The 57,090-nt window shown below is 67.0% G+C and carries 48 protein-coding genes, 2 tRNA genes and 1 pseudogene (1 of these 51 only partly in view); 16 read left to right on the forward strand and 35 right to left on the reverse strand.

What is annotated here, in order from left to right; all coding sequences use genetic code 11:
- The 3 genes and pseudogenes from HMPREF2914_RS19735 to choE all read left to right on the forward strand — a co-directional run.
- Positions 1-539, forward strand: a pseudogene (locus HMPREF2914_RS19735) (nicotinate phosphoribosyltransferase); the annotation flags it as partial.
- 28 nt (positions 540-567) lie between these two features.
- Entirely contained in the window at positions 568-1,395 is an 828-nt protein-coding gene (gene nadE, locus HMPREF2914_RS19740; RefSeq protein WP_003109458.1) for an ammonia-dependent NAD(+) synthetase, read from the forward strand.
- Positions 1,396-1,528: 133 nt separating this feature from the next.
- Positions 1,529-2,452, forward strand: coding sequence for a cholinesterase ChoE (choE, locus tag HMPREF2914_RS19745; RefSeq protein WP_023092680.1), 924 nt, complete (start codon positions 1,529-1,531; stop codon positions 2,450-2,452).
- A 68-nt stretch (positions 2,453-2,520) separates the two neighbouring features.
- Here choE and azu read toward each other — a convergent pair whose 3' ends face one another.
- Complete coding sequence (gene azu, locus HMPREF2914_RS19750) at positions 2,521-2,967, reverse strand: azurin (RefSeq protein WP_003095591.1); 447 nt, start codon at positions 2,965-2,967, stop codon at positions 2,521-2,523.
- Positions 2,968-3,242: 275 nt separating this feature from the next.
- Between azu and HMPREF2914_RS19755 the strand changes: the two genes are divergently transcribed.
- Entirely contained in the window at positions 3,243-3,830 is a 588-nt protein-coding gene (locus HMPREF2914_RS19755) for an LOG family protein (RefSeq protein WP_003095593.1), read from the forward strand.
- Positions 3,831-3,842: 12 nt separating this feature from the next.
- Here the strand turns inward: HMPREF2914_RS19755 and HMPREF2914_RS19760 are convergent, their stop codons facing one another.
- From HMPREF2914_RS19760 to HMPREF2914_RS19780, 5 genes are all read right to left on the reverse strand, one after another.
- A complete protein-coding gene (locus HMPREF2914_RS19760; RefSeq protein ID WP_003095596.1) occupies positions 3,843-4,538 on the reverse strand; it encodes a peptidoglycan DD-metalloendopeptidase family protein in 696 nt (231 codons plus the stop codon).
- Positions 4,539-4,724: 186 nt separating this feature from the next.
- On the reverse strand, positions 4,725-5,576 hold the full coding sequence (locus tag HMPREF2914_RS19765) for a mechanosensitive ion channel family protein (protein ID WP_003095599.1): 852 nt from the start codon (positions 5,574-5,576) through the stop codon (positions 4,725-4,727).
- A gap of 250 nt (positions 5,577-5,826) precedes the next feature.
- The gene (locus tag HMPREF2914_RS19770; protein ID WP_003121150.1) at positions 5,827-6,762 is read right to left on the reverse strand and encodes a transglutaminase family protein; all 936 of its coding nucleotides are present in this window, start codon (positions 6,760-6,762) and stop codon (positions 5,827-5,829) included.
- On the reverse strand, positions 6,762-9,260 hold the full coding sequence (locus HMPREF2914_RS19775) for a circularly permuted type 2 ATP-grasp protein (protein WP_022580000.1): 2,499 nt from the start codon (positions 9,258-9,260) through the stop codon (positions 6,762-6,764). The genes HMPREF2914_RS19770 and HMPREF2914_RS19775 overlap by 1 nt, the downstream gene beginning before the upstream one ends.
- A 261-nt stretch (positions 9,261-9,521) precedes the next feature.
- On the reverse strand, positions 9,522-11,765 hold the full coding sequence (locus tag HMPREF2914_RS19780) for a YgiQ family radical SAM protein (RefSeq protein WP_023092681.1): 2,244 nt from the start codon (positions 11,763-11,765) through the stop codon (positions 9,522-9,524).
- A 212-nt stretch (positions 11,766-11,977) separates the two neighbouring features.
- Between HMPREF2914_RS19780 and HMPREF2914_RS19785 the strand changes: the two genes are divergently transcribed.
- Positions 11,978-13,879 carry a diguanylate cyclase gene (locus tag HMPREF2914_RS19785; protein WP_023092682.1) on the forward strand — a complete coding sequence of 634 codons (1,902 nt, stop codon included), beginning with the start codon at positions 11,978-11,980 and terminating at the stop codon, positions 13,877-13,879.
- Between the two features lies 1 nt (position 13,880).
- On the opposite strand, the gene alr is transcribed toward HMPREF2914_RS19785, so the two are convergent.
- The 8 genes from alr to rnr all read right to left on the reverse strand — a co-directional run bounded on the left by alr (position 13,881) and on the right by rnr (position 22,277).
- On the reverse strand, positions 13,881-14,957 hold the full coding sequence (gene alr / locus HMPREF2914_RS19790) for an alanine racemase (protein ID WP_023092683.1): 1,077 nt from the start codon (positions 14,955-14,957) through the stop codon (positions 13,881-13,883).
- A 68-nt stretch (positions 14,958-15,025) separates the two neighbouring features.
- Positions 15,026-16,420 (reverse strand): replicative DNA helicase, encoded by a 1,395-nt coding sequence (dnaB, locus tag HMPREF2914_RS19795; RefSeq protein ID WP_003095622.1) that lies wholly within the window; start codon positions 16,418-16,420, stop codon positions 15,026-15,028.
- A gap of 128 nt (positions 16,421-16,548) precedes the next feature.
- Positions 16,549-16,995, reverse strand: a complete 447-nt coding sequence (gene rplI, locus HMPREF2914_RS19800) for a 50S ribosomal protein L9 (RefSeq protein WP_003095627.1) — start codon at positions 16,993-16,995, stop codon at positions 16,549-16,551.
- 21 nt (positions 16,996-17,016) lie between these two features.
- Positions 17,017-17,886, reverse strand: a complete 870-nt coding sequence (locus HMPREF2914_RS19805) for a hypothetical protein (RefSeq protein WP_003095630.1) — start codon at positions 17,884-17,886, stop codon at positions 17,017-17,019.
- A 36-nt stretch (positions 17,887-17,922) separates the two neighbouring features.
- Positions 17,923-18,153: a 30S ribosomal protein S18 gene (gene rpsR, locus HMPREF2914_RS19810; protein ID WP_003095634.1), complete on the reverse strand. Its 231-nt coding sequence runs from the start codon at positions 18,151-18,153 to the stop codon at positions 17,923-17,925.
- A gap of 29 nt (positions 18,154-18,182) precedes the next feature.
- On the reverse strand, positions 18,183-18,602 hold the full coding sequence (gene rpsF, locus HMPREF2914_RS19815; protein WP_003095636.1) for a 30S ribosomal protein S6: 420 nt from the start codon (positions 18,600-18,602) through the stop codon (positions 18,183-18,185).
- Positions 18,603-18,816: 214 nt separating this feature from the next.
- On the reverse strand, positions 18,817-19,563 hold the full coding sequence (gene rlmB / locus HMPREF2914_RS19820; protein WP_003095638.1) for a 23S rRNA (guanosine(2251)-2'-O)-methyltransferase RlmB: 747 nt from the start codon (positions 19,561-19,563) through the stop codon (positions 18,817-18,819).
- The gene (rnr, locus tag HMPREF2914_RS19825; RefSeq protein WP_023092684.1) at positions 19,560-22,277 is read right to left on the reverse strand and encodes a ribonuclease R; all 2,718 of its coding nucleotides are present in this window, start codon (positions 22,275-22,277) and stop codon (positions 19,560-19,562) included. Before rnr ends, rlmB begins: the two co-directional genes overlap by 4 nt.
- A 204-nt stretch (positions 22,278-22,481) precedes the next feature.
- On the opposite strand from rnr, the gene HMPREF2914_RS19830 reads away from it, so the two are divergent.
- A tRNA-Leu gene (locus HMPREF2914_RS19830) sits at positions 22,482-22,568 on the forward strand.
- Positions 22,569-22,697: 129 nt separating this feature from the next.
- Positions 22,698-22,784 (forward strand) — tRNA-Leu (locus tag HMPREF2914_RS19835).
- Positions 22,785-22,940: 156 nt separating this feature from the next.
- Here HMPREF2914_RS19835 and HMPREF2914_RS19840 read toward each other — a convergent pair.
- From HMPREF2914_RS19840 to HMPREF2914_RS19895, 12 genes are all read right to left on the reverse strand, one after another.
- Positions 22,941-24,233, reverse strand: a complete 1,293-nt coding sequence (locus tag HMPREF2914_RS19840; protein ID WP_003095642.1) for an adenylosuccinate synthase — start codon at positions 24,231-24,233, stop codon at positions 22,941-22,943.
- Between the two features lie 51 nt (positions 24,234-24,284).
- Positions 24,285-25,469, reverse strand: coding sequence for an ATP phosphoribosyltransferase regulatory subunit (locus HMPREF2914_RS19845; RefSeq protein ID WP_023092685.1), 1,185 nt, complete (start codon positions 25,467-25,469; stop codon positions 24,285-24,287).
- 34 nt (positions 25,470-25,503) lie between these two features.
- Entirely contained in the window at positions 25,504-25,689 is a 186-nt protein-coding gene (locus HMPREF2914_RS19850; RefSeq protein ID WP_003095647.1) for a DUF2065 domain-containing protein, read from the reverse strand.
- 95 nt (positions 25,690-25,784) lie between these two features.
- Positions 25,785-26,654 carry a protease modulator HflC gene (hflC, locus tag HMPREF2914_RS19855; RefSeq protein WP_003106429.1) on the reverse strand — a complete coding sequence of 290 codons (870 nt, stop codon included), beginning with the start codon at positions 26,652-26,654 and terminating at the stop codon, positions 25,785-25,787.
- Complete coding sequence (gene hflK, locus HMPREF2914_RS19860; RefSeq protein ID WP_003106427.1) at positions 26,654-27,856, reverse strand: FtsH protease activity modulator HflK; 1,203 nt, start codon at positions 27,854-27,856, stop codon at positions 26,654-26,656. Before hflK ends, hflC begins: the two co-directional genes overlap by 1 nt.
- Positions 27,857-27,950: 94 nt before the next feature.
- Complete coding sequence (gene hflX / locus HMPREF2914_RS19865) at positions 27,951-29,252, reverse strand: ribosome rescue GTPase HflX (protein ID WP_003095652.1); 1,302 nt, start codon at positions 29,250-29,252, stop codon at positions 27,951-27,953.
- 12 nt (positions 29,253-29,264) lie between these two features.
- The gene (gene hfq / locus HMPREF2914_RS19870) at positions 29,265-29,513 is read right to left on the reverse strand and encodes an RNA chaperone Hfq (RefSeq protein WP_003095657.1); all 249 of its coding nucleotides are present in this window, start codon (positions 29,511-29,513) and stop codon (positions 29,265-29,267) included.
- 105 nt (positions 29,514-29,618) lie between these two features.
- Complete coding sequence (gene miaA, locus HMPREF2914_RS19875; protein WP_003135563.1) at positions 29,619-30,590, reverse strand: tRNA (adenosine(37)-N6)-dimethylallyltransferase MiaA; 972 nt, start codon at positions 30,588-30,590, stop codon at positions 29,619-29,621.
- A 57-nt stretch (positions 30,591-30,647) separates the two neighbouring features.
- Positions 30,648-32,549, reverse strand: a complete 1,902-nt coding sequence (mutL, locus tag HMPREF2914_RS19880) for a DNA mismatch repair endonuclease MutL (RefSeq protein ID WP_023092686.1) — start codon at positions 32,547-32,549, stop codon at positions 30,648-30,650.
- A complete protein-coding gene (amiB, locus tag HMPREF2914_RS19885; RefSeq protein WP_003123571.1) occupies positions 32,549-33,976 on the reverse strand; it encodes an N-acetylmuramoyl-L-alanine amidase AmiB in 1,428 nt (475 codons plus the stop codon). The genes mutL and amiB overlap by 1 nt, the downstream gene beginning before the upstream one ends.
- An 8-nt stretch (positions 33,977-33,984) precedes the next feature.
- Positions 33,985-34,452 carry a tRNA (adenosine(37)-N6)-threonylcarbamoyltransferase complex ATPase subunit type 1 TsaE gene (tsaE, locus tag HMPREF2914_RS19890; protein ID WP_003095664.1) on the reverse strand — a complete coding sequence of 156 codons (468 nt, stop codon included), beginning with the start codon at positions 34,450-34,452 and terminating at the stop codon, positions 33,985-33,987.
- The gene (locus tag HMPREF2914_RS19895) at positions 34,440-35,948 is read right to left on the reverse strand and encodes a bifunctional ADP-dependent NAD(P)H-hydrate dehydratase/NAD(P)H-hydrate epimerase (RefSeq protein WP_023092687.1); all 1,509 of its coding nucleotides are present in this window, start codon (positions 35,946-35,948) and stop codon (positions 34,440-34,442) included. Before HMPREF2914_RS19895 ends, tsaE begins: the two co-directional genes overlap by 13 nt.
- Positions 35,949-36,029: 81 nt before the next feature.
- Here HMPREF2914_RS19895 and queG point away from each other — a divergent pair, with 81 nt between their 5' ends.
- Complete coding sequence (queG, locus tag HMPREF2914_RS19900) at positions 36,030-37,115, forward strand: tRNA epoxyqueuosine(34) reductase QueG (RefSeq protein WP_003110324.1); 1,086 nt, start codon at positions 36,030-36,032, stop codon at positions 37,113-37,115.
- 33 nt (positions 37,116-37,148) lie between these two features.
- Here queG and orn read toward each other — a convergent pair whose 3' ends face one another.
- The gene (gene orn, locus HMPREF2914_RS19905; RefSeq protein WP_003095671.1) at positions 37,149-37,691 is read right to left on the reverse strand and encodes an oligoribonuclease; all 543 of its coding nucleotides are present in this window, start codon (positions 37,689-37,691) and stop codon (positions 37,149-37,151) included.
- Between the two features lie 111 nt (positions 37,692-37,802).
- Between orn and rsgA the strand changes: the two genes are divergently transcribed.
- Entirely contained in the window at positions 37,803-38,822 is a 1,020-nt protein-coding gene (gene rsgA, locus HMPREF2914_RS19910) for a small ribosomal subunit biogenesis GTPase RsgA (RefSeq protein ID WP_003102042.1), read from the forward strand.
- 3 nt (positions 38,823-38,825) lie between these two features.
- Here rsgA and motB read toward each other — a convergent pair whose 3' ends face one another.
- Together motB and motA are read right to left on the reverse strand one after the other, a co-directional pair.
- Positions 38,826-39,854 (reverse strand): flagellar motor protein MotB, encoded by a 1,029-nt coding sequence (gene motB / locus HMPREF2914_RS19915; RefSeq protein ID WP_003135595.1) that lies wholly within the window; start codon positions 39,852-39,854, stop codon positions 38,826-38,828.
- 19 nt (positions 39,855-39,873) lie between these two features.
- Complete coding sequence (motA, locus tag HMPREF2914_RS19920; protein WP_003095674.1) at positions 39,874-40,725, reverse strand: flagellar motor stator protein MotA; 852 nt, start codon at positions 40,723-40,725, stop codon at positions 39,874-39,876.
- 140 nt (positions 40,726-40,865) lie between these two features.
- Here motA and HMPREF2914_RS19925 point away from each other — a divergent pair, with 140 nt between their 5' ends.
- The 5 genes from HMPREF2914_RS19925 to fimX all read left to right on the forward strand — a co-directional run bounded on the left by HMPREF2914_RS19925 (position 40,866) and on the right by fimX (position 48,422).
- A complete protein-coding gene (locus HMPREF2914_RS19925; protein ID WP_003102046.1) occupies positions 40,866-42,377 on the forward strand; it encodes an HDOD domain-containing protein in 1,512 nt (503 codons plus the stop codon).
- A 74-nt stretch (positions 42,378-42,451) separates the two neighbouring features.
- Entirely contained in the window at positions 42,452-43,267 is an 816-nt protein-coding gene (gene rhdA / locus HMPREF2914_RS19930) for a thiosulfate sulfurtransferase (protein WP_003110321.1), read from the forward strand.
- A gap of 3 nt (positions 43,268-43,270) precedes the next feature.
- Positions 43,271-44,140, forward strand: coding sequence for an archaetidylserine decarboxylase (gene asd, locus HMPREF2914_RS19935; RefSeq protein ID WP_003095677.1), 870 nt, complete (start codon positions 43,271-43,273; stop codon positions 44,138-44,140).
- 318 nt (positions 44,141-44,458) lie between these two features.
- Entirely contained in the window at positions 44,459-46,282 is a 1,824-nt protein-coding gene (gene fimW, locus HMPREF2914_RS19940; protein WP_003095679.1) for a cyclic-di-GMP receptor FimW, read from the forward strand.
- Positions 46,283-46,346: 64 nt separating this feature from the next.
- Positions 46,347-48,422, forward strand: coding sequence for a cyclic di-GMP-binding protein FimX (gene fimX / locus HMPREF2914_RS19945; protein ID WP_003095680.1), 2,076 nt, complete (start codon positions 46,347-46,349; stop codon positions 48,420-48,422).
- 86 nt (positions 48,423-48,508) lie between these two features.
- Here fimX and serB read toward each other — a convergent pair whose 3' ends face one another.
- Positions 48,509-49,723: a phosphoserine phosphatase SerB gene (gene serB / locus HMPREF2914_RS19950; protein WP_003095681.1), complete on the reverse strand. Its 1,215-nt coding sequence runs from the start codon at positions 49,721-49,723 to the stop codon at positions 48,509-48,511.
- A gap of 220 nt (positions 49,724-49,943) precedes the next feature.
- On the opposite strand from serB, the gene HMPREF2914_RS19955 reads away from it, so the two are divergent.
- Both HMPREF2914_RS19955 and HMPREF2914_RS19960 read left to right on the forward strand, forming a co-directional pair.
- Positions 49,944-51,482 carry a YtjB family periplasmic protein gene (locus HMPREF2914_RS19955; protein ID WP_003095683.1) on the forward strand — a complete coding sequence of 513 codons (1,539 nt, stop codon included), beginning with the start codon at positions 49,944-49,946 and terminating at the stop codon, positions 51,480-51,482.
- Positions 51,479-52,015: a metal-dependent hydrolase gene (locus HMPREF2914_RS19960; RefSeq protein WP_003095684.1), complete on the forward strand. Its 537-nt coding sequence runs from the start codon at positions 51,479-51,481 to the stop codon at positions 52,013-52,015. Before HMPREF2914_RS19955 ends, HMPREF2914_RS19960 begins: the two co-directional genes overlap by 4 nt.
- Positions 52,016-52,072: 57 nt before the next feature.
- On the opposite strand, the gene HMPREF2914_RS19965 is transcribed toward HMPREF2914_RS19960, so the two are convergent.
- The 5 genes from HMPREF2914_RS19965 to parE all read right to left on the reverse strand — a co-directional run.
- Positions 52,073-52,783 carry a PqiC family protein gene (locus tag HMPREF2914_RS19965; protein ID WP_003110318.1) on the reverse strand — a complete coding sequence of 237 codons (711 nt, stop codon included), beginning with the start codon at positions 52,781-52,783 and terminating at the stop codon, positions 52,073-52,075.
- Between the two features lie 292 nt (positions 52,784-53,075).
- Positions 53,076-55,340 (reverse strand): DNA topoisomerase IV subunit A, encoded by a 2,265-nt coding sequence (parC, locus tag HMPREF2914_RS19970; RefSeq protein WP_003095687.1) that lies wholly within the window; start codon positions 55,338-55,340, stop codon positions 53,076-53,078.
- A 7-nt stretch (positions 55,341-55,347) separates the two neighbouring features.
- Positions 55,348-55,872, reverse strand: coding sequence for a retropepsin-like aspartic protease family protein (locus HMPREF2914_RS19975; protein WP_023980382.1), 525 nt, complete (start codon positions 55,870-55,872; stop codon positions 55,348-55,350).
- Positions 55,869-56,882: an esterase-like activity of phytase family protein gene (locus tag HMPREF2914_RS19980; RefSeq protein WP_003095689.1), complete on the reverse strand. Its 1,014-nt coding sequence runs from the start codon at positions 56,880-56,882 to the stop codon at positions 55,869-55,871. Before HMPREF2914_RS19980 ends, HMPREF2914_RS19975 begins: the two co-directional genes overlap by 4 nt.
- Positions 56,882-57,090, reverse strand: partial view of a DNA topoisomerase IV subunit B gene (parE, locus tag HMPREF2914_RS19985; protein WP_003095690.1) — the final stretch only. It continues 1,681 nt past the right edge of the window; the window shows 209 of its 1,890 coding nt (coding positions 1,682-1,890); its start codon lies beyond the right edge, outside the window; its stop codon occupies positions 56,882-56,884. Before parE ends, HMPREF2914_RS19980 begins: the two co-directional genes overlap by 1 nt.

The following is a 57,090-nucleotide window of genomic DNA, read 5'->3' on the forward strand; positions in this document are numbered from 1 at the left end:
CCATGGCCCACGAATGGCTGATGGCCCACCAGCAACTCGGCCCGCGGCTGGTCGACAGCCAGCAAGCGGCGCTGGACTGCTGGGTCCGCGAGTACCGCGGGCAGCTCGGCATAGCCCTGACCGACTGCATTACCATGGACGCCTTCCTCGACGACTTCGACCTGTACTTCGCCAAGCTCTTCGACGGCCTGCGCCACGATTCGGGCGACCCGCTGGCCTGGGCGGAGAAAGCCATCGCCCACTACCGCCGCCTGGGTATCGACCCGCTGAGCAAGACCCTGGTGTTCTCCGACGGGCTGGACATGCCCAAGGCGTTGCAGCTGTTCCGCGCGCTACGTGGCAAGATCAACGTCAGCTTCGGCATCGGCACCAACCTGACCTGCGACATCCCGGGGGTCGAGCCGATGAACATCGTCCTGAAGATGACGGCCTGCAACGGCCATCCGGTGGCGAAGATATCCGACGCCCCGGGCAAGACCCAATGCCGCGACGAGAACTTCGTCGCCTACCTCCGCCACGTCTTCAACGTGCCGGCCTAATCCTTTCGTACCTAACGGGAGCCCGAACATGCAACAGATCCAACGCGACATCGCCCAAGCCCTGCAGGTCCAGCCGCCGTTCCAGTCGGAGGCCGACGTGCAGGCGCAGATCGCCCGGCGCATCGCCTTCATCCAGCAGTGCCTGAAGGATGCCGGGCTGAAGACCCTGGTGCTGGGGATCAGCGGCGGCGTCGACTCGCTCACCGCCGGCCTGCTGGCCCAGCGCGCCGTCGAGCAACTGCGCGAGCAGACCGGCGACCAGGCCTACCGCTTCATCGCCGTGCGCCTGCCCTACCAGGTGCAGCAGGACGAGGCCGATGCCCAGGCCTCGCTGGCGACCATCCGCGCCGACGAAGAGCAGACCGTCAACATCGGTCCGTCGGTGAAAGCCCTGGCGGAACAGCTGGAAGCCCTGGAAGGACTCGAGCCGGCGAAGAGCGACTTCGTCATCGGCAATATCAAGGCGCGCATCCGCATGGTCGCCCAGTACGCCATCGCCGGCGCCCGCGGCGGCCTGGTGATCGGCACCGACCATGCCGCCGAGGCGGTCATGGGGTTCTTCACCAAGTTCGGCGACGGCGCCTGCGACCTGGCTCCGCTCAGCGGCCTGGCCAAGCATCAGGTGCGCGCCCTCGCCCGCGCCCTCGGCGCTCCGGAGAACCTGGTGGAGAAGATCCCCACCGCCGACCTCGAGGACCTGCGCCCCGGCCATCCGGACGAGGCTTCCCACGGCGTCACCTATGCCGAGATCGACGCCTTCCTGCACGGCCAGCCGCTGCGCGAGGAAGCCGCGCGGGTGATCGTCGACACCTACCACAAGACCCAGCACAAGCGCGAACTGCCGAAGGCGCCCTGAGCCTCCCGGCCCGTGCGGCAGGCCCGTCGTCGACGGGCCTTTGTCGCGGGCGGGAATGTGCCTGTCGCAACCAGGTCTTCAAGTCCGCGCGGCGGCACGCTAGAAGGAAGCTGAATCCCTGCGAAGGCCAGCCATGCGCACCCGTCTCCCCGCCCTGCTCCTCGGTGTCCTGCTGGCCGGCCAGGCCTGCGGACACACATACCCGCTGCTCGCGCCGGTACGGCAGATCCACGCCTTCGGCGACAGCTATTCGGACAACGGCGAAAGCCAGCGACTGACCCGCGAGATGCTCGCCAAGGGCATCGCCGGCGCCCAGGCATTGCCCGGCGAAGTCTACTGGCAGGGCCGCTGGAGCAACGGCCCGACCGCCGTCGAGGTGCTCGCCCGCCAGCTCGGCGCACAACTGGCCGACCATGCGGTGGGCGGCGCCAAGAGCGGAGCGGACAACTACTACGGCTGGATGAGCGCCTACCGCCATACCGGCCTCGCCGGCCAGGTCGACGCCTACCTCGCCACGCTGGACGGCAAGCCGGCCGACGGCCAGGCGCTGCACTTCATCTTCGTCTCCGCCAACGATTTCTTCGAGCATGAGGATTTCGCCGGCGAGCAGACCCTGGAACAACTGGCCGGCAGCAGCGTGGCGAACATCCGCGCCGCGGTGCAGCGTCTCGGAGAGGCCGGCGCACGACGCTTCCTGGTGGTCAGTTCGACCGACCTGAGCGTGGTCCCGGCGGTGGTCGTCGGCAACCGGGTCGAGCGTGCGCAGCGCTACCTGCAAGCGGTCAACGCCAGCCTGCCGATCCAGCTCGCCGCCCTGCGCAAGACCCGCGGCCTGGAGCTGAGCTGGTTCGACCATCTCACCTTCAGCCGCCACTTGCGGCGCAACCCGGCACGCTACGGCCTGGTGGAACTGGACGCGCCCTGCCAGCCGACCCAGCCCAGCGTCCGCCCGGCCTGCGCCAACCCGGACCAGTACTACTTCTGGGACGAGTGGCATCCGACCCGGCGCGTGCACCAACTGGCCGGCGAAGCGATGGCGGCGCGCTACGCGCGCTGAGCCCGGCGCGCGCCCATGAAAAAGCCCGGCAGCGGCCGGGCTTTTTCATGCAGCGGATCGCTCGCGCATCACTTCAGGGTCAGGGTGCCCTTCATCAGCGCGGAGTGGCCCGGGAAGGTGCAGAAGAACATGTACTGCTCGCCTTCCTTCAGCTTGGAGACGTCGAAGGTCACCGAGTCCTTCTCGCCCGAGCCGATCAGCTTGGTGTGGGCGATGACACGGCTGTCGTCGGGCTTCAGGTAATCCTTGTCCAGGCCGGAAGCCATGCCGTCGGTGACCACGCCCTGCATGTCGGCGGCGGTGCTCAGTACCCAGTTGTGGCCCATGACGTTCTTCGGCAGGTTGCCGGGGTGGGACAGGTTGACGGTGAACTGCTTGCAGCTCTTGTCGACGGTGATGGCATTGGTGTTGAACTGCATCTGGTCGTTACCCTGGATGTCCACCGAGCACTCGGCAGCCAGCAGCGGCGCACTGAGCAGGGACAGCAGGGATACCGCAGCGAGTTTACGTAGCATGGAGCAGCCTCCTAGGCAGGTTGGGCGATGAATCCTGAAAGAGCAGACTGCCCGATCGGGCACCGAGTTCCACTGATTCAGGTCAAACCCGAACCGGACGTGGCGGGGCATCGAGCGGGATCTGCCCGGCGTTTACTACGGGGAACTCCTGTTTTAGCACAGATGTGCCGCTTCGCGCCTGCGACGCAACGTCCGGCAATGCTTCGCACGGCTTGGTCGAAGCGCTCCCAGCCGCTACCCTGTGCGCCTTTTTCCACCCCCGACAGGAGTCGATCATGACCTTGCGTTCCGTCTGCGTATTCTGTGGCGCCAGCCCCGGCGCTTCCCCGGTCTACCAGGAAGCCGCCGTGGCACTCGGCCGGCACCTGGCCGAGCGCGGCCTGACCCTGGTCTACGGTGGCGGCGCGGTCGGTCTGATGGGCACCGTGGCGGACGCCGCATTGGCCGCCGGCGGCGAAGTGATCGGGATCATCCCGCAGAGCCTGCAGGAGGCCGAGATCGGCCACAAGGGCCTGACCCGCCTGGAAGTGGTAGACGGCATGCACGCGCGCAAGGCGCGCATGGCCGAGCTGGCCGACGCCTTCATCGCCCTGCCCGGCGGGCTCGGCACCCTGGAAGAGCTGTTCGAGGTCTGGACCTGGGGCCAACTGGGCTACCACGCCAAGCCGCTGGGCCTGCTCGAAGTGAACGGTTTCTACGATCCGCTGCTGACCTTCCTCGACCACCTGGTCGACGAACGCTTCGTCCGCGCCGAACACCGCGGCATGCTGCAGCGCGGTGCCAGCCCGGAGGCGCTGCTCGATTCCCTCGCCGCCTGGACGCCAAGCGTGGCGCCGAAGTGGGTCGACCGCACCCCGCAGTGATCCGCTCCTCTCTCAGGACGGCGGCAGCAGGCTCAGCGGGTCGAGCGGCCGGCCGTTCTGGCGGATCTCGAAGTACAGTTGCACCCGGTCGGCATCCGAGGAACCGGCCTCGGCGATCTTCTGGCCCTTGCTGACCATCTGCCCCTCCTTCACCAGCAAGCGGCTGTTGTGCGCGTAGGTGCTGGTGTACGAGGTACCGTGCTGGATGATCACCAGGTTGCCGTAGCCACGCATGTTGTTCACCGCGAACACCACCTTGCCGGCCAGCGAGGCCTGTACCGGCTGGCCCAGGGTGCCGGCGATGCGGATGCCCTTGTTGAGCTTGTCGGAACTTGAGAAGCGGCGGATCACCGGCCCCTTCATTGGCCACTGCCAGCCGCGCAGGGTCACCGACGGCGGCGGAGGCGGCGGCTTGCGCGCACGGCTGCTCGACGAGGAGCGGCTGCTGGCGACGTAGGTCGACTTGCGCCCGTCGAAGCGCACTACCTGGCCGACCTTGACCGCGTAGGGCGGGCGGATGCCGTTGGCGCGCGCCAGGTCCTTGTAGTTCCAGCCGTGCCGGGTGGCGATCGAATAGAGGGTGTCGCCGCGCTTGACGCGATACTCGCCGCGCACGACTTTCGGCACCGACGCCCCCGGGCCGGGAGCCTTGGAGCTGCACGCGGATACCGCCAGCAGGACGGCGATCAAGAGCAATCTGAAGAACACACGGAATCCTTTTCCCGATGAAACCCGGCCGGCTGCGGCGACGGTTGCAGGCCCGCACTATACCTTGTTCGCCGGGGTGCCCGTTGGACTCGCCGATGGCCCGTTTTCTCCGCGCGGCCCGCCACCCGGTCCGCGCACAAACGCCAACGCCCCGCAGGACGGGGCGTCGGTGCCGAGCGGGAAACGTCAGGCGCCGGCGGACTGCTGCACGATCACCGTCTGCGCCGGCATCGGTGCCGGGAAGTCGGCGCCGAGGGCGTCCTTGATCACCTTGTTGGTATCGAAATAGACCTGCCAGTAATGGTCGTTGTGGCAATACGGGCGCACCGCCAGCACCGGCCCGACCAGGTTGAACTCGAGGATTTCCACGTCCACCGGCGGCTCGCCGAGCACGTTGGGAATCGCCGCGACGCGCTGCTTGAGCAGGGCGATGGCCGCCTGGTAGTCGGCGGCACCGGAAAGCTGCGCCTTCAACTCGACCCGGCGGAACGGGTTGTGGGTGAAGTTCTGGATGTTGTCGCCGAATATCTTGTTGTTGCCGACCATGGTCAGCACGTTGTCCGGAGTGTTGATCGCCGTGGTGAACAGGCCGATCTCCTTGACCGTGCCGGTCACTCCGCCGGCGCAGATGAAGTCGCCGACCTTGAACGGCCGCAGGACGATGATGAAACCGCCGGCCGCCAGGTTCGCCAGCAATCCCGACCATGCCATGCCGATGGCCAGGCCGACCGCCGCGATCAGCGCCGCCAGGCTGGTGGTCTGGATGCCGAAGAAACCGAGGATGCCCACCACCAGCAGCACGTTCAGGGTCACCGTGATGAACGAGCCCACGTAGCGCAGCACGGTGGGATCGACCTTTTGCCGCTCGAGGGATTTCTGCACCATGCCGACGGCGAAGCCGATCAGCCAGCGGCCGATCACCCAGAAGGCGATGGCCGCGAGAATCTTGATGCCGAAGGCGAAGGCGTACTGGGACACCGTCGCCCAGAGCGCGTTGATCTTCTCGGTACCTACGTTGACGATCGTCGTGTCATCCATATCGCTCACCGTGCGCAAGGAAGGAGTCTGGCTCCGTACGAGAACCGCCCCTGGCACCGGAAAGGCAGGCTCCGGCCCTTGGCCCGACAACGTCCGTAGCGGATTCTGGAAAAGCTAGCACGGCGCCGCGAATTTGCCGGAGCAGCGCTTCGTTGTCCCCAAACGGCGTGGGCGAGGCTGTGGACAACCTGAGTGAAAAGGTCCGGGAGTCCCGGGCGGCAGGGCCTCCGCGGAACCGATCACTTTTTGATCAGCCGGCAGTTTCCCGTAGCGGCAGCACCGTCACCCGCACCTCCGGGTCATGGCTACCGCCGCCGAGGATCACCCCGCGCAGCGGCGACACATCGGAAAAATCCCGCCCCCAGGCCAGGGTGATGTGCTCCAGGTCGGGCAACAGGTCGTTGGTCGGGTCGAAATCCACCCAGCCGTTCTCCGGGCAATACAGCGAGACCCAGGCATGCGAGGCGTCGGCGCCGATCAGTCGCGCCTGCCCGGGCGGCGGGCGGGTCAACAGGTAGCCGCTGACGTAGCGCGCCGCCAGTCCGCGCGCGCGCAGGCAGGCGAGCATCAGGTGGGCGAAGTCCTGGCAGACCCCGCGACGGCGCTCCAGCACTTCGTCCAGCGGCGTCGCCACCTGGGTGGCCTGCGCATCGAAGGCGAACTCGCGGAAGATCTTCTCCATCAGTGCCGCCGCCGCCACCAGCAACGGCCGTCCGGGCGGGAAGCAGTCGGCGGCGAACTCGGCGAATCGCCGCTGGATGCGCACATAGGGCGACTCGACGCGATAGCGGCAGGCTTCCAGCTCGGCGGCGGACAGCGCCCGCCCGGAAAATGCCAGCCCGGCGGCGACGGTTTCCCATGCCGGCGACGCGGTCAGTTGCGCCGGCGCATGGGCGAACACTTCGACCTGCAGTCGCGCGCTGACCCGCAGCGCCTCGTGGGGACGCTCGAAGGCCAGCCGGCTCAGCGGATTGCCGAATGCGTCGTGGCCATCCTCGCGCCGGCTCGGCCCCGGCTCGATCAGCAGTGCCCGCTCATGACAGGCCTGCCAGGCGCATTCGCGTGGCCAGAGATGCGCCAGTTGCCGCGACAGCGAGACCGGCGTCGCATAGCGGTAATGGGTGTCGTGCAGCACCTGGTAGCGGGCGCCCTGGAGCGGAACGGAGCGAAGCGCGGGTGCGGACATCAGGTGGATACCGTTCTCTGGCTGACATCGTCGACATGGGCGAAATAGCGCAAGCCTAGCCGATCGGAGACCTGTCCGGCGCAGGCGGCGATGTCGCGCAGCAGTCGCGCCAGCCCGACGAGCACCTCGTCGAGTCCTGCCGCGCCGAACAGCGGGCTTTCCAGGGCCGCCAGATCGAAGCTGCGCAGGCGTTCGCCCAGGGTCCTGAGTTCCCGCTCGCGTGGCGCGCCGAACTCCTCGTGCAGGCGCTCCAGCGAACGCTCCAGGGCCTGCAACTGGAAGCGCAGCGAGTGCGGGTTCTGCTCGTGCAACAGGAGCAGGTCGAGCACCGGGACCAGCTGCGGCGACGCCAGGTAGCGCGAGCGGTAGGTGATGCCGCTGTTACCCAGCTCCAGCAGCCACTCCAGCGCGCCGGCGTCCCAGGCGCTACCGCCGTCGAGGAAGGCGGCGATGCTCTCGGCGAAGAAGCGCACGCGCTCGATGCGCCGGCCGATCATCAGGAAACGCCAGCCGTCGTCGCGGGTCATGTCGTCGAGGGCGAAACCGGACAACGCGGCCAGGGACATCACTAGCCGGTTGAGGAAGTCCAGCGCTTCGCCGAGGTCGGTGCGTGCCGGATCGAGCGCCTGCATGTCGCGTTGCAGCTCCAGCAAGGCCAGCCAGTTCTCCCCGGACAAGCGCCCGCGCACCTGCGCCGCCGCCCAGTGCAGGCGCCGCAGGTTGGCGCACAGGCTCGCCGGCCAGTGCTCGTCGAGCAACGCCCGCAACAGGCACCTTTCCAACGGCTCGCCATCCCCGGGCAGCAGGCCGATGCCGCCGGCCAGGGCCAGGGCGCTGCGCAGCGCCTCTTCGTCGCCATCGGCATCCACGTAGCGCGACAGCACCACCCGCAGCAGGCGCGCGTGGTCGTCGCAACGCTCGGCATAGCGGCCGTACCAGAACAGGTTTTCCACCACCCGCGACGGCAGGTAGGGATCCTCGCGGACCAGGTCGCGCACGCCGAGCCGGCGCGGCCGCCACGGCTCGCCGCCGACCGCACGCTCGGCCAGTACCCAGGTGTCCTTGCTCGCGCCGCCGCGTTGCATCGACACCACCTCGGCATCCGCCGCCGAGGCTACGCGGGTCAGACCGCCGGGCATCACCCAGTAGCGTCCGTCGGCGGCGGCGACGGCGAACACGCGCATGCCGATGGCCCGCGACTGCAGGCCGACGCCGGCCTCGCCGTCGCGCCAGACCGGCGCCTGGGACAACTGCGCCAGGCGTTGCGCCACGTAGGCCTGCGGGCGCTCGCGCAAGCGCTCGCCGAGGGATGCCAGGCCGGCACCGTCGAGGGCGTGGCCGAACAGCGGTTCGCAGCGCTGGCCGGGAAAGGCCGGCTTGATCACCAGGTCGGGCAGTGCCGCGAGTATCGCCTCGAGGGCCTGCGGCTCGCCGCACCAGCGGGTGTCGAGCGAGGGCAGCGCCAACTCCTCGCCCAGCAGGCGGCGACAGGCCTGCGGCAGGAAGCCGAGCAGGCCGGGCGATTCCAGCACCCCGCTGCCCAACGCGTTGGCCACCAGTACGCGCCCCTGGCGTACCGCCTCGAGCAGGCCGGGAATGCCCAGCGCCGAGTCGGTACGCAATTCCAGCGGGTCGCAGAAGTCGTCATCGAGGCGCCGCAATACCGCGTGCACCCGTTTCAGGCCGCCGAGGGTCTTGAGATAGAGGGTGGCGTCGCGCACCGTCAGGTCGTGCCCCTCGACCAGCGGGAAACCGAGCTGGCGCGCCAGGTAGAGATGCTCGAAGTAGGTTTCGTTGAAACGTCCGGGAGTCAGCAGCACCACCAGCGGCGTCTCGCCGTCGCCGGCGGCCTGGCTGGCGAGGGTCTCCTGCAGGGTGCGGAAATACCCGGCGAGATGCTGCACGCGCAGGTCGCGATAGAGTTCCGGCAAGGCCCGCGAGACGATCTGCCGGTTCTCCAGCGCATAGCCCGCGCCGGACGGCGCCTGGGTGCGGTCGGCGAGGACCTGCCAGCGTCCGTCGGCATCGCGCGCCAGGTCCACGGCATAGCTGTGCAGGAAGATCCCGCCGGGCGGCCGGATGCCGAGCGCCGGCCAGAGGAAGTTCGGATGGCCGAAGACCAGTTCGCTGGGCAGCAGCCCTTCGGCGAGCAGACGCTGCTCGCCGTACAGGTCGGCCAGCAGCGCGTTGAGCAGCCGCGCACGCTGTGCCACGCCGGCGGCGATCGGCTGCCACTCGGCGGCGGACAGCAGGTTCGGCAGAAGGTCCAGCGCCCAGGGGCGGTCGGTGCCCTTGGGATCGGCGTAGACGTTATAGGTGACGCCGTTCTCCTGGATCTGCCGTTCCACCAGGGCCTGGCGCTGGCGCAGTTGCTCAGGGCTGCTGCGCTCCAGTTGGCGGAACAGCCGCTGCCAATGGGGACGCACGCCACCCTGGCGATCGAGCAACTCGTGGTAGGCCGTATCGGTGAACGGATAGTGGGCAAGCAGCTCGGGCATCGAAGGCTCGCGGGGCTGGGGTTGCGGTCACTGTAGCGGAGTCGGCGACGCGCCGCCGGAGCGAAGCGACGAGGCGTTGCCGGGTCCGCCAGCGCGGTTCTCCGCGAAGACCGGGTTGCCCCGGAAGCGCAAGACTTGTGCCAGCGCCGCCAGGCCCGGGCGGCCAGGAGGTCGCGCCACGGCGATGCACCGCGACGGTGCGCGACCGCTGGCCGGGTTGCAGCCACGCACCCTTTGCGGGCGGCAGGGCCGCCCCGGCGATCAGCGCGGGATGTTCGGCTGGCGCGGCTTCTTCTTGCCCTTGGCGAAGGCCGCCGCCTTGTTCTGCTGGCCCTTGCTCCACGGCTGGCCACCGTCGCTGGCGCGGGGTGGCAGGCCGGTATGCTGGGTCAGCAGCTTGCCGGCCTTCTTGCTGCCGGCCGGCGTCGAGTTCTTCCGCCGGGCGCTCTGGTATTCGCCGGTATCCGGCTGGTAGGTCGGGATCAGGTGGTGCTTGCCATTGCCGATCAGGTCAGCGCGCCCCATCCGCTCCAGCGCCTCGCGCAGCAGCGGCCAGCCTTTCGGGTCGTGGTAGCGCAGGAAGGCCTTGTGCAGGCGCCGCTGCTGGTCGCTCTTGACGATGGTCACGCCATCGCTCTTGTAGGTGACCTTGCGCAGCGGGTTCTTGCCCGAGTGATACATCGCGGTGGCGGTGGCCATCGGCGAGGGATAGAACGCCTGGACCTGGTCGGCGCGGAAGCCGTTGCGCTTGAGCCACAGGGCCAGGTTCATCATGTCTTCGTCGGTGGTCCCGGGGTGGGCGGCGATGAAGTACGGGATCAGGTACTGCTCCTTGCCGGCTTCCTTCGAGAACTTCTCGAACATCTGCTTGAAGCGGTCGTAGGTGCCGATCCCCGGCTTCATCATCTTGTCCAGCGGACCGCGCTCGGTGTGCTCCGGGGCGATCTTCAGGTAGCCGCCGACGTGGTGGGTCACCAGTTCCTTGACGTACTCGGGCGACTCGACGGCGAGGTCGTAGCGCAGGCCGGAGGCGATCAGGATCTTCTTCACCCCCGGCAGCGCCCGGGCCTTGCGGTACAGCTCGATCAGCGAGCTGTGGTCGGTATCGAGGTTCTCGCAGATGCCGGGGAACACGCAGGACGGCTTGCGGCAGTGCCGCTCGATGTCCGGGCTCTTGCAGGCGATGCGGTACATGTTCGCCGTCGGTCCGCCAAGGTCGGAGACCACGCCGGTGAAGCCGGGCACCTTGTCGCGCATCTCCTCGATCTCGCGGATGATCGAGTCGTGCGAGCGGTTCTGGATGATCCGTCCCTCATGTTCGGTGATCGAGCAGAAGGTGCAGCCGCCGAAGCAGCCACGCATGATGTTCACCGAGAAGCGGATCATCTCGTAGGCGGGAATCTTCGCCTTGCCGTAGGCCGGGTGCGGCACGCGGGCATAGGGCATGCCGAACACGTAGTCCATTTCCTCGGTGCTCATCGGAATGGGCGGCGGGTTGAACCAGACATCCACTTCGCCGTGCTTCTGCACCAGGGCACGGGCGTTGCCCGGGTTGGTCTCCAGGTGCAGCACGCGGTTGGCGTGGGCATAGAGCACCGGGTCGTTGCGCACCTTCTCGAAAGACGGCAGGCGGATCACGGTCTTCTCCCGGGTCAGCCTGGGGTTCGCCAGCAACTGCACGACCTTGGCTTCCTGCGGGTCCTCCTGCGCGCCCTTTTCCTGCTCGATGGCGCAGGCGGCGGTGTCCTGGGTGTTCACGTAGGGATTGATGATCTTGTCGATCTTGCCCGGCCGGTCGATCCGCGTGGAATCGATCTCGAACCAGCCCTCCGGGGTGTCGCGACGGACGAAGGCGGTGCCGCGCACGTCGGTGATCGCGCTCACCAGTTCGCCCTGGGCCAGGCGCTGGGCGATTTCCACCACCGCACGCTCGGCGTTGCCGTAGAGCAGGATGTCGGCCGTGGCGTCCATCAGGATCGAGCGGCGGACCTTGTCCTGCCAGTAGTCGTAATGGGCGATGCGGCGCAACGAGGCCTCGATCCCGCCGAGGATCACCGGCACATGGCTGTAGGCCTCCTTGCAGCGCTGGCTGTAGACCAGGCTGGCGCGGTCCGGGCGCTTGCCGGCCAGACCGCCGGGGGTGTAGGCGTCGTCGGAACGGACCTTCTTGTCCGCGGTGTAGCGGTTGATCATCGAGTCCATGTTGCCGGCCGCCACGCCGAAGAACAGGTTCGGCTCGCCGAGCTTCATGAAGTCGTCCTTCGACTGCCAGTCCGGCTGGGCGATGATGCCGACGCGGAACCCCTGGGCCTCCAGCAGGCGGCCGATGATGGCCATGCCGAAGGACGGGTGGTCGACGTAGGCATCGCCGGTGACGATGATGATGTCGCAGGAGTCCCAGCCGAGCTGATCCATCTCTTCCCTACTCATAGGCAGGAAGGGCGCCGGACCGAAACACTCGGCCCAGTACTTGGGATAGTCGAACAGCGGCTTGGCGGCTTGCATCACGGGCACCAGGGGGTATCTCTAGGAATAGGGGGTCGCGAAAACGCGGGCGCGGAATATAGCACAAAAAATGAGCAATTCCGACGTTTTCACTGGGTATTGCCTGCCGTCGGCCGGCTTCGAAAAAATGCCATCATTTCGCCACCTTGTTTCTATACTCCATTCATCGTCATCTCACCCGGCCTCTAAGGCAGGCCCCCGGGAGAGTCATCGTGCGCCATCCTCTTGCCCTGCTCGCGGTCATCTTCCTGCTACTGGCCAGCGCCGTTTCGCGCGCCGCGCCGGAGTTTCCAGCGCCCCCGGCCAGCGGCGCCTGGTTGAACGGCTCGCTGGACCTGCTCGAAGACCCCGATGGCAACCTGGCGGTGGAGGACCTCGAACAAGCGGAGCAGGCCGGCCGCTTCGTCGCCGCCGCCGGCCGCACCAGCGTCGGCCTCAGTCGCAGCGTCTGGTGGCTGCGCCTCGACCTGCCGAGACGCGAGGCGGTATCCGGCGGCTGGTGGCTGGAAGTCGCCAGCGCCAGCCTGCACGACCTGCGCCTGTACCTCCCCGACGAGCGCGGCGGGTTCCGCGAACATCGCAGCGGCGAAGCGGTGCCCTTCGCCGAGGGCCGCGACCACGCCTATCGTCATCCGCTGTTCCAGCTCCCTCCCGGCGATGGGCCGTTGCGCGTCTACCTGCGCAGCTACGATCCCGGCGGCAACGCCTTTCCGCTGAGGCTCTGGAGCCACGACGAACTGCTGGAATACCGCAGCCAGGGCAACCTGCTGTTCGGCATGGCCTACGGGCTGATCCTCGCCCTGCTGCTGTACAACCTGATCCTGTTCACCAGCCTGCGCGATCGCGCCTATTTCTGGTACGTGCTGACCGCTGCCAGCGCGCTGGTGCTGACCCTGAGCATCAGCGGCCATGGTTTCGAGTATTTCTGGCCCGAGCGGGCGGTGCCCTGGTGGCTTGACCGCCTGGCGCTGCTGGCGATCTGGGGCATCTGCGTGATCCGCTTCAGCCAGAACCTGCTGCAAAGCCGGCAGCACGCACGCTGGGCCCATCACCTGCTGAACGCCTGTTGCCTGCTGTTCCTTGCCTGCCTGGCGTTCAACGCCGCCGGCTGGCGCTGGCAGGCGGCCGGCGTGCTGGCGCTGACCCTGCTGGCCAACCTGCCGATCGCCATCGGCCTGGCAGTGCAGCGCTGGCGCCAGGGTTCGGCCACGGCGCGCCTGTACCTGGTCGGCTTCGGCCTGGTGCTCGGCAGCGTCAGCCTTGGCGTGATGCGCGCCACCGCGCTGGTCCAGCCGACCTCGGCCAACGCCATGGTCTTCCCCCTGGCGCTGACCCTGGAGGCCCTGCTGTTTTCCCTGGCGCTCGCCTCGCGCATCCAGGACCTGAAGCAGGAAAGGGCCCTGGCCCTGGACCAGGCCGACCAGGAAAAGAATGCGCGCCTGGCCCTGCTGCACAGCGCGCAGCGCGACCTGGCACGCGCCGTGGAAGTCCGTACCAACGAGCTGAGCGAGGCCAATCGCCAGTTGCAGATGCGCGAAGCGCAACTGCAGTACGCCGCCCATCACGATCCGCTGACCGGGCTTGGCAACCGCAGGCACCTGATGGAGTTCGCCGAAAGCGCCCTGGACGATGCCCGCCGCCACGGCAACAGCATGGCGCTGCTGCTGATCGACCTGGATCACTTCAAGCCGATCAACGACACCCATGGCCACGATGCCGGCGACTTCGTCCTGCAGAACGTGGCCCAGCGGCTGCGCCATTGCGTGCGCACCGAGGATTGCGTGGCGCGCCTCGGCGGCGACGAATTCGCCGTGCTGGTCGGCGGGTCGAATGCCGAGCAGCATGCCCGCGACATCGCCGAACGCTTGCTGCGAGAACTGGCGAAACCGGTGGAGTTCGCCAAGCAGTGGCTGGTGATCACACCGAGCATCGGCGTCGCCCTGTTTCCCGGCGACGCCCTGCAGTTCGGCAAACTCTACAAGGCCGCCGACCAGGCGCTGTACCGGGTCAAGGGCGCCGGGCGCGCCGGCTATGCGATGGCTGCCGACGATGAACGCGAGACCGCGCCGGCGCTCCCCTGGCCGACCGCCCTGGCACCGGAGCGTATCTCCTGAATCAGTGGCTGTAGCGTCGCGGAACCCGGGCCGTGACCTTGCTCAGAAGCTCGTAGCCGAGGGTGCCGCAGGCACGGGCGACCTCGTCCACCGACAACCGGGCGCCCCACAACTCCACCGGGTCGCCAACGCGAGCCTCCGGCAGGTCGGAGAGGTCGACCGCCAACATGTCCATCGAGACCCGCCCGGCCAGGGTCGCGCGGCGTCCCCCGACCAATACCGGAGTCCCGGCCGGCGCGGTGCGCGGGTAGCCGTCGGCGTAGCCGCAACTGACCGTGCCGATCCGCGTCGGCCGCTCGGCGATCCAGGTGGCGCCGTAGCCGACGCTCTCGCCCACGGCCACCTCGCGCAGCGAAATCAACTGCGCGCCCAGGCTCATGGCCGGCCTCAGGCCCAGTTCGGCGGCACTCAGGTCGGCCAGCGGGGTCGACCCGTAGAGCATGATCCCCGGCCGTAGCCAATCCATGTGGGCGGCCGGGATGGTCAGCACCGCCGCCGAGTTGGCCAGGCTGCGCTGGTCGAAATCCAGGTCGAGCAGGCCGAGGAAACTCTCCAACTGCTGCTCGGTGAGCGGATGGTTGCGTTCGTCGGCGCAGGCGAAATGGCTGATCAGGTTCAGTTCGCGCACACCGGGATGGTTGCGCAGGCGCGCATGCCAGGCGCGCAGCGCGACGGGATCGAAGCCCAGGCGGTGCATGCCGGAGTCGAGCTTGAGCCAGACGTTGAGTGGAATATCCAGGCCGGCGGCGAGGAACGCCTCGCCCTGTTCCGCGCCCTGGATCACCAGGTCCAGGCGCAATTGCCCGGCGAGGGCGTATTCGCTCGCCTCGAAGCAGCCTTCCAGCAACAGGATGCGCGCGCTGGCGTGCAAGGCGCGGACTTCCGCGGCCTCCTCCAGGCAGGCTACGGCGAAGCCATCGGCATCGTCGTGCAACGCGGTAACCACTTCGCGCGCACCGTGGCCATAGGCGTTCGCCTTGACCACCGCGAACGCCTGGCGCTGCGGCGCGCAGCGCTTGGCCAGGGCATAGTTGTGGCGAATGGCGGAAAGGTCGACGGTGGCAACGAGGGGACGCATGGCATCGGGTCCTGCAACTGAAACGGGTGCCTATGGTAAGGCGCCCGCCGGGCAAGACCCAAGCCGGGTCATTCGTCCTCGAAGTTGTACATGCCGGCGGCAAGGTTCTCGAAGCGCGTGTATTTGCCGATGAAGGCCAGGCGCACCGTGCCGATCGGACCGTTACGCTGCTTGCCGATGATGATTTCGGCGACGCCCTTGAACTCGGTCTCCGGGTGGTACACCTCGTCGCGGTAGACGAACATGATCACGTCGGCGTCCTGCTCGATCGCCCCGGATTCGCGCAAGTCGGAGTTCACCGGGCGCTTGTTGGGTCGCTGCTCCAGGGAGCGGTTGAGCTGCGACAGGGCGATCACCGGGCAGTTGAATTCCTTCGCCAGGGCCTTCAGCGAGCGGGAGATCTCGGAAATCTCGTTGGTCCGGTTGTCGCCGCTGGAGCCGGGTATCTGCATCAGCTGCAGGTAGTCGATCATGATCAGCGCCAGGTCGCCGTGCTCGCGCACCAGGCGACGGGTCCGCGCACGCATTTCCGAGGGGCTGATGCCGGCGGTGTCGTCGATGAACAGCTTCTTGTCGTTGAGCAGGTTGATCGCCGAGGTCAGGCGCGGCCAATCCTCGTCGTCGAGCTTGCCGGAACGGACCTTGGTCTGATCGATGCGACCGAGCGACGAGAGCATACGCATCACGATCGAGTCGGAGGGCATCTCCAGGGAGTACACCAACACGGCCTTGTCGGTGCGCATCACCGCATTCTCGACCAGGTTCATGGCGAAGGTGGTCTTACCCATCGACGGACGCCCGGCGACGATGATCAGGTCGGCCGGCTGCAGGCCGCTGGTCTTCTCGTCGAGGTCGGTGAAACCGGTGGACACCCCGGTCAGCGCCTCGCTGGTGTTGAACAGGTAGTCGATGCGGTCGATGGTCTTGACCAGGATATCGCTGATCCCCACCGGCCCGCCGGTCTTCGGTCGCGCTTCGGCGATCTCGAAGATCTTCCGCTCGGCCTCGTCGAGGATCTCGTTGGCGCCGCGCCCTTCCGGGTGGAAGGCGCTGTCGGCGATCTCGTTGCTGATGCCGATCAGTTGGCGCAGGGTGGCGCGCTCGCGGATGATCTGCGCGTAGGCCTTGATGTTGGCGACCGACGGAATGTTCTTCGCCAGTTCGCCGAGATAGGCCAGGCCGCCGACCTGGGCCAGTTGTCCTTCCTTCTCCAACTGCTCGGAGAGGGTCACCACGTCGATCGGCTGGTTGGCCTCGGCCAGCTTGTAGATGGCGCGGAAGATCAGGCGATGGTCATGGCGGTAGAAATCGCCGTCGGACACCGAGTCCGACACCCGCTCCCAGGCGTTGTTGTCCAGCATCAGGCCACCCAGCACGGCCTGCTCGGCCTCGATCGAGTGCGGCGGCACCTTCAGGGCTGTGGTTTCCAGGTCGTATTGCTCGGGGCTGGTGATCTCGTTCATAGACTCGACGCAAGAAAAAGGAACAGCGGAAAAAACAACGGGCACGGTGCCGTTGCCGGTACCGTGCCCGATGTTAGCGGACTGCCGCGGACACGCATATGCCCGCCCAGCCCTACCGATCGGATCGCTTACTCAGCGACGATGATCAGCTTCAGAGTGGTTTCCACGTCGGTGTGCAGGTGCACGGCGACGTCGAACTCACCGGTGTTGCGCAGCGCGCCGTTGGGCAGGCGAACTTCGGCTTTTTCCAGCGGGTAACCGGCAGCGGAAACGGCTTCGGCGATGTCGCGGGTGCCGATCGAACCGAACAGCTTGCCTTCGTCGCCAGCGTGGGCGCCGAGGGTTACCACCAGCTCGGAGAGCTGGGCAGCACGGGCTTCGGCAGCGGCCTTCTTCTCGGCGGCAGCCTTTTCCAGCTCGGCGCGGCGGGCTTCGAACGCAGCGACGTTCTCGGCGGTGGCGACGGTGGCCTTGCCCTGCGGCAGCAGGAAGTTACGGGCGTAACCGCCCTTGATGTTCACCTTGTCGCCCAGGTTGCCCAGGTTGGCGACTTTTTCCAGCAGGATGACTTCCATTTGAGTCTTACCTCTTAACTTTTAACCTTCACCGTTCGTGGAACCCTGGCGCCGGGCCAGGCGTCCACGAAAATCAAACAGACTGTCGACAACCGCCAAAAGACAGATCAGGTTCCCCAGCAGCAATACAGCCAGGTACAGGCCCACCAGCCAACCACCCGCGAGGCGCTTCAGGGCGATCAGGCCATGCCCGAGCGCCACGCCGGCGATGATCAGCGGCACGCTGCACAACGGGCCGAGCACCGCGGCCTGCACTTCCAGCGCCGGGACCACGACGGCCCCCAGCAGCAGGATCACGGCAACCGCCGGCGCCAGCCGCAAACTCCGGAATTCGCGACCGAAGCCGCCCGGGTTGTACAGCGAAGCCTGCCAGTACCGCGCGAGCATCAGGCAGAGCAGGCAGGTCACCTGCAGCGAGGAAGCCATGACCCCGGTCAGGGTCGGCACCAGCGCCACCTGCAACTTGTCCAGCTCTTCGCCCGACAGCTGGGACTCCCCACGAAGCTGGGTCAGGACCTTGGTGACTTCCGTCGCCAGGGCGCCGATCAGCTCGCTGGAGGTATGCCCCAGCACCAGCGCGAATACCACGCCAACTGCAACACTGCCCAGCAGCACATGGCTCCAGGACGTACTGGCGCGCAGGATCTGCGCCAGCGTCAGGGTACCGAGCAGGACCAGAAGGATGCTCGGATCGCCCAGGTACCACCAGAACATCGCCGGTAGCACCGCCCAGGCCAGGACGCCGAAGGCGTCGCCGAATCCGCGCCGCAGCAGCACCAGGCTACCGGCGGCGGCACTCAGCCAGAACAACAGTGGAACAACCGCGGAGCCTGCCACGGCGAGCGTGGCCTGCATGCGGCCGCGCATGGTGAACTCAGCCAGTGCGCGCATGCGATCTATCCCTTACCAGCGTTCGACTGCCCGATCTCAACGGCCGTGGCTGTCGGTGTAAGGAAGCAGGGCCAGGTAGCGGGCGCGCTTGATAGCGGTCGCCAGCTGACGCTGGTACTTGGCCTTGGTGCCGGTGATACGGCTCGGAACGATCTTGCCGGTTTCGGAAACGTAGGCCTTCAGGGTGTTGAGATCCTTGTAATCGATCTCTTTCACGCCTTCGGCGGTGAAGCGGCAGAACTTACGACGACGGAAGAAACGTGCCATGTGATTGGCTCCTCAATACTGGTCCGGAATTACTCGTCAGCGTTATCGCTATCGCTGTTGTCGTCGCCATCGGCGCCTTCAGCGTTATCGTTCGGACGCTCACGACGCTCGCGACGCTCGTTGCGGCTTTCTTCAGCCTTGAGCATCTCGGACTGCTCGGTGACAGCTTCGTCGCGACGCATGACCAGGTTACGGATCACGGCATCGTTGTAACGGAAGTTGTCTTCCAGCTCAGCCAGGGCCTTGGCGCTGCACTCGACGTTCATCAGAACGTAGTGGGCCTTGTGCACGTTGTTGATGGCGTAGGCCAGCTGACGACGGCCCCAGTCTTCCAGACGGTGGATCTTGCCGCCGTCTTCTTCGATGGCCTTGGTGTAACGCTCGACCATGCCACCGACTTGTTCGCTCTGGTCCGGGTGAACCAGGAACACGATTTCGTAATGACGCATAAATGCTCCTTACGGGTTGCAGCCTGCCGCAGAACGGTCAGGCAAGGAGTGAATGTTTTCTTGGCTTGCCTGGCGGAGAGGCGAACGAACGCCTGCCCGCGCGGCAAGGGGCGACATTCTAGAGAAGGGCAACCGGCGAAGCAAGGAAGATTGGCGAATATTTGTACAGCGGATGGAATGGCGCGGGGCCGCGCCACGGCGGCCCCGCACGCGCTCACTCCAGCGGGGTGCGCTGGCGGAGGATCTCGAACAGGCAGACACCGGTGGCGACCGAGACGTTCAGGCTGCTGACGCTGCCGGCCATCGGCAACCTGGCGAGGAAGTCGCAGTGCTCGCGGGTCAGCCGGCGCATGCCCTTGCCTTCCGCGCCCATCACCAGCACGGTCGGCCCCTTGAGGTCGAGCTGGTAGAGGGTCTTGTCCGCCTCGCCAGCGGTGCCGACCACCCACAGGCCGCGCTGCTGGAGCTTTTCCAGGGTGCGCGCGAGGTTGGTCACCGCCACCAGCGGGATCACCTCGGCGGCGCCGCAAGCGACCTTGCGCACGGTGGCGTTGAGGGTCGCGGACTTGTCCTTGGGCACGATCACCGCCTGCACCCCCGCCGCATCGGCGGTACGCAGGCAGGCGCCGAGGTTGTGCGGATCGGTGACGCCATCCAGGGCCAGCAGCAGCGGCACGCCCTCGCTCCGCTCGAGCAGTTCCTCGAGCATGTTTTCGCCCCAGACCTGGCTGGGGCTGACTTCCGCGACCACGCCCTGGTGGACGCCTTCCGCCCACTCGTCGAGCTCGCGCCGGTCGCGCTGCCCTACCGGAATACGGAACCCGGCGGCCAGCTCGGTGAGCACCTGGACCCGCGGATCATGCCGCCCCTCGGCCAGCCACAACTGCTTGACCCGCTTCGGGTGATGACGCAACAACGCTTCCACGGCATGCACGCCGTAGACCTTTTCCCACTGACTCATGACTTGGCCTTACGTTTGCGCGCCCCGGTGGCGGCCGGAGCGTTGTCGGCCTTCGGCTTGGAAGGCCCCTTGCGATGCTTGGTCGGCTTTCCCGGCTTGGCGGCAGCGGCGGGCTTGCCGCCCTTGGCCTTGCCCTTCGCGCTCTTGCCCGCAGGAACGACCTTGCCCTTCTTCCCGCCCTTGTCCTTGCCGCCGCCGACGCGCGCCTCGGCGAGCAGCGCCTGCTTCACCTCGCGACTCTTGCGCACGTCGGTGTTGCCGAGCATCTCCGCGGCCTGCGCCAGCAGCTCCGGCGCGACCGGCGGCAGCGCCTGCACCTTGCCGGCCTTGCGCCGCGGCACCACCGCGGCGTCGGGACTGGCCAGCGCCGGCTCCAGGTCGACCTCGGGCACGGTTGCGCCCTTGCGCCCCTTCGGCGCCTTGCCGGCGTTCGCCGACTTGTCGCCGTTGCGCTTCTTGCGTCCGATCGGCGCGCTCAGCACGTTTCCGGCCAGCTCGAAATCGATCTTCCGCTCGTCCAGGTCGACCCGCGCCACTACCACTTCCGTGGTGTCGCCGAGACGGAAGCTGCGCCCGGTGCGCTCGCCGCTGAGGCGATGGTGCACGGCGTCGAAATGATAGTAATCGCCGGGCAGCGCGGTCACATGGACCAGGCCTTCGACGAAGATGTCGGTCAGCTCGACGAACAGACCGAAACCGGTGACCGCGGTGATTACGCCAGGGAAGGTCTCGCCGACCCGCTCGCGCATGTATTCGCACTTCAGCCAGTTGGTCACGTCGCGGGTGGCCTCGTCGGCACGCCGCTCGGTCATCGAGCACTGCTCGCCCAACTGGTCCAGGCGCAATTCGTCGTACGGATAGATGCGCGCCTTGGGCATGCTCGCCGCGCCGGCCCGCTGCACGTGCGGAGTCTCCGCCTTGGAGCGGATCACACTGCGGATCGCACGATGCACCAGCAGGTCCGGGTAGCGCCGGATCGGCGAGGTGAAGTGGGTGTAGGCGTCGTAGTTGAGGCCGAAGTGGCCATTGTTGTCCGGGCTGTACACCGCCTGGCTGAGCGAACGCAGCATGACCGTCTGGATCAGGCGGAAGTCGGCGCGGTCGTGGATCTTCTCCAGCAACTCCTGGTAGTCGCCCGGGGTCGGCGCGGCCTTGCCGCGGCCGAGGCTCAACCCCAGCTCGCCGAGGAACTGGCGCAGGTTGTTGAGCTTCTCCTGCGGCGGGCCGTCATGCACCCGGTACAACGCCGGGATGGCGTGCTTCTGCAGGAAGCGTGCGGTCGCCACGTTGGCGCAGAGCATGCACTCTTCGATCAGGCGGTGCGCATCGTTGCGCTGGGTCGGGCGGATTTCCGAGATCTTCCGGTCGGCGCCGAAGACGATGCGGGTTTCCTGGGTCTCGAAATCGATCGCGCCGCGGACATGGCGGCCGGCCAGCAGCGCTTTATACAGCGCATACAGCTGCTGCAGGTGCGGCACCACGCCGGGCAACTGCTGGCGCAGGTTCTCGGCCTCGACGCTGTCGGGATGCTCGAGCAACTGGCTGACCTTGGTGTAGGTCAGGCGCGCATGGGAGTGGATCACCGCTTCGTAGAACTGATAGCCGGTCAGCTTGCCGGCCTTGGACAGGGTCATCTCGCAGACCATGGCCAGCCGGTCGACCAGCGGATTCAGCGAGCAGAGACCATTGGACAGCACCTCCGGCAGCATCGGGATCACCCGCTCGGGGAAATACACCGAGTTGCCGCGCCTGGCCGCCTCTTCGTCCAGCGCCGAACCGACCTTCACGTAGTGCGAGACATCGGCGATCGCCACGAACAGGCGCCAGCCGCCGCCGCGCTTGGCCTCGGCGTACACCGCGTCGTCGAAGTCGCGGGCATCCTCGCCGTCGATGGTGACGAAGGGCACCTGGCGCAGGTCGACACGCTTTTCCTTGTCCTTCTCCGCCACTTCCGGCTTGAGCTTGGCCGCTTCCTTCTCCACCGCGGCCGGCCAGACGTGGGGGATATCGTAGCTGCGCAGGGCGACTTCGATCTCCATCCCCGGCGCCATGTAGTCGCCGAGCACCTCGACGATCTCGCCCTGGGCCTGGCGGTGGATGCTCGGCCATTGCTCGATGCGCACCTGGACGAACTGGTTGTGCCTGGCCTTGCCGGCCTTGCCCGGCGGGATCAGGACTTCCTGCTGGATCTTCGGGTTGTCCGCGACCACCACGCCGATGCCGCTTTCCTCGAAGTAGCGGCCGACCACGATCTCGTGGGCCCGCTCGATCACCTCGACCAACTGGCCTTCGCGGCGTCCGCGCCGGTCATGGCCGGACACCCGGGCCAGGGCGCGGTCGCCGTCGAACACCAGGCGCATCTGGGTGGGGCTGAGGAACAGGTCGTCGCTGCCATCGTCGGGGATCAGGAAGCCGAAGCCATCGCGGTGCCCGCTGATGCGGCCGCGGATCAGGTCCAGCTTGTCCACCGGCGCGTAGGCGCCACGACGCGTATAGATAAGCTGCCCGTCGCGCTCCATGGCGCGCAGGCGACGACGCAAGGCCTCGTCCGGCTCCTCGCCGGCGAGCCCGAACTCGTCGAGCAACTGGGAGCGAGTCGCCGGAGCGCCTCGCTCGGATAGGTGAGCCAGGATCAGTTCCCGGCTGGGGATGGGGTTTTCGTACTTTTCCGCTTCGCGAGCGGCCTCGGGATCGAGGTTTTGCCAATCGGCCATTAGAGGTAGGTCACCTTTTCTTCTTTAGCGTTTGCTGCCATTGCTCTATTGAAGCGCGAAAACGCTTCGTCGGTCAGCTTCGGCAGCAGAATAATTTTTATCGCATCAGGGGTTTACAAGCAGAATACGTACTCGTATAGTTCGCGCCCACAACGTTGCTGAGACGTTGTAACACGGAAACGATGAGCGATCATCGACTCCAGTGCCCAGGTGGCGGAATTGGTAGACGCACTAGGTTCAGGTCCTAGCGGTGGCAACACCGTGGAAGTTCGAGTCTTCTCCTGGGCACCATATTTCAGACAAAGCCGGACATTAGACCGTTTTTGTTTCAGCAGTTCAGCCACTACCAGGCATTGAAACTGCGACAAGGTTTGCAACACCCAAGTCGATGAGCGATCATCGCACAATGCTGAAAAGCATGCCCAGGTGGCGGAATTGGTAGACGCACTAGGTTCAGGTCCTAGCGGTGGCAACACCGTGGAAGTTCGAGTCTTCTCCTGGGCACCATCTTCAAGACAAACAGCCGAGCATCGCTCGGCTTTTTGTTGTCCGCGATTTTTCCCTTCGAGCCACGCCACCTCCCCCCGCTCGCCGCGGCGCCGACCCCGGAAATGAAAACGGGCCGCATGCGCAGCCCGTTCCGTCATCGCCCCGCTATCCGCCTCAGGCGAATGGATGGCGCAGGATGATGGTTTCGTTGCGGTCCGGACCGGTGGAGATGATATCGATCGGCGCACCCACCAGTTCTTCCACGCGCTTGATGTAGGCGCGGGCGTTGGCCGGCAACTCTTCCAGGGTCTTCGCACCCACGGTCGACTCGCTCCAGCCGGGCATTTCCTCGTAGACCGGCTGCAGGCCGATGTAGCTGTCGGCATCGGTCGGCGCTTCCAGCACATCGCCATCGGCATTCTTGTAGCCGACGCACAGGCGCACCACGTCCAGACCATCGAGCACGTCGAGCTTGGTCAGGCACAGGCCGGAGATGCTGTTGATCTCGATGGCGCGGCGCAGGATCACGGCATCGAACCAGCCGCAGCGACGAGCGCGACCGGTGGTGGCACCGAACTCGTGGCCGCGCTTGGCAAGGTAGGCGCCGACGTCGTCGAACAGCTCGGTCGGGAACGGACCGGAGCCGACGCGAGTGGTATAGGCCTTGGTGATACCCAGTACGTAGTCCAGGTACAGCGGGCCGAAGCCGGAACCGGTGGCGGTACCGCCAGCGGTGGTGTTGGAACTGGTCACGTAGGGATAGGTGCCATGGTCGATGTCCAGCAGCGATCCCTGGGCGCCTTCGAACATGATGTCCTTGCCGTGCTTGCGCAGGTCGTGCAGGGTCGCAGCGACATCGGCCATCATCGGCTTGAGCAGCTCGGCATACTCCATCGCCTCGTCCAGGGTCTTCTGGAAGTCGATGGCCGGCTCCTTGTAGTAGTGCTGCAGGACGAAGTTATGGTAGTCCAGCAGCTCGCCCAGCTTGGCGGCGAAGCGCTCGCGGTGGAACAGGTCGCCGACGCGCAGGCCGCGACGCGCCACCTTGTCCTCGTATGCCGGGCCGATGCCACGACCGGTGGTGCCGATCTTGGCTTCGCCGCGGGCCTTCTCGCGCGCCTGGTCGAGGGCGACGTGATAGGACAGGATCAGCGGACAGGAAGGACTGATGCGCAGGCGCTCGCGCACCGGCACGCCCTTCTCTTCCAGCTTGGTGATTTCGCGCAGCAGCGCATCCGGCGCCAGCACCACGCCATTGCCGATCAGGCACTGCACGCCTTCGCGCAGGATGCCCGATGGAATCAGGTGCAGGACGGTTTTCTCGCCATCGATCACCAGGGTGTGGCCAGCGTTGTGACCACCCTGGTAGCGAACTACGGCAGCCGCCTGCTCGGTGAGCAGGTCGACGATCTTGCCCTTGCCCTCATCACCCCATTGGGTGCCCAGGACTACGACATTCTTACCCATAACACTTGTCCCCATCGTGGAAGTTCGATGCCGGCCGCGGCCGGCGGAATCTCAGGACGCCAGCGGCGCCACCTGCCAATTGCCATCGCGCAGCGCCAGCTGCCGGTCGCAGCCCGCCTCGCGCGCAGAAGCCGCATCCTGCCCGGGCAGAGCCTGGACGACACGCTGCCCGTCGCGGCGCAGTCGTTGCACCGCCTGCCAGAGCCCGGCCCCTTCGGCCGGCGCCCAGATACCCGATACAGCCTGGTCCAACCGGGCCTGGCCGAGAGTGACCAGGCTTTTCAGATCGGTGGAGAAACCGGTGGCCGGGCGGGCGCGCCCGAAATCGGCACCGATATCATCATAGCGACCGCCCTGGGCGATGGACTGGCCAACGCCGGGCACGAAGGCCGCAAACACCACGCCGGTGTGATAGTGATAGCCACGCAGCTCGCCGAGGTCGAAATACAGCGGCAAGCCGGGGAAACGTCCAGCCAGCGAATCGGCGATCTCGATCAGCTCGTTCAGCGCCACCTGGACATCGGCCGGCGCCGCCGCCAGACAGGCACGGCCCTGCTCCAGCGCATCGCGGCCGCCGCATAGCTCGGCCAGCGCACGCAACATGCCGCGCAGCTCGGCAGGCAGGTCTGCAGTCAGCGCCTCGACCTCGTCCACCGCCTTGCGCTGCAAGGCATCGAACAACTGCTGCTCGACTTCGCCGGACAGCCCTGCCGCGCGCGCCAGGCCGCGGTAGATACCGACATGGCCGAGGTCCATGTGCACGTCCGGCACTTCCGCCATCTCGAGCATTTCCAGCATCAGGCTGATCACCTCGACATCGCTGGCAGGGCTCGGATCGCCGTACAGCTCGGCGCCCAGCTGGATCGGACTACGCGAAGTGGACAGCGCGCGCGGCTGCGCATGCAGCACGCTGCCGGCATAGCACAGGCGGCTCGGTCCCTCGCGGCGCAGGCTGTGCGCATCCATCCGCGCCACTTGCGGCGTAATGTCGGCACGGAAACCCATGAGCCGGCCGGACGCCGGGTCGGTCACCTTGAAGGTGCGCAGGTCAAGATCCTGTCCCGCACCGGTGAGCAGCGACTCCAGGTATTCGATATGCGGGGTCACGACGAACTCGTAACCCCAGCGGTGGAACAGATCCAGCACCTGACGGCGGGCTGCTTCGATGCGCGCCGCCTCCGGAGGCAGCACCTCTTCGATCCCATCTGGCAGCAGCCAGCGGTCTACCGTTGCCATTTCGCCTCTCCCCTTTCAGCCGGGCGGCACATCATCAGTGAATCCAGTAAAGAAGCAGGGTGCCGAGCAGCATGCTGCCCAGCCCCACGAGACGCAGGTGACGGTCGCTCAGCCGGCCGATGCCGGTGACCGCCTCGCGCCATTGTCGCGGACACAGGAACGGCAGGATGCCTTCCAGCACCAGCACGAGACAAAAAGCGATGCCGAATTCCTGCCACATGATTCTCGCGGACGCAAAAAAGCCGGGATTTCCCGGCTGGCTCATCATAACACGATTTCTCCGGCGGGCGCTGCCGCCCGCCGGAGAACCGAGTATTACTTGTTGGCCTTGTTCAGATAGCGGAAGAACTCGCTGCTCGGATCGAGCACCAGTACGTCGCGCTTCTCGGCGAAGCTTTCGCGATACGCCTTCAGGCTACGGTAGAAGGAATAGAACTCCGGATCCTGGTTGTAGGCCTTGGCGTAGATCGCGGCAGCCTTGGAGTCGCCGTCACCGCGGGTCTCTTCCGACTCGCGGTAGGCTTCGGCAACGATTACCCGGCGCTGGCGATCGGCGTCGGCACGAATGCCTTCGGCCAGTTCGCGACCCTTGGCGCGGTGCTCGCGGGCCTCGCGCTCACGCTCGGTGCTCATCCGCTCGAAGACGCTGCGATTGACTTCCTTCGGCAGGTCGATGGCCTTGACCCGCACGTCGATCACCTCGATACCCAGCTCCTTCTGCGCCATGCGGTTCAGCGAAGCGGTGATGTCGCCCATCAGCGCGTCGCGCTCGCCCGATACCACTTCATGCAGGGTACGCTTGCCGAACTGGTCGCGCAGACCCGCTTCGAGACGCCGCGACAGGCGTTCGTCGGCGATCTGCTTGAGGCCCGAGGTAGCGGTATAGAAGCGCTCGGCATCCGCCACCCGCCACTTGGCATAGGCATCCACCATCACCGCTTTCTTTTCCAGGGTCAGGAAGCGCTGGGTCGGGGCATCCAGGGTCAGCAGGCGAGCGTCGAACTTGCGCACCTGGTTGACGTACGGGATCTTGAAGTGCAGGCCCGGCTTGACGTCGGACTCGACCACCCGGCCGAAGCGCAACATGACCGCGCGCTCGGTCTGCTGGACTACGTAGACGCTGTTCCACAGGACGATGGCGGCGACGACACCGACGATCAGAGCGATCAAAGACTTGTTGCCCATCAGCGGCTCTCCCTCGTACGCGCGTCTTGCTGGCGCAGATCGTTGACGATCCGCGACCCCAGGTCGGAAGCGCTGGCGCTGCCACCACCGGCGGAAGCACCGGCACCCGTAGCGGGCGCGGCGTTACGACCATCGATCATCTTGTCCAGCGGCAGGTAGAGCAGGTTGTTCTGCCCTTGCTGACCGGTCACCAGCACCTTGCTGGTCTGGCTGAAGACTTCCTGCATGGTGTCCAGGTACAGACGCTCGCGCGTCACTTCCGGAGCCTTGCGATATTCCACCAGCAGCTTGGAGAAGCGATCCGCCTCACCCTGGGCGCGCGAAATCACCTCGTCGCGGTAACCGTTGGCTTCTTCGATGATGCGCTGAGCCTGGCCACGCGCCTCCGGCACCACGCCGTTGGCATAGGCTTCGGCCTGGTTCTTCTCGCGCTGCTCGTCCTCGCGGGCCCGGATCACGTCGTCGAACGCTTCCTGCACCTCACGCGGGGCCTGGGCGCTCTGGATGTTCACCTGGGTCACGGTGATACCGGTCCTGTAGGTATCCAGGAAGCGTTGCAGGCGCTCGCGCACCTCGGTCGCCATCTGCTCGCGGCCTTCGGTGAGGATCCGGTCCATGGTGGTGGAGCCGGCGACATGCCGCAGCGCGCTCTCGGTCGCCTGCTGCAGGCTGACCTCGGGCTGGTCGACGTTGAGCACGAAGTCCTGCAGGTTGCTGATCTTGTACTGCACGGTCAGCGGCACTTCGACGATGTTCTCGTCCTCGGTGAGCATCTGCCCCTGCTTGCTGTACGCACGCTCGCGGGTGACGTTCTCCTGGAAGCGCTTGTCGATCGGCGGGAAGTAGAAGTTCAGGCCGGGACCGACCGTCTCGTAATACTTGCCGAAGCGCAGGATGACCGCCTGCTCCTGCTCGTCCACCACATAGATGGCGTTGTACAGCCAGAGCACGGCGAGGATCGCCAGGCCGATACCGAACAGGCCCAGGCCACCGCCCTTGCCGCCGGAACCGGAGCCGGAACCGTTGCCACTGCGTTTTTTTCCACCGAACAGCCCGTTCAGGCTGTCCTGAAGCTTGCGGAAAGCCTCATCCAGGTCGGGCGGCCCCTTGCGGTCACCACCGCCGCCACCACCACCGCGGCGGCCTCCCCACGGGTCTCGATCGTTGTTGTTCGAGTTGTCACCCGGCTCGTTCCAAGCCATAGCGCTCTCCATCTAGTAACGCGAAACGCGCCTGCGGCGCGGCCACCCATGCTACCGAATGCCCTGCCCGCTGCCAAAAGCAGCGATACGGGCTTTATTGCAAAGTGTGTTGCGCAACGAACTCCGCCGGCTGCCAGCCAGCGCGGCTCGCCAGGCGGTTCAACTCGGCCCGCGGCAGGCGCACCTGCAGCAGGGTACAACCTTCCTCATCGTGCGCCTCGGACTGCACCGCGCCCAGTTCGAACAACTGGGCGCGCAGGCGCCCGAGCCGCTGGGGCAGGCGCAAGGTCCCGACGAAGAGGTCCTCGCCGAGCAGCTCGGCGATGGCCTGGCGCAACAGGTCGAGGCCTTCGCCGGTCTGCGCCGACAGCCAGACGCGCACCGGCTTGCCGGAGTCGTCGCGCTGGATGTGCGGCTCGACCGAGGGTAACAGGTCGACCTTGTTATAGACCTCGAGCATCGGCAATTCGTTGGCGCCGATCTCGCCGAGCACCGCCAGCACCTGCTCGACCTGCGCATCCCGTTCGGGCTCGTAGGCGTCGATCACGTGCAGCAGGAGGTCGGCGTTGCTCGACTCTTCCAGCGTAGCGCGGAAGGCCTCCACCAGCTTGTGCGGCAGGTGACGGATGAAGCCCACCGTGTCGGCCAGCACCACCGGCCCGAGATCGTCCAGTTGCAGGCGACGCAGGGTGGGGTCGAGGGTGGCGAACAACTGGTTGGCGGCATACACCTCGGAGGCGGTGAGCGCATTGAACAGGGTCGATTTGCCGGCGTTGGTATAGCCGACCAGGGAGACCGCCGGGATATCCGCGCGCTTGCGCCCGCGTCGAGCCTGCTCGCGCTGGCTGCGGACCTTCTCCAGGCGCTGCTTGATCTGGCGGATGCGCACGCGCAGCAGGCGTCGGTCGGTTTCCAGCTGGGTCTCACCCGGACCGCGCAGGCCGATACCGCCTTTCTGCCGTTCGAGGTGGGTCCAGCCGCGTACCAGCCGCGTGCTCATGTGCTCCAGTTGCGCCAGTTCCACCTGCAACTTGCCTTCGTGGGTACGTGCGCGCTGGGCGAAGATGTCGAGGATCAGCCCGGTCCGGTCGAGTACGCGGCACTCGAACGCTCGCTCGAGGTTGCGCTCCTGGCTGGGCGTCAAGGTGTGGTTGAAAATCACCAGCTCGACGTTTTCGGCCTTGACCAGGTCGTGCAACTCCTCGACCTTGCCACTGCCGATAAGATATTTGGCGCTCGGCTGGTGGCGGGAGACGCTGACGAATGCCACCGTTTCCGCGCCGGCCGAACGCACCAGCTCCTGGAACTCCTGCGGGTCTTCACGCGCCTCGGGGTTCTGCCCTTCCAGATGCACCAGAACAGCCTGTTCCCCACCACCTGGGCGCTCAAAGAACAAAGCGGACTCCCGTCAAGCGTTGCCCGGCTCGGCCGGCTGGTCACCGCTCGGCAGACGCACCGGACGGCTCGGTACCACGGTGGAGATCGCGTGCTTGTAAACCATCTGGCTGACGGTGTTCTTCAGCAGGATGACAAACTGGTCGAAGGACTCGATCTGGCCTTGCAGCTTGATGCCGTTGACCAGATAGATGGAAACCGGGACGCGTTCTTTCCGCAGGGTATTGAGGTAAGGGTCTTGTAGCGAATGCCCTTTTGACATGTGCCGCACTCCTTTAAGGATCGTAGTTTGAAGTAGTCGAATAGGGTGACTTGGCGCCGTCCAAACTCCGGTCTCGCTCCGGAAACAGACGGACAAATTAAGGTCTCAGGCCAATATGGAGACCGTTTTCAGGTATTTCAAGGCACGCGGCAGATTGTCACCTGCTAGGCTGTCCATCCAGTGTAGATGGCTCCAGCTTCGCAGCCAGGTGAACTGGCGCTTGGCCAACTGGCGGGTAGCGATGATGCCGCGTTCGGTCATTTCAGCGTAGGACAGCTTGCCATCCAGGTAATCCCACACCTGACGGTAACCCACGGCTCTAATAGACGGTAATCCTGCATGCAAGTCACTTCTGGCATGCAGTGCTTCGACCTCGGCGATGAAACCCTGTTCCAGCATCTGGCGAAAACGCTGCGCAATCCGCGCGTGCAACACCTGGCGCTGCTCGGGAGCAATCGCCAGCTGAGCGACAGTATACGGCAATTGATTCCTGCCTGACGCGTCAAAATCCGCCTTTTCAGCGCTTTGCCGGCGACGCAGGTCGCTCATCGACACCCCGCCGAGGCGATACACCTCGAGCGCCCGCATCAGTCGCTGCGGGTCGTTGGGGTGGATGCGCGCAGCCGACTCCGGGTCGACCTCGGCGAGTTGCCGGTGCAGCGCCTCCCAACCTTCGGCCAGGGCCTCGGCCTCGATCGCCGCGCGCACCTCGGGATCGGCGCCGGGCATGTCGGCCAGGCCCTCGAGCAACGCCTTGTAATAGAGCATGGTGCCCCCCACCAGCAGGGGAATCCTGCCGCGCGCGGTGGCCTCGGCCATCGCCGCCAGGGCGTCGGCGCGGAATTCCGCGGCCGAATAGCTCTCCGCCGGGTCGCGGATATCGATCAGGCGGTGCGGATAGCGCGCCAGCAGCTCCCGGGAAGGCTTGGCCGTACCGATATCCATGCCGCGGTAGATCAGCGCCGAGTCGACGCTGATCAGCTCGCAGGGCAGCGCATCGGCCAGCGCCATCGCCAGGTCGGTCTTGCCGGCGGCGGTCGGCCCCATGAGAAAGATGGCGGGAGGCAGGGAAGACATCGGAAAGCTCTTGGACAAAGCGCATAGCTTCGGGCTTTGCGCCCGAAGCTGCAAGGCTCAGCGTCCGCGCAGGAAGAGCTTGTCCAGCTCGTCCAGGCCCAACTGGGTCCAGGTCGGACGCCCATGGTTGCACTGGCCGCTGCGTTCGGTGATTTCCATGTCGCGCAACAGGGCGTTCATTTCCGGCAGGGTCAGGCGCCGGTTGGCGCGCACCGCGCCATGGCAGGCCATGGTGCCGAGCAACTCGTTCAGGTGTGCCTGGATACGGTCGCTGGTGCCGTACTCCAGCAGGTCGGCGATGACATCGCGCACCAACTGGGTCGCCTCCGCCTGCTTGAGCAGCGCAGGGATCTGCCGGATCGCCAGGCTTTCCGGCCCCAGGCGCTGCAGCTCGAAGCCCAGGCGCTGGAACCAGCTGGAATGCTCTTCCGCGCAATCCGCCTCGCGCTCGCTGACCGCGATCGACTCCGGCACCAGCAACGGCTGCCCACGCAAGCCTTCGCTGGCCATCGCCACCTTGAGGCGCTCGTAGGTGATCCGCTCGTGGGCCGCGTGCATGTCCACCAGCACCAGGCCGTGGGCGTTCTCGGCGAGGATGTAGATGCCCTTGAGCTGCGCCAGGGCGTAACCCAGCGGCGGGATGTCCTGGGCGCTCTCGGGCAACGCGGCTGGCGCCTCGCCCGCGGGCAACGGCGCGAAGTAGGCCTTGTAGGCGCCACCGGCCTCGGCCAGAGAAGGCGGCGCCTCCGGCCGGGTGTAGGCGGAATAGCCGGAGGAGCCGCCGGAGGCCGACGAGCCGCCACTCCAGCCCACCCGTGCCGCCGGACTCTCCAGCACGCTCTCGGCCAGGCGCATCTCGCCCTGCGGGCCGAACTCGCCGGCGGCAGCGCCGGTCGGTCGCGGCTCGGTCAGGCTGGTCGCCCCGGGCGGCGCGAGCTGGTCGTCGGGACGGACCTCGCCCAGCGCACGATGCAAGGTGCCATAGAGGAAGTCATGGACCATCCGGCTGTCACGGAAGCGAACTTCGTGCTTGGTCGGGTGCACGTTGACGTCCACCACCGCCGGATCGACTTCGAAGAACAGCACGAAGGTCGGATGCCGGCCGTTGTACAGCACGTCGCGATAAGCCTGGCGCACCGCGTGGGCGACCAGCTTGTCGCGCACCATGCGCCCGTTCACATAGAAGTACTGCAGGTCCGGCTGGCTGCGGGAGAAGGTCGGCAAGCCGACCCAGCCCCACAGGTGCAGGCCGTTGCGCTCGACCTCGATCGGCAGCGCCTGCTCGAGGAATGCCTGGCCGCACACCGCGCCGACCCGGCGCGCGCGGGCCAGCTCGTCTTGCGCCTCGTGCAGGGCGAAGATGGTCTTGCCGTTGTGGCGCAGGTGGAAAGCCACGTCGAAGCGGGCCAGCGCCAGGCGCTTGATGACCTCCTGCAGATGGTCGAACTCGGTCTTCTCGGCGCGCAGGAACTTGCGCCGCGCCGGGGTGTTGAAGAACAGGTCGCGAACCTCGACGCTGGTCCCCACCGGGTGCGCCGCCGGCTGAACCCGCGGCTGCATGTCGCGGCCCTCGGTTTCCACCTGCCAGGCTTCGCCGGCGTCGGCGGTGCGCGAGGTCATGGTCAGGCGCGCTACCGAGCTGATCGAGGCCAGCGCCTCGCCACGGAAGCCGAGGCTCATCACCCGCTCCAGGTCTTCCAGCTCGCGGATCTTGCTGGTGGCGTGGCGAGCCAGGGCCAGCGGCAGGTCGTCGGCGGGGATGCCGCGACCGTCGTCGCGCACTCGCAGCAACTTGATGCCGCCCTGCTCGACCTCCACGTCGATGCGCCGGGAACCGGCGTCAAGGCTGTTTTCCAGGAGTTCCTTGGCCACCGAGGCGGGACGTTCGACCACCTCACCGGCGGCGATCTGGTTCGCCAGCCGCGGACTCAGCAGCTGGATACGCGGTGCTTCACTCATCACTGGGCCGCCAGGGCGGTGCTCGGGATGGACAGGGCCTGGCCGACTTTCAGGTTGTCGCTGGACAGGCTGTTGCTGCTGCGCAGCGCGGCCATGCTCACTTCATAGCGCTGGGCGATCATCGCCAGGGTCTCTCCGGGCCGCACCACGTGCTCGCGCGGCCCCATGGAGAGCTTGCCCTGGGCGCGCAAAGAGGCGATGTAGGTGCCGGGCGGCGGGCTCTGCTGGAAATACTGGCGGATGCCGCTGGTGATCGAACGCGCCAAGGCCTGCTGATGGCTGGCGCTGGCCAGCTTGCGCGACTCGTTGACGTTCGAGATGAAGCCGGTTTCCACCAGGATCGACGGGATGTCCGGCGACTTCAGCACCATGAACCCGGCCTGCTCGACACGACGCTTGTGCAGCGAAGTGATGCGGCCGACATTGGTCAGCACCTTGTGGCCGACGTCCAGGCTCGACGAGAGGGTGGCGGTCATCGACAGGTCGAGCAGCACGCCGGCGAGCATCTGGTCCTTGTCGCCGAGGCTGACGCTGCCATCGCCGCCGATCAGGTCGGAACGGTTCTCGCTGTCGGCCAGCCAGCGCGCGGTTTCCGAAGTGGCGCCGCGGTCGGACAGGGCGAACACCGAGGCACCGAAGGCGCTGCGGCTCGGCGCGGCGTCGGCATGGATCGAGACGAACAGGTCGGCGCCCTTCTTGCGGGCGATCTCGGTGCGCTTGCGCAGTGGGATGAAGTAGTCGCCGGTACGGGTCAGCTCGGCCCGGTAACCGCGCACCTGGTTGATCTGGCGTTGCAGCTCGCGAGCGATCGACAGGGTGATGTTCTTCTCGTGCAGCCCGCCCGGGCCAAGGGCGCCAGGGTCTTCACCGCCGTGGCCGGCGTCGATGGCGATGACGATATCGCGGGTACCGCCCTTGGTCGGCAGCGGCAGCTTGGCCACCGGCTGGGTCGGCGTCACCGGAGTGACCGGCACGCTCGGGGTCGGCGTCGCGGGTACGTCCGGGGTCAGGTCGGCGCCCTGGTCGTAGAGATCGACCACCAGGCGGTTGCCGTATTGCTGGTTGGGCGGTAGGACGAAGCTTTTCGGGGTGACCTGCGCCGACAGGTCGAGGACCATGCGCAGGTCGTTGGGCGTGCGCTGGGCGGAGCGCACCGCGGTGATCGGGGTGTTGCCGAGCTTGAGACCGTTGAGCTGGGTCGCCAGCTGGGCGCCGCTGACGTCGATGACGATACGGTTGGGCGCGGCCAGGGTGAACAGGCTGTGCTGCACCGGACCGGAGAGATCGAAGACCAGACGGGTGTTGTCCGGAGCGCGCCAGATCCGCACGCTCTTGATTTGCGCGGCGGCCAGAACCTCGCCGACCTGGCAGGCCAGCAGAATCATCACCCCAGTCAACAACGTCCGCAGACGCAAGCCCCAACCCATCGTTTTTCTCATGCTCCCATGGTCAGGGTGGCACACCAGGCTTCGCCCCGCGCACCGTGCGGTACCAGGCGCAGTGTCCGTCCACCCGCTTGGGCAGTAATGGTAATGTCCAGATCGGCGGTTGGCAAAACGCCCGCACCGCGCTCGGGCCACTCGATCAGACAGAGTGCGCTGCCGTCGAAATAGTCGCGGATGCCGAAGAACTCCAATTCCTCCGCATCGGCGAGCCGGTACAGGTCGAAATGGTAGGCGCGCAGCTCGCCGATTTCGTAAGGCTCGACCAGGGTAAAGGTCGGGCTTTTCACCGAGCCGGCATGGCCGAGGCCCCGCAGGATGCCGCGCGAGAGGGTGGTCTTGCCGGCGCCGAGGTCGCCATGCAGGTAGATCACCCCCTGCCCCCCGCTGACCCGGGCGATGCGCCCGCCCAGTTCGAGCATCGCGTCTTCCCCTTCGGCGGACAGGATCACTTCAGACACGGACTGCACTCCTCGAGCAACTGACGAACGGTAGGTATGAGATCGGTCGCCGCCAGCCCGCGACCCTGGGCGCCGAGCCGCTCACCGGCGGCGGCATGCAGCCAGACCGCCAGGCAGGCCGCCTCGAACGCCTCCACGCGCTGGGCCAGCAAGGCACCGGTGATGCCCGACAGCACGTCACCCAGGCCGGCGCCGGCCATCGCCGGATGCCCCTGGGAACAGACGGCGAGTCGTCCGTCGGGCGCGGCGACCAGGCTGCCGGCGCCCTTCAGCACCACCACCGCCTGGTAGCGACGCGCCAGTTCCAGCGCCGCCGCCGGACGATCCGCCTGCACCTCGGCGGTCGAGCGACCCAACAGGCGCGCGGCCTCGCCGGGATGCGGCGTCAGAATCCATGTCTGCGGCCCTGCTCCGACCGGTTCCAGGGCCAGCAGGTTCAACGCGTCGGCATCCCAGACCTGCGGCAACGGTCGCGACCGGACAGCGCTCAGCAGGCTGCGACCCCAGGCGCGCTGGCCAAGCCCGGGACCGAGCACCAGCACGCTGGCGCGTTCGGCAAGGGCCAGCAGTTGGTTCGCCGACGCCACGCCATGGGCCATGACCTCGGGACAACGGCCCAGCAACGCCGGCACATGTTCGACGCGGGTCGCCGCCGAGACCAGCCCGGCGCCGCAGCGCAGGGCGCTTTCCGCGGCCAGTAGCACGGCCCCGCCCATGCCGGTGTCGCCGCCGACCACCAGCAGGTGGCCGAACAGCCCCTTGTGTGCGGTCCGCGGCCGCGCTGCCAGCCTCGGCAGGGCATTTCGCGCCAGGCGGCGAGCCCGGGGCTGGAGCGCTTGCAGCACGACGGCGTCGCTACCGAGTTCGTCGAACACCAGCTCGCCGACCCGTGCCGGCGCCTCGCCAGTGAACAGCCCGATCTTCAGGCCGATGAAAGTCACTGTCAGATCCGCCCTGATCGCTTCCCCCAATACCGCGCCGGTGTCGGCGCTCAAGCCGGAAGGAATATCCACCGCCAGCACCGGCGGGTCGGCGGCGTTGGCCAGGCGGATGGCCTGCGCAAAGGGCTCGCGCACGGCACCTGCCAGGCCGGTGCCGAGCAATGCATCCACTACTACGCCCTCGAGCACGGCGCACTCGCTCCAGGGCTCCACCACGACCCCGGTCGCCAGCGCGGCGGCATGCGCCTGCGCCGCGTCGCCGGCAAGCCGCTGCGGCGCCGCGACCGCCAGCACCCGCACTCGCCAACCCGCACGTTGCGCCAGCGCCGCGATCAGGTAGCCGTCGCCGGCATTGTTGCCGTGCCCGGCGAGCACCGTCAGCGCCGCGGCCTCCGGCCAACGGCGGCGCAAGGCACGCCAGGCGGCGTGGGCGGCGCGCTGCATGAGTTCGAAGCCCGGCGTGCCGGCAGCGATCAGGCGCGCATCCAGGTCGCGCACCTGGGCGGCGGAATAGAGGGCGAGTGGCAGGTCGTCGTGCTGGAAGGTCATGGTCATCGGATCGATTCGGCGTCAGGCGCGCAGTCTGGCAGAATTATACCTATCCCATTTCGCTTTCCCTCGTCTTCGTTGCCTCCCATGACTCCCCAACCTCTGGCCGACAACCTTTCCCCGCCGGACCCCGCCCGCCTCGCCCAGTCCATCAAGGACTGGGGCCGCGAGCTGGGGTTCCAGCAGGTCGGTATCAGCGACGTCGAGCTGGGCGAGCACGAAGCGCACCTGCAGCGCTGGCTGGAGGCCGGCTACCACGGCGAGATGGACTACATGGCGGCGCACGGCAGCAAGCGCTCGCGACCTGCCGAGCTGGTTCCCGGCACGCTGCGGGTGATCTCCCTGCGCATGGATTACCTGCCCGGCGACACGCGCATGGCGCAGGTCCTCGCGACACCGGAAAAAGCCTACGTCTCGCGCTACGCCCTCGGCCGCGACTACCACAAGCTGATCCGCAAGCGTCTGCAACAACTGGCCGAGCGCATCCAGGCCGAAGTCGGCCCGTTCGGTTTCCGCGCCTTCGTCGACAGCGCGCCGGTGCTGGAAAAGGCCATCGCCGAACAGGCCGGCCTCGGCTGGATCGGCAAGAACACGCTGGTGCTCAACCGCAAGGCCGGCAGCTACTTCTTCCTCGGCGAGCTGTTCGTCGACATGCCGCTACCCGTCGACCCGGCGATGGACAGCGAGCATTGCGGACGCTGCTCGGCCTGCCTGGACATCTGCCCGACCGCGGCCTTCGTCGGCCCCTACCGGCTGGACGCGCGACGCTGCATCTCCTACCTGACCATCGAGTACAAGGGCGCGATTCCGCTGGAGCTGCGGCCACTGATCGGCAACCGGGTATTCGGCTGCGACGACTGCCAGATCGTCTGCCCATGGAATCGCTTCGCCCGCCCCACCGGGCAGGGCGACTTTCAGCCGCGCCACAGCCTGGACAACGCCGAACTCGCCGAACTGTTCCTCTGGAGCGAGGAGGAGTTCCTCGGCCGCACCGAGGGTTCGCCGCTGCGCCGCGCCGGCTACGAGCGCTGGTTGCGCAACCTGGCGGTGGGGCTGGGCAACGCGCCCTCGACCATCCCTGTACTGGAGGCGCTGAAGGCGCGCCGCGGGTTCCCTTCGGAGCTGGTCCGCGAGCACGTGGAATGGGCCCTGCGGCGCCACGGGGAAACCTAGCCCGGCCGGCGCCTGCCGCCCGGCCCGGACGGATCAGAGCTTGATGAAGTGGTCGCGATAGTGGCGCAGCTCGGCGATCGACTCGCGGATATCGTCCAGCGCCAGGTGGGTGTTGCCCTTCTTGAAGCTCTCGCGGACCTGCGGCGCCCAGCGCGCAGCCAGCTCCTTGAGGGTGGAGACGTCGAGGTTGCGGTAGTGGAAGTAGCCTTCCAGCCTGGGCATGTGCCTATAGAGGAAGCGGCGGTCCTGGCAGATGCTGTTGCCGCAGATCGGCGAGCTGCGCTTGGGCACCCACTGCTCGAGGAAGGCCAGGGTCTGCGCCTCGGCCTCGGCCATGCTCACGGTACTTTCCCGAACCCTCTGGGTCAGGCCGGATTGGCCGTGCTGGCGGGTATTCCACTCGTCCATGCCGGCGAGGATTTCCTCTGGCTGGTGGATGGCGATCACCGGTCCTTCGGCCAGGGTGTTGAGGTCACTGTCGGTGACGATGGTGGCCATCTCGATGATGACGTCCCGGTCCGGATCGAGGCCGGTCATCTCCAGGTCGATCCAGATAAGGTTCTGCGGGTTCTGCATGGGGAGTCGCTCCAGTCGCTATGCCGTGCATTCTAGCGTGGAACGCCGCCGCGCGAATGATGGCGGCGCGCCCATGTTAAACTCGCCGCCGATTTTTCATGCGGACGCATCATGGCCAAACGCCACTTGACCCGCCGGCAGAGCTGGCGCATCGAAAAGATCCAGGAAGAACGCGCGGCCCGGGCGGCCCGTCGCGAGTCGCGTGCCGTGGAAGAGCTGGAGGGCGGCGACCTGGGACCGGAGCAGACCGGCCAGGTGATCGCTCATTTCGGGGTTCAGGTAGAGGTCGAGTCCGCCGACGGCCAGGTTTCCCGCTGTCACCTGCGCGCCAACCTGCCGGCACTGGTGACCGGCGACCAGGTGGTCTGGCGTGCCGGCAACCAGGGCATCGGCGTGATCGTCGCGCAATTGCCACGTCGCTCCGAGCTGTGCCGCCCGGACATGCGCGGGCTGCTCAAGCCGGTAGCGGCCAACGTCGACCGCATCGTCATCGTCTTCGCCCCGCGTCCCGAACCGCACGCCAACCTGATCGACCGCTACCTGATCGCCGCCGAACATGCCGGCATCCAGCCGCTGCTGCTGCTGAACAAGGCCGACCTGGTCGACGAGAGCAATGCCGAAGGCATCGATGCGCTGCTGAATGTCTACCGCACCCTGGGTTATCCGCTGATCGAGGTATCGGCCTTCAATGGCCTGGCGATGGACGAACTGCGCGGCGCGCTGGACGCTCACGTGAGCGTCTTCGTCGGGCAGTCCGGGGTGGGCAAGTCGTCGCTGGTGAATGCCTTGTTGCCAGGTGTCGACACCCGTGTCGGCGACCTCTCCACGGTGACCGGCAAGGGCACCCATACCACCACCACCGCGCGACTGTTCCATTTTCCCGGCGGCGGCGACCTGATCGACTCGCCCGGCATCCGTGAGTTCGGCCTGGGGCACGTGTCGCGAGACGACGTCGAGGCCGGCTTCATCGAGTTCCGCGACCTGCTCGGGCATTGCCGCTTCCGCGACTGCAAGCACGACCGCGAACCAGGTTGCGCCCTGCTCCAGGCCTTGGAGGACGGGCGCATCATGCCGCAACGCATGGCCAGCTACCGGCACATTCTGGCAAGCATGCCGGAAACGGACTACTGAACCTCAGTCGCCCTTGATCTGCTCCAGCTTCAGGCTGCCGCCGTCGTCGAACAGGTTGAGCTTCTTCTGCACCTCGTCCGCCGGTAGCGAAGGTTGCGCGCCCGCCGCCGGTGCCTCGGCAGCCGGCTTCGGCTGCTCGCCCGGGGCAGCCGCGGGGGCGCCGGTCTCGCCTTCGATGGCCTTCTGCGCCTTGCGGGTCAGGACCACGATGTCGATCCGCCGGTTCACCGGGTTCAGCGGGTCCTTGTCGTCGAACAGGCGTGCCGAGGCATATCCGACAACCTGGGCGATCTGCCCTTCCGGATAGCCGCCGGCGACCAGCGCACGGCGCGCGGCGTTGGCGCGATTGGCCGATAGCTCCCAGTTGCCGAAGTCACCGTTGCCGGCATAGGGCTTGGCGTCGGTGTGGCCGCTGATGCTGATCTTGTTCGGCACCTGGCGGATGGTCTCGGCCATGGCCAGCAGGATGTCCTCGAAATACGGCTGCAGGCGCGCGCTGCCGAGGTCGAACATCGGCCGGTTGGCGGCGTCGACGATCTGGATGCGCAGGCCGTCGCGGGTGATCTCGAAGTGGATCTGGTCCTTGAAGTCCTTGAGCATCGGATTTTCGTCGACCTTGTTCTGCAACTCCTGCAGCAGCAGCGCCAGGCGCTCTCGCTCAACCTGCTCGGCGAGGTTCTCGGCCTGGTCGGCGTTGACCTGGTGGTCCTGCTCGGGGCTGATCCGGCTTTCGTTGGAGTCCGGCTGGGCCTGGACCTGCGGATTGAGGGTCTTGTCCGGCGCCGGCGTCGGCGTGCCGCCGAGGTCGATGACGTAGGGGCTGGCGCTTTCGCTGAAACCGATGGGGTCCTGGAAGTATCCGGAAATCGCCTTCTTCTGCTCCGGGGTGGCCGAAGACAGCAGCCAGAGCACCAGGAAGAACGCCATCATCGCCGTCGCGAAGTCGGCGAAGGCGATCTTCCACGAGCCGCCGTGGTGGCCGGCGGCATAGCGCTTGACGCGCTTGACGATGATCGGCTGGTTATTGTCCATCTATCGACAGTGCCTCCACTCAGCGGCCACGCACGGCCTGCTCGAGCTCGGCGAAGGTCGGCCGATGGGCGGGCAGCAGCACCTTGCGGCCGAACTCGACGGCCAGCGAAGGCGGCATGCCGGAAGCGGAAGCGACCAGGCAGGCCTTGATCGCTTCGAACATGTTCAACTCTTCCTTGGCATCGTGCTCCAGCGCGACGGCCAGCGGGCCGACGAAGCCGTAGGCGGCGAGAATCCCGAGGAAGGTACCCACCAGGGCGGCGGCGACGTGGTGGCCGATCTCCGCCTGGCTGCCTTCGCCAAGCAACGCCATGGTGATGACGATGCCGAGTACCGCGGCGACGATACCGAAGCCCGGCAGGGCGTCGGCGACCTTGGTCACCGCGTGGGACGGATGCTCCAGGTCCTCCTTGAGACTGGACAGCTCCATGTCGAACAGGCCTTCCAGCTCGTGCGGCGCCATGTTGCCGGAGGACATGATGCGCAGGTAGTCGCAGACATAGGCGGTCATCCGTTCGTCCTTCAGCACGCCGGGGTACTTGCTGAAGATGGGACTGGCCGCGGGGTCCTCGATGTCCGCCTCGATCGCCATCATCCCTTCGCGCCGGCTCTTGTTGAGGATCTCGTAGAGCATGCCCAGCACCTCGAGGTAGTAGGTCTGGGTAAAGCGGTTGCTGAACATCTTCGGCGCTTTCTTCAGCACCACCATGAACGTGCTGCCCGGGTTGGCCTGGAGGAACGCCCCCAGTGCCGCACCGCCGATGATCAGGACCTCGAAGGGCTGGATGATGGCGCCGATCTTGCCGCCGGAGAGCAGGAAGCCCCCGAGGACACTGGCGAAAACGACGATGATGCCGATGATTTTTGACATGAGGACCGGACGTGCGAAATGAACAGGATAAGGAGGGGGACTGCTAGGCTCCCTCTTGTTATCGGTTGCTAGCCGCAAGACTATAGTCCGAATACTCGAAAAGCCAGTTCGCCGCCTCGCCGACACCGAGCCCGACACCCATGACAGACCGCCTCGCCGCCTGGCTCGAAGAGCTCGACCGGCAACCCCTGCCGATCCCCGCCAGCCACTATGCCGGCCTGCACGCCGCGCTGAGCGACAGCCGCCGCTCGCTGCGCGAGATCGCCGACCAGTTGCAGGGCAGCCCGACGCTGGCGTTGTCCATCCTGCGCGAGGCCAATCGCGCCGAGAGCGCCCGCGACAACCCCGCGGAAAGCCTGGAGGTGGCCCTCAGCCGCCTCGGCCTGGCGCGCGCGAGCCAACTTCTGAAGACCCTGCCGAGTATCCAGGATGCGGAGATGCCCAGGGTCCTCGGGCAGATGCTGCTGATCAGCCAGCACGCCATGCAGCAGGCCAGCGGCCTGTTCGGCGCGCGCCTGGCCAGGCTCTGGCAGGAAATCCACTGGGGCAGCCTGCTGACCATGGCTCCGGTCTGGGCGCTGGCCAACGCCCGCCCGCAGCTGCTGGAGCAATGGCAGCAACGCGTGCTGGTACAGGGCGAACCGACCCTGCGAGTGGAGCGCGAACTGCTCGGCATGCGCCTGCTGCCGATCTGCCTGGCGCTGGCCGAACGCTGGCGGCTACCGCAGTGGGTCATCCAGGGCTATCGCCTGCTCGCCTGCGACCGTCGCCTGCTGGTTCGAGCCTTGCGTATCGCCCGCGACCATCAGTCGCCCCTGCTCCAGCAACAGCAACTCGATGCCCAGCCCGATCTCGCCCGCTGGCTGACCCAGCCGGCCAACTGCACTCTCCTCGCCAATGGCCTGGCCATCGCCGCGCACCAGAGCTGGGACGGGCCGCACATGCTGCGCTGGCAGCGCCTGACCGGCCTGTACCTGGGCCAGCCGCTGACCGAAGTCCAGCAGCAGGTGCACATGCTCGCCGCGCAAAGCGCGCGCCTGCACGCCCGGCCGCCGCTGTGGCATCCGGCGGTGGCCTTGATCTGGCCCTGGCAGGCCAGCCGCTGGCGTGCCGAAGCGGCGCCCCCGCCGCCGCCCTCGGCGGAAGCCCTGGCCGAGTGGCGGCAGCATTGCGCCGAGTTGCTCCGCGAGCCCAGCCCGTTCAGCAACGTCGTGCAGCTCACCGCCTGTGCCCGCGATGCGCTGCGCGCCTGCGGCCTGCAAAGGATGCTGCTGCTGGTGGCCGATCGCACCCAGGTACACGTGCTGGCGCAGCAGAGCGCCGGACTCGAACCGGGCCAGGAGAAATTGCAACTGGAGATTGCCAGCAGCCCGCTGCTGAAGAAACTGTTCCAGCAGCCTGCCCTGCTGCGCATCGGCCCGAACAACCAGGACCAGTTGCTGCCGGCCCTCGGCGAACCCTTGCGCCAACTGTTCCCCGGACCTCACCTGCTGCTGCGCTCGCTGGGCAACGGCTCGCGGGTGGTGATGCTGGTCCTGGCCGACCTCGGCGGCCAGCCGTTCAGCGACCTGCATGCCCAGGCCTTCGCCAAGACCGCCCAGTGCACCGAGCGCGCGATCCAGCAGTTCGGCCGCCAGCGCCGCACGGAATGAGGGACACGCCCGGCACACTGGTCGGGCGCGCTTTCCGTTAAACTGCTGCCCTTCTTCAACCCGGGGGTACTCGCATGTCCGTCTTCTCCGACCTGCCATTGGTGATCGAGCCCAGCGATCTCGCGCCGCGCCTGGGCGCGCCCGAGCTGATCCTGGTCGACCTGACCAGTGCCGCCCGCTACGCCGAAGGGCATATCCCCGGCGCGCGTTTCGTCGACCCCAAACGCACCCAGTGGGGACAACCCCCGGCACCCGGCCTGCTACCGGCCAAGGCCGACCTGGAAGCCCTGTTCGGCGAGCTGGGCCACCGCCCGGAGGCGACCTACGTGGTCTACGACGACGAAGGCGGCGGCTGGGCGGGCCGCTTCATCTGGCTGCTGGACGTGATCGGCCACCACCGCTACCACTATCTCAACGGCGGCCTGCCGGCCTGGATCGCCGACGCCCAGGTGCTCGACCGCGAGGTCCCGGCGCCTGTCGGCGGCCCGCTGCCGCTGACGTTGCACGACGAGCCCAGCGCGACCCGCGAATACCTGCAAAGCCGCCTCGGCGCCGCCGACCTGGCGGTATGGGATGCGCGCAACCCCAGCGAATACGCCGGTACCAAGGTGCTCGCCGCGAAGGCCGGGCATGTGCCCGGCGCGATCAATTTCGAATGGACCGCCGGCATGGACCCGGCTCGCGCCCTGCGCATCCGCGCGGATATCGCCGAAGTCCTGGAGGCCCTCGGCATTACGCCGGACAAGGAAGTGATCACCCACTGCCAGACCCACCATCGCTCCGGCTTCACCTACCTGGTGGCCAAGGCGCTGGGCTACCCGCGGGTCAAAGGCTACGCCGGCTCCTGGTCGGAATGGGGCAACCACCCCGATACCCCTGTAGAGGTTTGAGGAATGTCGTTCAAAGATCGTCTGTTCATCTGCAGCCAGTACCTGCTGCCGCACCACCTGCTGTCCCGGCTGATCGGCTTCGCCGCCGACTGCCGGGCGACCTGGTTCAAGGACCGCCTGATCGCCTGGTTCGCCCGGCGCTACCAGGTCGACATGCGCGAAGCGCAGGTCGAGGACCTGCAGGCCTATGAACATTTCAATGCCTTCTTCACCCGCGCCCTGAAGGATGGCGCCCGCCCGCTGGCCCAGGAGCCCGGCGCGGTGCTCTGCCCGGCCGATGGCGCGATCAGCCAGCTCGGCCCGATCGAGCACGGGCGGATCTTCCAGGCCAAAGGCCACAGCTACAGCCTGGCCGAACTGCTCGGCGGCGACGCCGAACTGGCCGCGCCCTTCATGGGTGGCGACTTCGCCACCGTCTACCTGTCCCCCCGGGACTACCACCGCGTGCACATGCCGCTGGCCGGCACCCTGCGCGAGATGGTCTACGTTCCCGGCCGGCTGTTCTCGGTGAACCAGACCACCGCGGAAAACGTTCCCGAGCTGTTCGCCCGCAACGAGCGGGTGGTCTGCCTGTTCGACACCGAGCGCGGTCCGATGGCCGTGGTGCTGGTGGGCGCGATGATCGTGGCCTCCATCGAAACCGTCTGGGCCGGCCTGGTTACGCCGCCGAAGCGCGAACTGAAGACCTTCCGCTACGACGAAGCCGCCCGTGCGCCGATCCGCCTGGAAAAAGGCGCCGAGCTCGGTCGCTTCAAGCTGGGCTCCACCGCCATCGTCCTGTTCGGCCCGCAGCAGGTCGCGTTCAACGACGGCCTCGGGGCAGCGAGCCCGGTGCGCATGGGCGAATGCCTGGCCCTGCCGAAACAGTCCTGACCTCGCCGGGACGGAGCGCCCCGAGCGTCTCCGTCCCATCTCTCCCCGCCGCCGGGACCTCCCGGCGGGATCGTGGCGTCCGAAGGCTGCGGGTCCATTTCGATGCTGCTAGAGTTCGGAAAGGTCCTATCGAGCCTGTGCCGACCCCCTCGGTCAGGAAAGCGGACTGCCGCACAGTTCCTGTCCTGGCCACGACGATGAACCCGCCTCCCGTGTTAAGAAAGAGGAGGCGCAGCCGCGGCGATCGGAAGTCCGGCACCTCTCCGGGGCTTCAACCCCCCGTAGAGCCTTTTCAGTAGCGGAGCCGTCTAACCCCCCATGGAAAACCAGAGCCCCCACCTCTCGTTGCGCGTCCCCACTCCGACGCAGCAGAACCTGAGCTTCTGCGACGCCACCCCGAAGGACATCAAGTACTGGCTGGCGCACCTGCCCAAGGCCAACCTCGGGGAAACCGCGCGCCAGCTCTACCAGGGCCTGATCGAACTCAACCAGTTGGTGCTGCCCGTCGAGGCCCGCCTGCAACTGCTCGAACTGTTCCGTCCAGAGGTGCATTTCGTCTGCGCCCACCTGGAACGGCACTTCCTCAACCAGGCCATCGTCCTCGACGAACGGCCGCGCAAGATCGCCAACCTCTGCCAGGCCCTGCAGAACCACCTGGCCATCGGCTACAAGCTGATCGTGGTCCAGGAAGCGCCGCGCAACAGCCGCGACCGCGCGCAGTTGCTCGCGGTCGGTATCCAGCGGGCGATCCGCAGCCTGTGCGGCCCGCTGATCCGTGCCAGCCAGTTGTACTGCCCGGTCCCCGAGGGGCTTTGGCTGGAACTCCACCAGCTGTACCAGTTGGCCAGCCAGCGCGGTGTGCATCGTCTCGCGGTGCGCGACGAACTGGCCAAGCACACCCCCGGCCTGAGCGTCGAGCAGGCCTACCTGATACCGCTGCTGCTCGGCTGCGCGCGCTGCAACCAGATGCGCCAGAACAACATTGCACGGCTCGCCGAGGTGCTCGAACCCTGGAGCCAATTGCTGTCGATACAGAGCGCGGCGCTGCCCGGCTCGCTGTTCATCGCCGTGCCGCAGATCGACGGCCCGCCGCGCTACCGCTCGCTGTACCCGGAGACCCAACTGGCCAATGCCCTGGGCATCGACACCCAGCCGCTGGTCGAACTGATCCGCGAATACCTGCTGCAGCCCGAGGCCGAGCGCGCGAAGGCGCGCCTGCCGCTGATCGAAGGGGTGACCCTGGACCTGCTGCAACATCTCTCCTCGGCCTGGGGTGACATCGCCGAACGTACCTTCCAGCGCACCCAGGGCCAGGGCCAGTTGACCCTGTGCATCGGCATGAGCGCCCTGCACTACTTCCTCGCCGGGCGCCGCCCGTTCAACGAGGTCCTGCAGATCCAGGAAGCGCCCGAGGCGCCTCGCTTCAAGGCCGACGTCCAGGACGCCTGGGCCGGCGCCTTCGATGCGCAGAAGGTCACCGACTGGCAGCCCGGCATGCCGCTGGAGGAAATCGAGTACCGGCCGCACCAGTCGCCCCGCGGTGGGCAGCCCGATCACCCGCAGGCCCACGCACAGACTGACGCCACCGAGGACTATCCGACCTACGCCCTGCCCATCGTCAACCACAGCCCCGGCGGTTATTGCCTGAGCTGGCCAAAGGAGGTGCCCGCCCAACTGCAGGCGGGCGAACTGGTCGGCCTGCAGGACCTTCCCGGCCAGGCGTGGAGCATCGCGGTGGTGCGCTGGATCCGCCAGGTGCGCAATGGCGGCACGCAGATGGGCATCGAGATGATCGCCCCGGCGGCGCAGCCCTGCGGCCTGCAACTGCTGCGCAAGACCGAGCAGAGCAGCCACTACCTGCGCGCCCTGCTGCTGCCGGAAATCGCCGCGATCTCGCGGCCGGCGACGGTGATCACCCCGCGCCTGCCGTTCCAGGAGGGCAGCCGGGTGCAGATCAACCTGCACGGCGAGGAGCGGCGCGCGGTGCTGAATCGCCGGCAGGCCTCGACCGGCAGCTTCAGCCAGTTCGAATACCGCTCGGCGGAACCGGTGAACACCCCGAGCGATAAGCCGGTCACAGCGCCAGTGGCCCGGCCGCCTGCGGGGGAGGAAGATTTTGACTCGCTCTGGAAGTCTCTGTAGATTGCCCCGACACCTCCATTCGCCGTCTTTTCGCGCCCGCCCGGACGCGGACTGAGCCCTTTCCATGGCCATCGAAAAGAAAACCATCCGCCTGCTGATTCTGGAAGACTCGCAGAACGAAGCCGAACGCCTGGTCAGTCTGTTCCGCAATGCCGGCCACGCGACCCGCGTACATCGACTGACCTCTCCCGAGGACCTCGCCGAGACCCTCCAGCAAAGCTGGGACCTGCTGATCGCCGCGCCGACCAGCGAGTGTCTCGAGCCCGGCGAGGCGCTCGCCACCTTGCGCCGCCAGTCGCGCGACATCCCGTTCATCCAGCTGGTGGCCGACAACAGCTCCGACGCCATCACCGACGCCTTGATGCTCGGCGCCCAGGACGCCCTGCCGCAAGGCGAGGACGAGCGCCTGGTGCTGGTCGCCAACCGCGAGCTGGCCGGCCTCGCCGAACGCCGCGCGCGCCGCGCCGCCGAACTGGCCCTGCGCGAGGCGGAAAAACGCTGCCAGTTGCTGCTCGACAGCTCGGTCGACGCCATCACCTACGTCCACGACGGCATGCACATCTACGCCAACCGCTCCTACATGGCGCTGTTCGGCTACGAGGACGCCGAGGAACTGGAAGGCCTGCCAGTCATCGACCTGATCGCCTCCTGCGACCAGGGCGCCTTCAAGGATTTCCTCAAGGGTTACCAGAACGACCAGCGCCAGACCGAACTGGTTTGCACCGGGGTCAAGCTCGACGGCCAGGAATTCAAGGCGCGCATCAGCCTCTCCGCCGCCACCTACGACGGCGAACCCTGCATCCAGGTGGTGATCCGCGGCGAGGTCGACAACGCCGAACTGGAAGAAAAGCTCCGCGAAGTCAGCAGCCAGGACCCGGTCACCGGACTCTACAACCGCAGCCACTTCCTCGACCTGATGGATGCCGCCGTGCAGCAGGCGGTGACCGCCCGCAAGCCGTCGACCCTGGCCTATATCCATCTCAACGGCTACCCCTCGCTCCAGGCCGACCACGGGCTTTCCGGGATCGACCTGCTGCTCGGCCAGTTGGCCGGACTGATGCGCGAACAGTTCGGCGAAGAAGCCGACCTGGCGCGTTTCGGCGATTCGATCTTCGCCGCCCTGTTCAAGGGCAAGACTCCCGAGCAGGCGCAAGCGGCACTGCAACGACTGCTGAAGAAGGTCGAGAACCACCTTTTCGAGCTGAACGGCCGCAGCGCTCAGGCCACCCTCAGCATCGGCGTCGCCGGTCTCGACGAGAAGACCGCCAAGGCCCAGGACGTGATGAACCGTGCGCATCGCTGCGCCGATGACGCGGCACGCAAGGGCGGGTCGCAGATCAAGCAGTACAACCCGGCGGAAGAGCTTGCCGCCGCCGCCCAGCGCGGCGACGTCATCGCGATCCTCCAGCAGGCGCTGGAGACCAACAGCTTCCGCCTGCTGTTCCAGCCAGTCATCAGCCTGCGCGGCGACAGCCACGAGAACTACGAGGTGCTCCTGCGCCTGCTCAATCCGCAGGGCCAGGAAGTGCCGCCGGCGGAGTTCCTGCATGCCGCCAAGGAAGCCGGGCTGGCGGAGAAGATCGACCGCTGGGTGATCCTCAACTCGATCAAGCTGCTCGCCGAGCATCGCGCCAAGGGGCACCAGACCAAGCTGTTCGTCCACCTGTCCAGCGCCAGTCTGCAAGACCCCGGCCTGCTGCCCTGGCTCGGGGTGGCGCTGAAGGCCGCGCGCCTGCCGCCGGAGTCGCTGGTGTTCCAGATCAGCGAAGCCGACGCCACCAGCTATCTGAAGCAGGCCAAGCAACTGACCCAGGGCCTGGCCACCCTGCATTGCCAGGCGGCGATCAGCCAGTTCGGCTGCTCGCTGAATCCGTTCAACGCGCTGAAGCACCTGACCGTGCAATTCATCAAGATCGATGGCTCCTTCGTCCAGGACCTCAACCAGGTGGAAAACCAGGAGATCCTCAAGGGCCTGATCGCCGAACTGCACGAACAGCAGAAGCTCAGCATCGTCCCCTTCGTCGAGAGCGCCAGCGTCCTCGCCACCCTGTGGCAAGCCGGCGCCACCTACATCCAGGGCTACTACCTGCAGGGGCCGAGCCAGGCGATGGACTACGACTTCTCCTCGGGAGACGAATGAAGAACGGGCGCCCTGGGCGCCCGTTGCTTTTCCGCTCTACCGACCTGGTTCGTGGCTGCCGGGCCGGCAAGAGGCGCCCGCCGGCCTCAGGCTCGCCCTTCGCGGTCGCGGTAGCCGAGCAGGTAGAGGATGCCGTCCAGGCCCAGGGTCGAGATCGCCTGCTTGGCCGACTGCTTGACCAGCGGCTTGGCGCGGAACGCCACGCCCAGGCCGGCCAGGCCGAGCATCGGCAGGTCGTTGGCGCCGTCGCCGACGGCGATGGTCTGCTCCAGGCTCAGACCTTCCTTCGCCGCCAGTTCGCGCAGCAGGTCGGCCTTGCGCTGGGCATCGACGATCGGCTCGACCGCCACCCCGGTGACCTTGCCGTCGACGATCTGCAACTCGTTGGCGAACACGTAGTCGATCCCCAGCTTCGCCTGCAATTGACGGGCGAAATAGGTGAAGCCGCCGGACAGGATGGCGGTCTTGTAACCCAGGCGCTTGAGTTCGGCGAACAGGGTTTCAGCACCCTCGGTCAGACGCAGCGAGGCGCCGATCTCCTCCAGTACGTCTTCCGACAGTCCCTGCAGCAGCGCCAGGCGCTCCTTGAAGCTGGCGCGGAAGTCCAGTTCACCGCGCATCGCCCGTTCGGTGATCGCGGCGACCTTCTCGCCGACGCCGGCGGCCTTGGCCAGTTCGTCGATGACTTCCGCCTCGATCAGCGTCGAATCCATGTCGAACACCGCCAGCCGGCGATTGCGGCGGAACACGCTGTCCTGCTGGAAAGCGATGTCGACGTTCAATTCCTGGGCGACGCTGAGGAATTCCGCACGCAGCGCCGCCGGATCGGCCGGTTCGCCGCGTACCGAGAACTCGATGCAGCCCTTGCCCTGGTCGGCGGGCATGTCCAGCGGCATGCGCCCGGAGAGACGGTCGATGTGGTCGATGTTCAGCGCGTACTTGGCGGTGATCGAGCTGACCCTCTGCAGTTGCTCGGCAGTCACCCGGCGGGTGAGCAGGGTCACGATGTGCCGCGCCTTGCCCTGGCCGTCGACCCATTGCCGGTAGTCCTCTTCCGAGACCGGGGTGAAGCGCACCTGCTGGTCCAGCTTGTAGGCGGTGAACAGCACGTCCTTGAGGACCGAGGAACCGGCTTCGGTATCCGGGATTTCCACCAGGATGCCGAACGACAGGGTGTCGTGGATCACCGCCTGGCCGATGTCGAGGATGTTCACCCCGCCCTGGGCCAGTACGCCGGTGATGGCCGCGGTGAGACCGGGGCGGTCTTCCCCGGTGATGTTGATCAGGACAATTTCGCGCAAGGCGTAAGCTCCGCCAGGTAAAAGACGCCATTCTACCCGCTTTCCCGCACACCCGAGAGACGCAGAGCCGGGCATTTGCCATCACCACCGGTCGGAACCGACCGGGAAAACCCGCGAAACCGCCGCGCGGCGGCCTGGAAAGCGCGTCAACGGCCCTTTGCCCCTCGGGGGGCGCTGGTTATACTGCGCGATACCTCTATTTCAGAAGACCGAGCCCCCTGTGACCCGGCCCACGTCCGTCAAGCCCGACAATTTCTTCCTCCTGCTGTTTCGTGCCTTGCGCCAGCGCCGCGTCCCGATCGCCCTGCGGCTCGCCAGCCATAGCCTGATCCTGGTGGCCCTGGCCCTGCTGATCTACGCCTGGGTCATGGGCATGCAGTTTCGCCAGGCCATGCAGCAGCAGGCCGATGCCCTGGGCCAGAGCCTGATCACCCAGACCGCCGCGTCCGCCACCGAGTTGCTGGTGTCCAACGACATCCTCAGCCTCAACGTGCTGCTGAACAACCTGGTGAAGAACCCGCTGGTGGCCCATGCGGCGATCTACAGCGTCGACCAGCGCATCCTCGCCGAGGCCGGCAGCCGTCCGAAGCAGAGCCTGCTCGGCGCCACCGAAGGCCTGTACTCGACGCCGATCACCTTCCAGGAAGTGATCGCCGGGCACCTGCGCATCAGCCTGGACATGCAGCAGTTCCAGCAGCCGATGATGATCAGCCTGCAGAGCATGGGCCTGATCAGCCTGATCCTGCTGATCCTCGCCCTGTATTTCAGCCTGCGCCTGGGGCGGCAGATTTCCACACCCTTGTTGCAATTGCGTGTCTGGTTGCGCGATCCGGACAATCCGGCCCCCGGCGCCGAACTGCAGAACGAGCTGGGCGACCTGGCGCGCGACCTGGAAGAGCGCCTGGTGCCGGAGAAGCCGCCGGCGCCGGAGCCGGAAGAAGCACCGCTGCCGCAGAACTTCGACGACATCCTGCTGGAGGACGACGAAGCCGACCTGCGCAGCCGCAAGGTCGAGGCCTCGGCCTTCGAGGAAGACGACATTCCGCTGGGCGACGCCCTGCTGGACGAGACCAAGCCGGTGGAATTCACCTCCATCGACGAAGACCCGCTGGACCAGGACGCCTTCGACGAGAACGGAGCCGAAGCCGGGGACCAGCCCGCGGCGCCCGCCGCTGCGCGCGAACCGCAACACAGTGCGGTGCTGGCGATCCAGCTCGGCGCCCAGGAACAGTTGCGCCGGTTGCCGCGCAGCCGCCTGGTGGACCTCCTGCAACGCTATCGCGACTGCCTGGAACAGGCCGCCCGCCAGTACAAGGGCAGCCTGCACACGCTCAGCGACGGCGGCAGCCTGATTCTCTTCCACAGCCGCGACAACCGCGCCGACTACCTGACCAACGCGCTCTGCTGCGGTGAACTGATGCGCGCGCTCGGCCATGCCCTGCAGATCGAGGTCGCCGACAGCGGCATCACCTTGCAGTTGCAACTGGGCCTGAGCCTCGGCGAAGACCTCAGCGAACAGACCCAGGCCGACCTGCTGCTCAACGAAACCGTGCAGAACGCCCTCGCCCTCAACCAGCACAGCCGCAACCTGCTGCTGGTCGAACGCAGCATCGCCGACGACGCGGTGGTCCGCGAGCGCGCCCGTATCCGCGCCATCGCCAGTCCGGAAGGAGCCTGCTGCGTCGAGCGTCTGCTGGAGCCGTATCCGTCGATGCTCGAGCGCCAACTGGCGCGCATGCACGACCGCGCCCGCCCGTGACCACCCTGATCACCCACCCGCTGCCGGTCCTGGCGGTGGGACTGGCCCTTGGCAGCCGGGTGATCCCGCCACGCCTGCTGCTGGCAGGCATGCTCGCCGCCTGCCTGCCGGACTTCGACGTAGTCGCCTTCAAGCTCGGCATCGCCTATCACGATGCCTTCGGCCATCGCGGCTTCAGCCATTCGCTATTGTTCGCCGCGATCCTCGGCGCGCTCGCCGCCCTCGCCTGCCGGCCGCTGCATAGCGGACCGCTGAAAGCCGGGCTGTGGGTGGCGCTGGCCACCGCCTCGCACAGCCTGCTGGACGCGATGACCAATGGCGGGCTGGGCGTCGCCTGGTTCTGGCCCTGGAGCGACGCCCGCTACTTCATGCCCTTCCATCCGATCGCCGTGTCGCCGATCGGTCTGTCGCGCTTCCTCAGCGAACGCGGATTGCTGGTGCTGCAGTCGGAGGCGCGCTGGGTCTGGCTACCCTGCCTGCTGCTGGCGCTCGCCGGCATGGCCCTGCGCTTCCTGTTGCGCCGCTCACGCTGACGCCGAAACGAAAAAGCCCCGCTTCGGCGGGGCTTGTTCCTGGTCGGCTCTCGACAATCAGAACCGATAGACCTCGGCATCGGTGCGAATCGGCACCACCAGCGGCATTTTCGGACCTTCCTCTTCCTTGGCCTTCGGCTTGGCCACCGGCTTGCGCGCGGTCGCCGGCGGCGGCGCCTCGGCCGCCACGGCGATCGGCTTGACGTCCTTGGCCAACTGCGCCGCCAGGCGCTTGAGCAGGTCGCTCTGGGCACGGATCTGGTCGCCGATGCTGCCCTGGTGCCGTTCTTCCTCGTGGAACACCCGGCTGTCCTTCAGGTCGCCCTTCTGGTCCAGCAGGCGCCAGCGCGCCTCGATCACCGCCGGCTGCTTGGGGCCGGAGTCGAGGCGACTGATGGTCAGCATCACCTGGACCTGGGGGGTGAAGCCGGGTTTTTCCGGGAACAGCGCCAGGCGGCTGCTGCCCAGCTCGCTGGACATCTGCCGCAGCAGTTGCTGGCTGACATTGGTCTCCAGGTTGCCGGCCCAGCGTGCGTCGGTGGACAGGCTGAGAATACCGTCGGCCTGCCGCTGCACCATCACATCGCGCTTGAGATAGTCGGCCAGTTGTACCGGGCCGAGCAGGACGGCCGCACCGCCATCCTTTTTCGGTACTGCGGCAGCACCGACGTCCAACTGGTAGAGCTGGGCCGGCGGATGGACCGCACAACCCGTCAGCCCGAGCAGGCTGACGAGGGAAAGACATGCGAAGACGCGCCACGCGCTCATCGAGAACCACCGTATTTCGCCGAAGATCGGCACTACTGATGCAAGACTTGAATTCTACTGGCCACCCGCCATCGGAAACGGCGGCCGAAGGGGCGTATCATCCCCTAACCAGCGCCATAGCTCCAGAGGCAGAGCGTATTCCGAAACCGGTTTCGGACCACCTGCGTCAGGGGAAAACCCGGCGGAACCCGCCAGGGAGACGACATTCCCCCGGAAAGCCGGCCTCGGAAGAGGCCGCTTTCGCCATTCCCTTGCGGATATGCGAGAGATCGGAGACCGGTAACGGCTCATTTCAATCCTGTGGCGGAATATCCACCAGCAGGCTGTCGACGCGCTGGAAACCGCGCGGCAGCTTGTTGCCTCGCCGGCCCCGCTCCCCCTTGTAGTGTTCCAGGTCGTCGCCCTTGAGCGACAGGGTACGCTTTCCAGCCTGCAGGACCAACGTCGCCCCGGCTGGCAGAACAGCCAGGTCGGTGAGGTACTCCTCGCGGCTGGCCACGCGTTCGCCGGGGATGCCGATGATCTTGTTGCCCTTGCCCTTGCCGAGCTGCGGCAGGTCGGAGACCTTGAACAATAGCAGACGGCCCTCGGTCGTCACGGCCGCCAGCCAATCCTGCTCCACATCGCGCACCGGGCGCGGCGCCACCACGGCGGAGCCGTTGGGCAGGCTGAGCAGGGCCTTGCCGGCCTTGTTCTTGGCTTGCAGGTCCTCGCCCTTGACCACGAAACCATAGCCGGCGTCGGAAGCGATCACGAACAGCGCATCGTCGTCCGGCAGCAGCACGCATTCGAAGCTGGCCCCCGGCGGCGGCGTCAGCCGGCCGCTGAGTGGCTCGCCCTGGCCTCGCGCGGACGGCAGGCTGTGGGCCGGCAGCGAGTAGCTGCGCCCGGTGGAGTCGATGAACACCGCATACTGGTTCGAGCGTCCCGGCGCGGCGGCCTTGAAGCCGTCGCCGGCCTTGTAGGAGAGGCCGGCGGCGTCGATGTCGTGGCCCTTGGCGCAACGCACCCAGCCTTTTTCCGAGAGCACCACGGTCACCGGTTCGGTGGGCATCAGCTCGGTTTCCGACAGCGCGCGGGCCTCGGCGCGGGCGACGATCGGCGAACGGCGGTCGTCGCCGTAGGTCTCGGCGTCCTTGATCAGCTCCTCGCGCACCAGCTTCTTCAGCTTGGCCTCGCTGCCGAGCAGGGTCTGCAGGCGCTTCTGCTCCTTCAGCAACTCTTCCTGCTCGCCGCGGATCTTCATCTCTTCCAGGCGTGCCAACTGGCGCAGGCGGGTGTCGAGGATGTAGTCGGCCTGCACCTCGCTGAGTTCGAAGCGCTCCATCAGCACCGCCTTGGGCTGATCCTCGGTGCGGATGATGTGGATCACCTCGTCGAGGTTGAGGAAGGCGATCAGCAAGCCATCCAGCAGATGCAGGCGGCGCTCGACCTTGTCCAGGCGGAACTGCAGGCGTCGACGCACGGTGCCGATGCGGAACTGCAGCCACTCCGAGAGCAACTGGCGCAGGTCCTTGACCTGCGGCTTGCCGTCGAGGCCGATGATGTTCAGGTTGACCCGGTAGCTGGTCTCCAGGTCGGTGGTGGCGAACAGATGGGTCATCAGCTCTTCGACATCGACCCGGTTCGAACGCGGGATGATGACGATGCGGGTCGGGTTCTCGTGGTCCGACTCGTCGCGCAGGTCGGCCACCATCGGCAGCTTCTTGGCCTGCATCTGCCCGGCGATCTGTTCCAGCACCTTGGAACCGGACACCTGGTGCGGCAGGGCGTGGATGACGATGTCGCCGTCCTCGACGCGGTACACCGCGCGCATGCGCACCGAACCGCGGCCAGTCTCGTAGACCTTCTGCAGGTCGGCGCGCGGGGTGATGATCTCGGCTTCGGTGGGGAAGTCCGGGCCCGGCACGTGTTCGCACAATTCGGCGACCGTCGCGCCCGGCTGGTCGAGCAGGCGCACGCAGGCCGACGCGACTTCCCGCAGGTTGTGCGGCGGCACGTCGGTGGCCATGCCCACCGCGATGCCGGTGGTGCCGTTGAGCAGCAGGTTGGGCAGGCGGGCCGGCAGCACGGCCGGCTCGTCGAGGGTGCCGTCGAAGTTCGGTACCCAGTCCACGGTACCCTGGCCCAGTTCGCTGAGCAGCACCTCGGAATAGCGCGACAGGCGCGCCTCGGTATAACGCATGGCGGCGAAGGACTTGGGATCGTCCGGCGCCCCCCAGTTGCCCTGGCCGTCCACCAGCGGATAGCGATAGGAGAACGGCTGCGCCATCAGCACCATGGCCTCGTAGCAGGCCGAGTCGCCGTGCGGGTGGAACTTGCCGAGCACGTCGCCGACGGTGCGCGCCGACTTCTTGTGCTTGGAATCGGCATCCAGCCCCAGTTCGCTCATGGCGTAGACGATGCGTCGCTGCACCGGTTTCAGGCCGTCGCCGATATGCGGCAGGGCGCGGTCCATGATCACGTACATGGAATAATTCAGATAGGCCTGCTCGGTGAACTCGGCCAACGACCGGCGTTCGACCCCTTCCAGGCTCAGATCGAGGGATTCGCTCATGCGTACCTCACGGAGAAGTGTTTTGGCGCAGCACCAGGGTGCCGTCGCGCTGGGTGAATTCGAGTTGTTTCAGGGCGCTCATGCCGAGTAGCACCTCATCGCCGTCCATGCCCGGCGCAATCAGCGCCGCGACCCCGGACAGGCGGATATCGCCGAGTTGCAGCTGGTCCAGCCGCGTGCGCCAGCCCGTGGCGCGGCCGTTGGCCGTGCTCAGGGTGATCGGCGCGCCGCGCTCCAGCGCGAGTCTTGCCGCCAGGGCTTCCGGCACCGCCACCTGGGTCGCCCCGGTATCGAGCAGGAAGGTCACGCCCTGGCCGTTGATCTGCCCGTTCAGCAGGTAATGGCCCTGGCGGCTGCTGGCCAGGCGCAACTCGATGTAGCCGTCGCCATGGATCGATTGCGGCGCCTGGTTCGGGTTGCGCTGTCGATCTTCCCAGACGCCGAAATAGCGCGTCGCCAGCGCCAGCCCGGCGACCCAGGCCAGCACCAGCATGATCCGTCCCAGCCGCTGACCGGGCGCCTGTTGCGTCACTTGTCCCCCAACCAGCCGCCGGCGGGCGCGGCGAAGCGCAGGACGAAGGGCCGCACGTCGCCATCGGCGCGCGCATGGTCGCCATTGTCGATGCCCAGCCAGGCGCCCTTGTCGTCCAGCGACAGGGCTTCCGCGACGCCATAAGGCAGCTCGTAGCGACGCTCCGGCGCCAGGACCGCCGAGGCGAACGACCAGCAGCGTTCGACCTTGGCCTGGGCCAGGTCGCGGCGGCAGATCTGATGCGCCAGGCGCTCCAGGGTGAACAGCTTGCCGCGGTAGAAGGCGAGGTCGGAGAAATCCTTCGGCAGCTTGCGCGCGCTGCCCAGTTCCGGCGGCGGCTCGATCTTGCCGCCCTCGGCGAGCAGTACGCAGCTGCCCTCGCAGCGCCAGGCACTGTTGTCGCGGTGGGCCACCAGCAGGCCGCGGCGCTCGCGCTCGGCAGCCAGCCAGAGGCGCTTGCCCTCGGGGTCGACGGCGATCCCTTCGAACAGCGCGTTGAAATTCATCAGCATGCCGCTGGCCCGCGCTTGCGGCAGCAGGCCGGGCGGCAGGCGCAGCCAGTTCGGCGCGCCGCTCACCGGCAGTTGCAGGACCGCCGCGTGCGCCTCGCTGACCAGGTAGCGATTGCCGGCGGCATCGCAGGCGATGCCTTCGAAGTCGAGGTTGCCGCCGCGCACCAGGCCACTGAGCCAGACCCGCGTGCTCATGCCCCAGGGCAACCCGCTGTCCGGCGGGGTCGGAGCGATGAAACTCTCGGCCTCGGCCTGCCAGGGCTGGTCGGAGCCTTCGGCCGAGGGTTGCAGGCGATACAGGCGGTCGTCGTCGCGGTCGGAAACCGTCCACAGCGCGCCGCCACACCAGGCCAGCCCGGAGAGGTTGCCGCCGCGCATGCCCTCCACCGCATGTTCGGAGATGAAGCTCAAGGCTGCCGGAACCGGTGGCTCTGGCGGCGCCTCGGCCGCCTGGACCAGGCCCCCGAACAGGCCGAGGATGGCCAGCAGGCGGCGCATCAGACCAGCACCTCGGCCAGGTTGCCCTTGCTTTCCAGCCAGGACTTGCGGTCACCGGCGCGCTTCTTGGCCAGCAGCATGTCCATGATCTCCAGGGTACCGGTGGCGTCCTCCAGGGTGAGCTGGACCAGCCGTCGGGTATTCGGATCCATGGTGGTCTCGCGCAGTTGCAGCGGATTCATTTCGCCAAGGCCCTTGAAGCGGGTGA

The sequence above is a fragment of the Pseudomonas sp. HMSC067G02 genome, assembly GCF_001813485.1.
Lineage (GTDB): Bacteria > Pseudomonadota > Gammaproteobacteria > Pseudomonadales > Pseudomonadaceae > Pseudomonas > Pseudomonas aeruginosa.

Excerpts from the sequence above, each read along its gene's own strand:
- parC (WP_003095687.1), bottom strand. The coding sequence starts at position 55,340 with ATGAGCGAATCCCTCGATCTGAGCCTGGAAGGGGTCGAACGCCGGTCG.
- rlmB (WP_003095638.1), bottom strand. The coding sequence starts at position 19,563 with ATGAGTCAGTGGGAAAAGGTCTACGGCGTGCATGCCGTGGAAGCGTTG.
- HMPREF2914_RS19895 (WP_023092687.1), bottom strand. The coding sequence starts at position 35,948 with ATGACCATGACCTTCCAGCACGACGACCTGCCACTCGCCCTCTATTCC.
- rpsR (WP_003095634.1), bottom strand. The coding sequence starts at position 18,153 with ATGGCACGTTTCTTCCGTCGTCGTAAGTTCTGCCGCTTCACCGCCGAA.
- nadE (WP_003109458.1), top strand. The coding sequence starts at position 568 with ATGCAACAGATCCAACGCGACATCGCCCAAGCCCTGCAGGTCCAGCCG.
- mutL (WP_023092686.1), bottom strand. The coding sequence starts at position 32,549 with ATGAGTGAAGCACCGCGTATCCAGCTGCTGAGTCCGCGGCTGGCGAAC.
- HMPREF2914_RS19840 (WP_003095642.1), bottom strand. The coding sequence starts at position 24,233 with ATGGGTAAGAATGTCGTAGTCCTGGGCACCCAATGGGGTGATGAGGGC.
- asd (WP_003095677.1), top strand. The coding sequence starts at position 43,271 with ATGTCGTTCAAAGATCGTCTGTTCATCTGCAGCCAGTACCTGCTGCCG.
- HMPREF2914_RS19780 (WP_023092681.1), bottom strand. The coding sequence starts at position 11,765 with ATGCAAGCCGCCAAGCCGCTGTTCGACTATCCCAAGTACTGGGCCGAG.
- HMPREF2914_RS19755 (WP_003095593.1), top strand. The coding sequence starts at position 3,243 with ATGACCTTGCGTTCCGTCTGCGTATTCTGTGGCGCCAGCCCCGGCGCT.
- rplI (WP_003095627.1), bottom strand. The coding sequence starts at position 16,995 with ATGGAAGTCATCCTGCTGGAAAAAGTCGCCAACCTGGGCAACCTGGGC.
- amiB (WP_003123571.1), bottom strand. The coding sequence starts at position 33,976 with ATGGGTTGGGGCTTGCGTCTGCGGACGTTGTTGACTGGGGTGATGATT.
- rpsF (WP_003095636.1), bottom strand. The coding sequence starts at position 18,602 with ATGCGTCATTACGAAATCGTGTTCCTGGTTCACCCGGACCAGAGCGAA.
- miaA (WP_003135563.1), bottom strand. The coding sequence starts at position 30,590 with ATGTCTTCCCTGCCTCCCGCCATCTTTCTCATGGGGCCGACCGCCGCC.
- motA (WP_003095674.1), bottom strand. The coding sequence starts at position 40,725 with ATGTCAAAAATCATCGGCATCATCGTCGTTTTCGCCAGTGTCCTCGGG.
- HMPREF2914_RS19925 (WP_003102046.1), top strand. The coding sequence starts at position 40,866 with ATGACAGACCGCCTCGCCGCCTGGCTCGAAGAGCTCGACCGGCAACCC.
- HMPREF2914_RS19845 (WP_023092685.1), bottom strand. The coding sequence starts at position 25,469 with ATGGCAACGGTAGACCGCTGGCTGCTGCCAGATGGGATCGAAGAGGTG.
- rhdA (WP_003110321.1), top strand. The coding sequence starts at position 42,452 with ATGTCCGTCTTCTCCGACCTGCCATTGGTGATCGAGCCCAGCGATCTC.
- alr (WP_023092683.1), bottom strand. The coding sequence starts at position 14,957 with ATGCGTCCCCTCGTTGCCACCGTCGACCTTTCCGCCATTCGCCACAAC.
- hflK (WP_003106427.1), bottom strand. The coding sequence starts at position 27,856 with ATGGCTTGGAACGAGCCGGGTGACAACTCGAACAACAACGATCGAGAC.
- choE (WP_023092680.1), top strand. The coding sequence starts at position 1,529 with ATGCGCACCCGTCTCCCCGCCCTGCTCCTCGGTGTCCTGCTGGCCGGC.
- HMPREF2914_RS19770 (WP_003121150.1), bottom strand. The coding sequence starts at position 6,762 with ATGTCCGCACCCGCGCTTCGCTCCGTTCCGCTCCAGGGCGCCCGCTAC.
- hfq (WP_003095657.1), bottom strand. The coding sequence starts at position 29,513 with ATGTCAAAAGGGCATTCGCTACAAGACCCTTACCTCAATACCCTGCGG.
- HMPREF2914_RS19805 (WP_003095630.1), bottom strand. The coding sequence starts at position 17,886 with ATGCGCGCACTGGCTGAGTTCACCATGCGCGGCCGCATGCAGGCCACG.
- fimX (WP_003095680.1), top strand. The coding sequence starts at position 46,347 with ATGGCCATCGAAAAGAAAACCATCCGCCTGCTGATTCTGGAAGACTCG.
- rnr (WP_023092684.1), bottom strand. The coding sequence starts at position 22,277 with ATGGCCGATTGGCAAAACCTCGATCCCGAGGCCGCTCGCGAAGCGGAA.
- queG (WP_003110324.1), top strand. The coding sequence starts at position 36,030 with ATGACTCCCCAACCTCTGGCCGACAACCTTTCCCCGCCGGACCCCGCC.
- HMPREF2914_RS19765 (WP_003095599.1), bottom strand. The coding sequence starts at position 5,576 with ATGGATGACACGACGATCGTCAACGTAGGTACCGAGAAGATCAACGCG.
- motB (WP_003135595.1), bottom strand. The coding sequence starts at position 39,854 with ATGGACAATAACCAGCCGATCATCGTCAAGCGCGTCAAGCGCTATGCC.
- HMPREF2914_RS19850 (WP_003095647.1), bottom strand. The coding sequence starts at position 25,689 with ATGTGGCAGGAATTCGGCATCGCTTTTTGTCTCGTGCTGGTGCTGGAA.
- orn (WP_003095671.1), bottom strand. The coding sequence starts at position 37,691 with ATGCAGAACCCGCAGAACCTTATCTGGATCGACCTGGAGATGACCGGC.
- azu (WP_003095591.1), bottom strand. The coding sequence starts at position 2,967 with ATGCTACGTAAACTCGCTGCGGTATCCCTGCTGTCCCTGCTCAGTGCG.
- hflC (WP_003106429.1), bottom strand. The coding sequence starts at position 26,654 with ATGGGCAACAAGTCTTTGATCGCTCTGATCGTCGGTGTCGTCGCCGCC.
- HMPREF2914_RS19965 (WP_003110318.1), bottom strand. The coding sequence starts at position 52,783 with ATGAGCGCGTGGCGCGTCTTCGCATGTCTTTCCCTCGTCAGCCTGCTC.
- rsgA (WP_003102042.1), top strand. The coding sequence starts at position 37,803 with ATGGCCAAACGCCACTTGACCCGCCGGCAGAGCTGGCGCATCGAAAAG.
- dnaB (WP_003095622.1), bottom strand. The coding sequence starts at position 16,420 with ATGAACGAGATCACCAGCCCCGAGCAATACGACCTGGAAACCACAGCC.
- fimW (WP_003095679.1), top strand. The coding sequence starts at position 44,459 with ATGGAAAACCAGAGCCCCCACCTCTCGTTGCGCGTCCCCACTCCGACG.
- HMPREF2914_RS19775 (WP_022580000.1), bottom strand. The coding sequence starts at position 9,260 with ATGCCCGAGCTGCTTGCCCACTATCCGTTCACCGATACGGCCTACCAC.
- HMPREF2914_RS19980 (WP_003095689.1), bottom strand. The coding sequence starts at position 56,882 with ATGCGCCGCCTGCTGGCCATCCTCGGCCTGTTCGGGGGCCTGGTCCAG.